This is a genomic window from Streptomyces xantholiticus (assembly GCF_014651015.1).
Lineage (GTDB): Bacteria > Actinomycetota > Actinomycetes > Streptomycetales > Streptomycetaceae > Streptomyces > Streptomyces xantholiticus.
On record NZ_BMWB01000041.1, the window covers coordinates 1 to 46,249 of the forward strand.

The 46,249-nt window shown below is 69.4% G+C and carries 42 protein-coding genes, 9 pseudogenes and 1 riboswitch; of the genes and pseudogenes, 30 read left to right on the forward strand and 21 right to left on the reverse strand.

Going from position 1 to position 46,249, the window contains the following annotated elements; genetic code table 11:
* The first annotated feature begins 223 nt into the window (after positions 1 to 223).
* The 3 genes from IE198_RS33305 (at position 224) to IE198_RS33315 (ending at position 2,053) form a co-directional block, all read left to right on the forward strand.
* Positions 224 to 376, forward strand: coding sequence for a hypothetical protein (locus IE198_RS33305; RefSeq protein WP_189893505.1), 153 nt, complete (start codon positions 224 to 226; stop codon positions 374 to 376).
* 262 nt (positions 377 to 638) lie between these two features.
* Positions 639 to 1,130 (forward strand): hemerythrin domain-containing protein, encoded by a 492-nt coding sequence (locus IE198_RS33310; RefSeq protein WP_189893507.1) that lies wholly within the window; start codon positions 639 to 641, stop codon positions 1,128 to 1,130.
* 116 nt (positions 1,131 to 1,246) lie between these two features.
* On the forward strand, positions 1,247 to 2,053 hold the full coding sequence (locus IE198_RS33315; protein ID WP_189893509.1) for a restriction endonuclease: 807 nt from the start codon (positions 1,247 to 1,249) through the stop codon (positions 2,051 to 2,053).
* Between the two features lie 99 nt (positions 2,054 to 2,152).
* On the opposite strand, the gene IE198_RS33320 is transcribed toward IE198_RS33315, so the two are convergent.
* Positions 2,153 to 2,407, reverse strand: a complete 255-nt coding sequence (locus IE198_RS33320; RefSeq protein ID WP_189893511.1) for a hypothetical protein — start codon at positions 2,405 to 2,407, stop codon at positions 2,153 to 2,155.
* A gap of 221 nt (positions 2,408 to 2,628) precedes the next feature.
* Between IE198_RS33320 and IE198_RS33325 the strand changes: the two genes are divergently transcribed.
* Together IE198_RS33325 and IE198_RS33330 are read left to right on the forward strand one after the other, a co-directional pair.
* Positions 2,629 to 5,025, forward strand: coding sequence for a DUF3710 domain-containing protein (locus IE198_RS33325; protein ID WP_189893513.1), 2,397 nt, complete (start codon positions 2,629 to 2,631; stop codon positions 5,023 to 5,025).
* A gap of 938 nt (positions 5,026 to 5,963) precedes the next feature.
* Positions 5,964 to 6,725 (forward strand): sigma-70 family RNA polymerase sigma factor, encoded by a 762-nt coding sequence (locus tag IE198_RS33330; RefSeq protein ID WP_373300051.1) that lies wholly within the window; start codon positions 5,964 to 5,966, stop codon positions 6,723 to 6,725.
* 15 nt (positions 6,726 to 6,740) lie between these two features.
* On the opposite strand, the pseudogene IE198_RS36980 reads toward IE198_RS33330, so the two are convergent.
* From IE198_RS36980 to IE198_RS36985, 4 genes and pseudogenes are all read right to left on the reverse strand, one after another.
* Positions 6,741 to 6,916: pseudogene (locus tag IE198_RS36980) on the reverse strand (IS256 family transposase); the annotation flags it as partial.
* Positions 6,917 to 6,998: 82 nt separating this feature from the next.
* Positions 6,999 to 7,565, reverse strand: a complete 567-nt coding sequence (locus IE198_RS33340; RefSeq protein WP_189893517.1) for a DUF4291 domain-containing protein — start codon at positions 7,563 to 7,565, stop codon at positions 6,999 to 7,001.
* A gap of 83 nt (positions 7,566 to 7,648) precedes the next feature.
* Positions 7,649 to 8,522: pseudogene (locus tag IE198_RS33345) on the reverse strand (IS5 family transposase).
* A gap of 122 nt (positions 8,523 to 8,644) precedes the next feature.
* A pseudogene (locus tag IE198_RS36985) lies at positions 8,645 to 8,881 on the reverse strand (IS256 family transposase); the annotation flags it as partial.
* A 90-nt stretch (positions 8,882 to 8,971) separates the two neighbouring features.
* On the opposite strand from IE198_RS36985, the gene IE198_RS33355 reads away from it, so the two are divergent.
* A complete protein-coding gene (locus IE198_RS33355; RefSeq protein ID WP_189893519.1) occupies positions 8,972 to 10,012 on the forward strand; it encodes a vWA domain-containing protein in 1,041 nt (346 codons plus the stop codon).
* Between the two features lie 69 nt (positions 10,013 to 10,081).
* Here the strand turns inward: IE198_RS33355 and IE198_RS33360 are convergent, their stop codons facing one another.
* Positions 10,082 to 10,414, reverse strand: coding sequence for a S1 family serine peptidase (locus tag IE198_RS33360; protein ID WP_189893521.1), 333 nt, complete (start codon positions 10,412 to 10,414; stop codon positions 10,082 to 10,084).
* Between the two features lie 271 nt (positions 10,415 to 10,685).
* Here IE198_RS33360 and IE198_RS33365 point away from each other — a divergent pair, with 271 nt between their 5' ends.
* Positions 10,686 to 11,048 (forward strand): DUF1304 domain-containing protein, encoded by a 363-nt coding sequence (locus IE198_RS33365; RefSeq protein ID WP_189893523.1) that lies wholly within the window; start codon positions 10,686 to 10,688, stop codon positions 11,046 to 11,048.
* The gene (locus IE198_RS33370; RefSeq protein WP_189893525.1) at positions 11,045 to 11,614 is read left to right on the forward strand and encodes a TetR/AcrR family transcriptional regulator; all 570 of its coding nucleotides are present in this window, start codon (positions 11,045 to 11,047) and stop codon (positions 11,612 to 11,614) included. The genes IE198_RS33365 and IE198_RS33370 overlap by 4 nt, the downstream gene beginning before the upstream one ends.
* A gap of 146 nt (positions 11,615 to 11,760) precedes the next feature.
* Here IE198_RS33370 and IE198_RS33375 read toward each other — a convergent pair whose 3' ends face one another.
* Positions 11,761 to 13,485: a SpoIIE family protein phosphatase gene (locus IE198_RS33375; RefSeq protein WP_189893527.1), complete on the reverse strand. Its 1,725-nt coding sequence runs from the start codon at positions 13,483 to 13,485 to the stop codon at positions 11,761 to 11,763.
* 791 nt (positions 13,486 to 14,276) lie between these two features.
* Here IE198_RS33375 and IE198_RS33380 point away from each other — a divergent pair.
* Together IE198_RS33380 and IE198_RS33385 are read left to right on the forward strand one after the other, a co-directional pair.
* Entirely contained in the window at positions 14,277 to 14,462 is a 186-nt protein-coding gene (locus tag IE198_RS33380; RefSeq protein ID WP_189893529.1) for a hypothetical protein, read from the forward strand.
* A gap of 315 nt (positions 14,463 to 14,777) precedes the next feature.
* Entirely contained in the window at positions 14,778 to 15,437 is a 660-nt protein-coding gene (locus IE198_RS33385) for an NADPH-dependent FMN reductase (protein ID WP_189893531.1), read from the forward strand.
* 1,323 nt (positions 15,438 to 16,760) lie between these two features.
* Here the strand turns inward: IE198_RS33385 and IE198_RS33390 are convergent.
* Genes IE198_RS33390 through IE198_RS33400 form a run of 3 tightly spaced genes read right to left on the reverse strand, consistent with a single transcriptional unit; the run spans position 16,761 to position 18,490 of the window.
* The gene (locus tag IE198_RS33390) at positions 16,761 to 17,954 is read right to left on the reverse strand and encodes an enoyl-[acyl-carrier-protein] reductase FabV (protein ID WP_189893533.1); all 1,194 of its coding nucleotides are present in this window, start codon (positions 17,952 to 17,954) and stop codon (positions 16,761 to 16,763) included.
* Positions 17,951 to 18,214 carry an acyl carrier protein gene (locus IE198_RS33395; protein WP_189893535.1) on the reverse strand — a complete coding sequence of 88 codons (264 nt, stop codon included), beginning with the start codon at positions 18,212 to 18,214 and terminating at the stop codon, positions 17,951 to 17,953. Before IE198_RS33395 ends, IE198_RS33390 begins: the two co-directional genes overlap by 4 nt.
* Positions 18,215 to 18,229: 15 nt before the next feature.
* A complete protein-coding gene (locus IE198_RS33400) occupies positions 18,230 to 18,490 on the reverse strand; it encodes a hypothetical protein (protein ID WP_189893537.1) in 261 nt (86 codons plus the stop codon).
* A gap of 684 nt (positions 18,491 to 19,174) precedes the next feature.
* On the opposite strand from IE198_RS33400, the gene IE198_RS33405 reads away from it, so the two are divergent.
* From IE198_RS33405 to IE198_RS33415, 3 genes and pseudogenes are all read left to right on the forward strand, one after another.
* Positions 19,175 to 19,852 carry a hypothetical protein gene (locus tag IE198_RS33405; RefSeq protein WP_189893540.1) on the forward strand — a complete coding sequence of 226 codons (678 nt, stop codon included), beginning with the start codon at positions 19,175 to 19,177 and terminating at the stop codon, positions 19,850 to 19,852.
* Between the two features lie 22 nt (positions 19,853 to 19,874).
* Positions 19,875 to 20,098, forward strand: a pseudogene (locus IE198_RS35955) (bifunctional ornithine acetyltransferase/N-acetylglutamate synthase); the annotation flags it as partial.
* A gap of 178 nt (positions 20,099 to 20,276) precedes the next feature.
* A complete protein-coding gene (locus tag IE198_RS33415; protein WP_229834778.1) occupies positions 20,277 to 20,924 on the forward strand; it encodes a hypothetical protein in 648 nt (215 codons plus the stop codon).
* A gap of 20 nt (positions 20,925 to 20,944) precedes the next feature.
* Here the strand turns inward: IE198_RS33415 and IE198_RS33420 are convergent, their stop codons facing one another.
* A complete protein-coding gene (locus tag IE198_RS33420; RefSeq protein ID WP_308426903.1) occupies positions 20,945 to 24,832 on the reverse strand; it encodes a WD40 repeat domain-containing serine/threonine protein kinase in 3,888 nt (1,295 codons plus the stop codon).
* Positions 24,833 to 24,895: 63 nt separating this feature from the next.
* Between IE198_RS33420 and IE198_RS35960 the strand changes: the two are divergent.
* Positions 24,896 to 25,056, forward strand: a pseudogene (locus tag IE198_RS35960) (DUF4396 domain-containing protein); the annotation flags it as partial.
* A gap of 23 nt (positions 25,057 to 25,079) precedes the next feature.
* On the opposite strand, the gene ku reads toward IE198_RS35960, so the two are convergent.
* The 3 genes from ku to IE198_RS36990 all read right to left on the reverse strand — a co-directional run bounded on the left by ku (position 25,080) and on the right by IE198_RS36990 (position 26,709).
* The gene (gene ku, locus IE198_RS33425) at positions 25,080 to 26,009 is read right to left on the reverse strand and encodes a non-homologous end joining protein Ku (protein WP_189893554.1); all 930 of its coding nucleotides are present in this window, start codon (positions 26,007 to 26,009) and stop codon (positions 25,080 to 25,082) included.
* A 78-nt stretch (positions 26,010 to 26,087) separates the two neighbouring features.
* Positions 26,088 to 26,459 (reverse strand): toxin Doc, encoded by a 372-nt coding sequence (locus tag IE198_RS33430; RefSeq protein WP_229834782.1) that lies wholly within the window; start codon positions 26,457 to 26,459, stop codon positions 26,088 to 26,090.
* 1 nt (position 26,460) lies between these two features.
* Complete coding sequence (locus tag IE198_RS36990) at positions 26,461 to 26,709, reverse strand: ribbon-helix-helix protein, CopG family (protein ID WP_189893594.1); 249 nt, start codon at positions 26,707 to 26,709, stop codon at positions 26,461 to 26,463.
* A gap of 84 nt (positions 26,710 to 26,793) precedes the next feature.
* Here IE198_RS36990 and IE198_RS36995 point away from each other — a divergent pair.
* The 3 genes and pseudogenes from IE198_RS36995 to IE198_RS33445 form a co-directional block, all read left to right on the forward strand.
* Positions 26,794 to 26,937 (forward strand): annotated as a pseudogene (locus IE198_RS36995) (OB-fold nucleic acid binding domain-containing protein); the annotation flags it as partial.
* Positions 26,938 to 27,136: 199 nt separating this feature from the next.
* Entirely contained in the window at positions 27,137 to 28,636 is a 1,500-nt protein-coding gene (locus IE198_RS33440) for a SpoIIE family protein phosphatase (protein ID WP_189893557.1), read from the forward strand.
* Positions 28,637 to 29,521: 885 nt separating this feature from the next.
* Positions 29,522 to 30,502, forward strand: a complete 981-nt coding sequence (locus IE198_RS33445; protein ID WP_189893559.1) for an alpha/beta hydrolase — start codon at positions 29,522 to 29,524, stop codon at positions 30,500 to 30,502.
* Between the two features lie 271 nt (positions 30,503 to 30,773).
* Here IE198_RS33445 and IE198_RS33450 read toward each other — a convergent pair whose 3' ends face one another.
* From IE198_RS33450 to IE198_RS33460, 3 genes are all read right to left on the reverse strand, one after another.
* Complete coding sequence (locus IE198_RS33450; protein WP_189893561.1) at positions 30,774 to 31,157, reverse strand: VOC family protein; 384 nt, start codon at positions 31,155 to 31,157, stop codon at positions 30,774 to 30,776.
* 94 nt (positions 31,158 to 31,251) lie between these two features.
* The gene (locus IE198_RS33455) at positions 31,252 to 31,515 is read right to left on the reverse strand and encodes a hypothetical protein (RefSeq protein WP_189893563.1); all 264 of its coding nucleotides are present in this window, start codon (positions 31,513 to 31,515) and stop codon (positions 31,252 to 31,254) included.
* A gap of 202 nt (positions 31,516 to 31,717) precedes the next feature.
* Complete coding sequence (locus tag IE198_RS33460) at positions 31,718 to 32,224, reverse strand: hypothetical protein (protein WP_189893565.1); 507 nt, start codon at positions 32,222 to 32,224, stop codon at positions 31,718 to 31,720.
* 484 nt (positions 32,225 to 32,708) lie between these two features.
* Between IE198_RS33460 and IE198_RS33465 the strand changes: the two genes are divergently transcribed.
* Together IE198_RS33465 and IE198_RS33470 are read left to right on the forward strand one after the other, a co-directional pair.
* Positions 32,709 to 33,641 carry a MerR family transcriptional regulator gene (locus IE198_RS33465; RefSeq protein WP_189893567.1) on the forward strand — a complete coding sequence of 311 codons (933 nt, stop codon included), beginning with the start codon at positions 32,709 to 32,711 and terminating at the stop codon, positions 33,639 to 33,641.
* A gap of 20 nt (positions 33,642 to 33,661) precedes the next feature.
* Complete coding sequence (locus IE198_RS33470; protein WP_189893569.1) at positions 33,662 to 34,282, forward strand: GNAT family N-acetyltransferase; 621 nt, start codon at positions 33,662 to 33,664, stop codon at positions 34,280 to 34,282.
* Positions 34,283 to 34,334: 52 nt separating this feature from the next.
* On the opposite strand, the pseudogene IE198_RS33475 reads toward IE198_RS33470, so the two are convergent.
* Positions 34,335 to 34,646 (reverse strand): annotated as a pseudogene (locus IE198_RS33475) (transposase); the annotation flags it as partial.
* 70 nt (positions 34,647 to 34,716) lie between these two features.
* On the opposite strand from IE198_RS33475, the pseudogene IE198_RS35970 reads away from it, so the two are divergent.
* From IE198_RS35970 to IE198_RS33495, 5 genes and pseudogenes are all read left to right on the forward strand, one after another.
* A pseudogene (locus tag IE198_RS35970) lies at positions 34,717 to 34,809 on the forward strand (GNAT family N-acetyltransferase); the annotation flags it as partial.
* A 282-nt stretch (positions 34,810 to 35,091) separates the two neighbouring features.
* A complete protein-coding gene (locus IE198_RS33480; RefSeq protein ID WP_189893571.1) occupies positions 35,092 to 36,732 on the forward strand; it encodes a COG1361 family protein in 1,641 nt (546 codons plus the stop codon).
* 360 nt (positions 36,733 to 37,092) lie between these two features.
* Positions 37,093 to 37,311 carry a hypothetical protein gene (locus tag IE198_RS33485; RefSeq protein ID WP_189893573.1) on the forward strand — a complete coding sequence of 73 codons (219 nt, stop codon included), beginning with the start codon at positions 37,093 to 37,095 and terminating at the stop codon, positions 37,309 to 37,311.
* A 176-nt stretch (positions 37,312 to 37,487) separates the two neighbouring features.
* A complete protein-coding gene (locus tag IE198_RS33490) occupies positions 37,488 to 38,171 on the forward strand; it encodes a hypothetical protein (RefSeq protein ID WP_189893575.1) in 684 nt (227 codons plus the stop codon).
* 939 nt (positions 38,172 to 39,110) lie between these two features.
* Positions 39,111 to 39,350 (forward strand): hypothetical protein, encoded by a 240-nt coding sequence (locus IE198_RS33495; RefSeq protein WP_189893577.1) that lies wholly within the window; start codon positions 39,111 to 39,113, stop codon positions 39,348 to 39,350.
* A gap of 209 nt (positions 39,351 to 39,559) precedes the next feature.
* Here IE198_RS33495 and IE198_RS33500 read toward each other — a convergent pair whose 3' ends face one another.
* On the reverse strand, positions 39,560 to 40,216 hold the full coding sequence (locus IE198_RS33500; RefSeq protein ID WP_189893579.1) for a DUF4360 domain-containing protein: 657 nt from the start codon (positions 40,214 to 40,216) through the stop codon (positions 39,560 to 39,562).
* Positions 40,217 to 40,647: 431 nt separating this feature from the next.
* On the opposite strand from IE198_RS33500, the gene IE198_RS33505 reads away from it, so the two are divergent.
* From IE198_RS33505 to IE198_RS36855, 4 genes and pseudogenes are all read left to right on the forward strand, one after another.
* Entirely contained in the window at positions 40,648 to 41,049 is a 402-nt protein-coding gene (locus IE198_RS33505; RefSeq protein WP_189893581.1) for a DUF6153 family protein, read from the forward strand.
* A 123-nt stretch (positions 41,050 to 41,172) separates the two neighbouring features.
* A complete protein-coding gene (locus tag IE198_RS33510; protein ID WP_189893582.1) occupies positions 41,173 to 41,799 on the forward strand; it encodes a DUF305 domain-containing protein in 627 nt (208 codons plus the stop codon).
* A 218-nt stretch (positions 41,800 to 42,017) separates the two neighbouring features.
* Positions 42,018 to 42,536, forward strand: a complete 519-nt coding sequence (locus IE198_RS33515; RefSeq protein ID WP_189893584.1) for a DUF4396 domain-containing protein — start codon at positions 42,018 to 42,020, stop codon at positions 42,534 to 42,536.
* 146 nt (positions 42,537 to 42,682) lie between these two features.
* A pseudogene (locus IE198_RS36855) lies at positions 42,683 to 43,074 on the forward strand (four-helix bundle copper-binding protein); the annotation flags it as partial.
* Positions 43,075 to 43,125: 51 nt separating this feature from the next.
* On the opposite strand, the gene IE198_RS37040 reads toward IE198_RS36855, so the two are convergent.
* Together IE198_RS37040 and IE198_RS37045 are read right to left on the reverse strand one after the other, a co-directional pair.
* The gene (locus tag IE198_RS37040; protein WP_189893586.1) at positions 43,126 to 43,653 is read right to left on the reverse strand and encodes a hypothetical protein; all 528 of its coding nucleotides are present in this window, start codon (positions 43,651 to 43,653) and stop codon (positions 43,126 to 43,128) included.
* Positions 43,650 to 43,799 (reverse strand): hypothetical protein, encoded by a 150-nt coding sequence (locus IE198_RS37045; protein ID WP_189893588.1) that lies wholly within the window; start codon positions 43,797 to 43,799, stop codon positions 43,650 to 43,652. Before IE198_RS37045 ends, IE198_RS37040 begins: the two co-directional genes overlap by 4 nt.
* A 107-nt stretch (positions 43,800 to 43,906) precedes the next feature.
* On the opposite strand from IE198_RS37045, the gene IE198_RS33535 reads away from it, so the two are divergent.
* Positions 43,907 to 44,476, forward strand: a complete 570-nt coding sequence (locus IE198_RS33535; protein WP_189893590.1) for a TetR/AcrR family transcriptional regulator — start codon at positions 43,907 to 43,909, stop codon at positions 44,474 to 44,476.
* Positions 44,477 to 44,948: 472 nt separating this feature from the next.
* Positions 44,949 to 45,016, forward strand: a riboswitch (guanidine-III (ykkC-III) riboswitch).
* A gap of 11 nt (positions 45,017 to 45,027) precedes the next feature.
* Complete coding sequence (locus IE198_RS33540; RefSeq protein WP_189893592.1) at positions 45,028 to 45,909, forward strand: MBL fold metallo-hydrolase; 882 nt, start codon at positions 45,028 to 45,030, stop codon at positions 45,907 to 45,909.
* Positions 45,910 to 46,249: the final 340 nt, after the last annotated feature.

Here is a 46,249-nt window from a genome sequence, read left to right on the forward strand (position 1 = left end):
CCTCCGTCCCCCGGTGACACGGCGCTACGCGAGCCGAGGCCACCTGTCGAGACCGCACGGCGAGCGCGGCCCGTGATGACCTCGCCAACCTCCCCGAGCAGCGGGTCCAGTACCGCACGGCAAGCGCCGGCCGGTACCACCCCGCCACCCCTGCAAGTGGTCGCGAGGCAGTGTCTGGTCCTGTACGGAGACGACCCGGCGGTCGTTTCCGAGGCCGTCCGGAGTGGAGTCGACGAAGAACTCGGTCTCGCTGGACCTCAGCGTGGTACGCGTCTCCACCCGCACGTCCCAGTCGTCCCGACAGAATCGCATGGCCCAGGTCGCTTCTCCGCTGACCGAAGTGAAGTCGTCGGCGACCGCGCTGTACTTCTCGTAAGCCCGTCGCAGGCCGACGTCGAGGCCGATGTCGTCGTAGGGCACCATGCCGCGATCCTTGACGATCCGGAGGCCGGAGTTGTAGCCGACTCGTTTGACCTCCCAGCGTTGTTCCGGAGGGGTCGACCGGGTGGTGGCTGGAGACTCAGGCGCCCGCTGCGCAGGCGGTCGGGGGCGCCTGCCCGTGCCCGTCCCGGCACGTCTGACGTGCGCGGAAGCGGGTATGCGAGCGGGCGACCACCCCAGCGAATCGAGGAGCCGATATGTCGTCAGCGACCACCGATGTCGTCGAGCTCATTCTGCGGGACCACCGCAGGATGGAGGAGCTCTTCCGCACCCTGCGCAGCACCGAAGCCGATCGCGCCGCCGCTCTGCGCGAGTTCTCCGCCCTTCTCGTGGCCCACTCGCAGGCCGAGGAGGACGAGGTCTATCCCGCACTGCGGCGCTACAAGAACGTGGACGGCGACGAAGTCGAACACGGCCTCCATGAGCACGCGGAGGCCAACGAGGCGTTGCTCGCACTGCTCGAGGTGAAGGACACCATGTCCGAGGAGTGGGAGGAGAAGCTCGAAGCGCTCGTCGCGGCGGTCAACCACCACGTGGACGAGGAGGAGCGGACGCTGCTCAACGACACGCGCGAGAACGTCGCCGAGGACCGCCGAGCCGAGCTCGGCAGGGCCTTCCGCGAGGCCCGTGCCAAGCACCTCGACGCCGGCTGCGGCCGCGTCGACCACGTACGCGAACTGGTTGCCTGACGCGCGGACCCCGGTGGCTCGTACCACCGGGCCCCGTCCGGTGAAAGCCGGCAGGCGGGGCATACGGCCTGCATGAGTGATCTTGTTGCAGCCGCCGAGGGCGGTGACCGCCGCATATGACCGTTCATTTCAGGAACCCCGGACGCGAGAAGCGGAAAGCGGCCTTCAGTATCCGGCAGTTGGTGCTCTTCTTCGGACTCGTCGCCATCATTCTGTGCGCCGTCGGGCTCACGCTGAAGCTCATCGTCAGGGCGGCCGAGGAGCGGCCCGCGGCGGCGGTCGCCGTCGGGGCCGTACTCGTCGTGGCAACGGCCGGGCTGGGCAGCGCCCGCCGTCGCCGCGCGGCCGGCCGGCTCGCCGACGGCCTCTCGGATCTCACGCACCACGCCGCCGGCACGAGCGCGGCGGAACAGGTGCGGACACCTGCCTCGGGGTCCGAAGGCGAGGAAGCGCCGGGGACGTTCGAGGCGGACGACCTTGCGGCCATGGACCCCGCCGGCTTCGAACAGGCCGTCGCCGCTCTGTGCGAACGCGACGGCTGCCGGGACGTCCAAGTCGTCGGAGGTGGGGGCGATCTCGGCGCCGACGTGATCGCCACCACACCCGACGGCAGGCGTGTCGTCATGCAGTGCAAGCGCTACGGCCCGATGAACAAGGTCGGATCCCAGGAAGTGCAGCGATTCGGCGGCACATGTTTCGCCGTGCATGAGGCGAGTGTGGCGGCCGTCGTGACCACTGGCGAGTTCACACAGCCGGCGGCCGAGTACGCCGAACAGTGCGGGATCCGATGCTTCGACCACCAGAGCCTCGTCGCCTGGACCGACGGCAGTGGGCCGGCCCCGTGGGAGGCAGAACCGCCTTCGACGTCCCCCGTCCCCGGCCCAGGACAAGGGGCCGAGGACGGTCCATGCGCCGTGGAGTAGCTCATCTGTTCGGCAGCGGCCGTCACACTCCGTTTGCGCGTCACGGAAGGTGAGCCGGACCCGGTCATGGGTTCTGGCTCACCTTCCGCCGGTTCTGCTTCACGGAGACCGGGATTCCGTACTCACCGGGTCCGGTACCGGAGCCGGCCCCGTGGCCGCCTCGCTGACGACTCCCATGCCGAGGAGAAGCGCGAGGACGGTGATCACGCCCACCGCCGCCCCGATCGAGCCCACCAGGTCCCCCCGGGTCGGCGTACCGGTATGAGTCCGCGCGGTGTGCTTGAAGACGGCGAACCCGACGACACAGCCGATGATGAGGATCAATGCTGCTTCAGGGGCAATCTGTAGGGTCATGGCGGGCCTTCTGGCTCGGGGGGACCCGCCCCGTCTCGACCCTGGCAAGTTCTGGCGGGCAGGTCCCTGTCTCGGGCCCTCGCGAAGGCTGAGGGCCTCCACCTTTCGCTGATGCGCCGAAAAGGGGGAGAGGCCAGCCTGCGTGATGCTCTGATTGTCCGTCTGAGACGTCACCCGTTATCCCAGGGCAAGTCGCACAAGGTCGAGGACAGGGCGCGGACATGAGGGACGAGATGTCGGAACGGAGGCCGGGCAGACGGCCGGGACCGCTGGATGGAGGCACTCCGGAAGCGGAGGAGCTGGCCGAGTGGATACGCAAGATCACTGCTGGGCTTACCGTCCGGGACCTGGCCGATCGATTCAGCTATGGCCGTAACCAGTGGAGCGAGTTCCGCAAAGGGCGCAAGCTGATCCCCAGCTGGCTGGTGAAGGACCTGGTCACGGCCCTGGTGTCGGGTCCGTCGGCACAGAAGCTTGCGTTGCTGCAGGGAAACGAGTTACTCGAGGCGGCCGAGAAGGCTGGCCTGCGCAGGCAGCTCGTCGATCAGCAGGCGCCCACTGGTGGCGCGGTGGAGCTGCAGATCCGGCTTGACGAGGCCCGCCAAGGACAGCTGCAAGCCCAGCAGACTCTGCTCGGCACCACCCAGCTGGTCTACCTGCTGCTGGACATGGTCAGGTCCCTGAGGCAGCGGTGCGCGCTCCTCGAAGAGGAGCGTGACGAGGCACGATCCCTCACTCAAACGACGGAGGTTTCGAGCATCCAACGAGAGCTCGACGACTCCAAGAGGATGCTGGTGGAGGCAGACCTCCGGCTGGCGCGGGCCCGCAGGGAACGCGAGGAGGCCGAAGAACTCCGCATAACGGCACAGCAGATCGCCGAGGAGCATCGCCGTGCGCTGGAGCAGCTGCAACGGCAACAAGAGGAAAGAGATGCTGATTTCCGGACCTCGGCTCCGGCCGAGGAAGCTGATGGAGCTGTGTCGAGGGACGAACCGGCAGCCGGCATGCCGAGACTGTGGGAGTACGACCAAGTGCTGGATGCTGCCGACAGGCAGCTTGATACGCACAGTGCGGACATGACCGCCTTGCGCGAGCAGATGGGTCTCGACACGGACCAGTCCGCCCTGCAGGCCCCTTCCGATGTGGTGGTGGGGGAGGTCGTTGTCCGCACCGAGAACGCGGACAACGCGACCACCCCCGCCAATGATGTCCAGCCTTCGCACGACAGCCGTCTGGTCATCGACAGTTCAGGACTGTCAGCCCGGCTCCTTCCCCGAAGGGGAGTAACCGGGGCTGATCGTCCAGAGGGGCCGTGGGACAGCGGTGAGCTATTGCCCGCCCAGGTGGCACAGGCGCATCTGGACCTCGGCGGGCTGCTGCTACCCAAGCTTGCCGGCATGAGGCTGACCGTGGCGAAGAGAGGAGATGCCATTGAGGCGGTGAACGTACTGCTGGCGCAGGCAACCATTGGACTGGCCGCCATGGCGGCAATTCAGCCCGTATGGGATGCCGTCCGAACGGAACTCACCGAAGGCATCGTGCAGGCGGGCGGTTCGGCGGCTGAGGTGGAGGGACCGCTGGGCTGGGAGTTGCGCGTGCGCGTGTCGGGCGATGCGCAGGACCCCGTGGCCACCCGGTTTGTCGGGGCCGACGGCCCGGGCTGGTTCCTGCGAGGAGCAATCACGGGAGAAGAACCGGACATCTACAGCCCGGTGATCGACCGATTCTTCCGGGACACCGTTGTAGTACGCGGCGACCGAGGACTGACCGACCGAGCCGCTATCCCTCTGACCCTCCCGTCCGACACGATTCTGGAGACTGCGTTCCTGGACAACGTTCTGTCCGCGGACAGCGCGGACAGCTCCGTGGCCGGCCCGACGTCCGCCGGCACCGGCGGTTCGGACGCTCCGGCGTCCGACCAACGGGTGCCCGCACTGGTGCCGGCACCCGAGACACACCGGACACCCACCCAAGCCGGGGCCGACGACGGACCGGTCCCGCCCGCCCCCGCCCCCGCCCCCGACACCAACAAAGCCGACTCCGCAGAACAGCCGACGGCCTCCGCATCCCCCTCGCACGGCCATCCCGCCGGGCCCCACGAGCAGGCGGCAACGCATGCCCAACCTGGTGCGTCATCTGTCGTCCCGGCCGGAGTTCCCATGCCGGATTGGCAGCCTGTCCCGGTCGGGCGATGGCGGCCCGAGACTGAACTCCCCTACCGGGGGCCTTGGACTCACGACGACCCGCTCCTCGCCCCACAGCGGGACCGCCTCGCCTTGCTGTGTACCACCTGGGGAGAATTCAGGAAGGAGCTCAAGGCAATCCGGCGCCGCCTGCGGGTGCCGTTCCACGTGCGGGCCGCCCAGCGCACCGTGGACTGGCTGCACCGCTCCACCGGCGACTCACGATGGCTGCTCATCGGCGAATCCGTCGAGACACTGCAGCACTACGACATTGGATACGCACCGTATGGGCTGGCCGACCCCCACACAGCCCTCGCCTATCCGCCTGAGTACGAACTGACATCGGACACCGTGATCGCCTACCGCCGGTCCGTTGCCCAGCTCCGCATCAACCTCAACAAGCTGGCCGCCCTGCACGCTGAGCGACAGAGGTAGGGCGTGCCGGCAAGAACCGTCGCCCACAGCATGCGGAGGCTGGGCGAGGCCCACCCCGACACCCTGGACTCCCGCCCACCTCACGCGACCACACCGCGGCTGCTTCTGCCGGCTGCTTCGAGTGTCAGCGCGGCTGCCAGGTACGGATCTCCAGATGGGTGATGTGGGCTCCTCATGGATGCGGCCGGCCTCCATGAGCCACTGATGCACCACCGCGGTGACGTCGCCGGCCGCGGCGTCGACGCGGCGTGCGAAGTCGGCGGCTTCGAAACCGTCGGTGATCGCGGAGCCGTAGGAGCGTTCCTCGGAGTGATCGGCGCGCCGCCGGCATGGCATCGGACACCGCTGCCAAGGAGAGCGGGCGTGGCCACTTCCACATAGCTCGGTGGGGAGCACCGGCGGGGAGCTCACCGTCCGGCTGTAACGCGCCGAAAGAATCAGTGCACCGCTGCGGGTCTCTCCAGCAGGGCTCAGAGCCGAGGCATGCCCGGACCGCCGTGGGCGGAAGCCCGTCGTCCCAGTCTCTTGGCCGGAGCAGGACGACGGGTCTCCCTCAGACGCAAAAGCGGCCCGCACCCGTCTGCGCCGCAAGGCCGGTTGTTCCGTGCCTGGCCTCGCGAAGTGTTCAACGATCCTGCCTCGGGAAGCGTTTAGGCGGATGTGTGTGAGCTTCTCCACGCAGGTGCGGATCTGGACGGCGAGTGTGACGGGCCGCACACTCCGAAGAGTCAGCATCAGCGGGGCTTTCCGCCACAGTCCTTGGCCGGAGCACGGTGAAAGGCCCTCTCAGACCGAGGAGTTGACCTTATGCACCGTGTCCTGTCCTTACTTGCTCGCCGTCCCGTGGTCTGGAGCCGGCAGCACCCCGGCCGTCCGCACCCCCAGCCCGCACCCGTGCGCGTGGTCGTCGTCATCCTCATCCTGACGGCGTCCTGCGTGTGCGCGGCCGTTGGAGGCCCCGCGCTCGCCAGTGGCCTCGCCGCCCTGGTCCAAGCGGGCGTAGCACTCTGGATGGTCCTGCGCACACCGGTTGCTGTCCCGGCGTCCGCACGCACGTGATGTCTCCGTCGTTCCAGCCGGCCCCCTCGTCGGGCGGGGGGCCGGCTGTCCAGGGAACGGAAGACGTCCGCCTGTGGCTGGAGCGCGCTCAGGCCGGCGACAGCGACGCCTTTGGACTGCTTTACGACACCTACTGCGACGCGGTCTACCGCTACGTCCACTACCGGGTCGGCGGCAGGGCCACGGCCGAGGATCTCACCAGTGACACCTTCGTCCGCGCCCTGCTGCGCCTGGACACTTTCACCTGGCAGGGCCGGGACTTCGGAGCATGGCTGGTGACCATCGCCCGCAACCTGATCGCAGATCACTTCGCCTCAAGCCGTTTCCGGCTGGAAGTGACCACCGGCGCCCTGGTGGATGCCAACGAGGTCGAGCGCAGCCCCGAGGACGCTGTGATCGAGGACCTCGGCAACAGCGCGCTGGCCGAAGCGCTCAAGCGGCTCCCCCACCGTATGCGCCATGCGACTTGGCTGTGGGCGCTCGGCACCCCTACTACCGACATCGCCCTCCATCTACGCATCGCGCCGAGCACCGTCCGCGTCCACCTCCACCAGGCACGGCAACGCCTCGCAGCCGACCCGGGTCTCCGTGACCTGATACCACGGCGCGCAAGCGGGAAGTCGGTCAAGCGAAAGGTATAACCGGGGTAGTTGGAGTTACTGCCGGGCTGCGGAGAGCCGGCCGTCGAAGGTGATGTCGAACGCGTTCGCGCTCTTCCGGCGGCTGGTCCAGAGGGCTTGTCCCTGGCCGGTGGGGTCGAGCAACATGGTTGCCATCGAGATGCACTTCAGGGCGACTGCTCGTACGGGAAGTGGCCTCGCGACCGCGCGGCGGATGCGTCGTGACGGCCAGTGCCACCTAGGGCGTGTATCGAAAATGCTCGTCGTACGGTGGACAATCCTCACCAGTCGCCGTCATCCACCTGGGGAAACGACGTCTTCCAGTGTCTGGGGCATTGGGTAGGTGCGCTCCGCAGGAAACAGCCGCTGAGCCTTGGTTGCACGCCCGGTCTGTATCAGTGTCGAGGCTTTGCGGACTTGGGGGGTGAGGTCGGTGAGACTGACGATCCAGTCGTCGGTGAACGTGCGGATCAGGTGCCGACCGATGCCGACCTGGATGCTGTAATGGTTTAGTGCCGCTCCGCGCGGCGAGCGCTCCGGGTCCCACTGGACATGTACGGCTGCCTGGGCCACCGCCGCCGGGTCGGCGGTCGTCAGCACGGCCTGGGAGAGGGCCTCCTCCCAGCCCTCCCGAGTAATCCGCACCGCGAGAACACGTTCCTGGCCGGGCTTGCGGGCCCAGTTGCTGCGGTGCATCAGCCACATGAACGACGGCTTGATCCACGTCATTCGGTGGAACGAGAACGGCGCAACGAAGCGGCCCGCCCTCAGTGCCGCGTCAGCGATGGCAGGCGAGTACGCCTGATAGACCACGATCGTGCGAGCGTCGTAGTCGGCACGAATCTGATACTGGGGCGTCATGCGCCGCACCCTGCCATCTGGCCCGCTGGCGCGGCGAGCCGATTTTGCCGTACCGCCCCCCGGGGCCGGTTCGAATGAGCTGCTCAAAGCCACTCGTTGATGGCCGCGACGAGGACGGTCGCCTCGTAGCGAACCGCGGGCTTGTCGTAGCGCGTGGCCACGGCCCGGTGCCTCTTGAGGCGGTTGATGCCGCACTCGACCGCGTGCCGAGCCTTGTAATCCTGCGGGTCGAACTTCGGCGGTCGGCCGCCGCGCGAGCCGCATTTCTTGCGGTTTCCGGCCTGGTCGGCCTTGTCCGGGATGGTGCAGTGGATCCCGCGCCGCCGCAGGTAGGCGCGGTCGCGACGGGATGCGTACGCCTTGTCGGCCCGCACCCGGTCTGGTCCGGTGCGTGGCCTGCCCGGCCCAAGACGCGGAACACGAACCTTGTTCAGGACAGCCTCGAACTGCGGAGAATCGCCCCGCTGCCCGGCCGTGATCACGATGGACATGGGCTTCTGGCCCTGTTCGACGGCCAAGTGCAGCTTGGTGGTCAGGCCCCCGCGCGAGCGGCCGAGTCCGTGGTCGTCCGGCTCGACGGTGACGCCGCCCGGCGGTTCCTTCTGCAGCTCCCCCTTTTCCTTGCCCCGGCGGCGTGCTGGTGGGCCCGGCACACCGAGGAGTCGACGTTGAGGTCCCAGGTGATCAGTTCTTTCGCGTCGGCCTGGGCCTGGAGCGCGGTGAAGATCTGATGCCAGGTGCCGTCCCGCTGCCACCGGCGGAACAGGTCGTACACCCGGCCCACGGCCCGTACTCGCAGGGAGGTCCCGCCATGGGATGCCGGTGCGGACCCGGAACCGTATGCCGTCGACCAGTTGCCGCCTGGCCCACGTCGGCGGCCGTCCGGGGCTTCTTGCCCTTCGGCAACAACGGCTCCAGCACCGCCCACTGCGTGCCCGTCAGGTCTCCACGTGCCACGAATCAAGATCATCTCACGCTCAAGATCCACCTTCGATACACGCTCTGGATGGGCGGTTGGCCACAGCGCCGTCGCGGAGCTTCACGTGGACGGCGTCGACGACGATCACGGGGTAGACGGTCTCGCCTGCCGCATCGTGATTGTCATGGCCGAGGTCGTCGGTGAGCTTGCTCTCAAGGGCGGGACTGCAGCGGCCGCTTGGTCAGCTGCTGCAGCAGCCCGCCTCCGCCGGTCAGTTGCAGACCTCGGCCTGAGACCTGCCCACCAGCTCGTCGATCAGCTGGTCATCCACGGACTTGGTGGACTGCAGGTCAGTCGGCTCGACGCTCTCGGGATCGGTCACGTTGTTGCTGGCCATCGGTGCATCTTCCCAGTCAGGGAGCCACGATCGATTGTCAGTGGTGGGTGAGACGCTGGGAGCATCGAGTCGGAAAGAGGGGGAGCTGTCATGTCCGGAAACCAGAACTACATCAATCACGTTGCTCTTGTGCTGGATGCCAGTTCGTCCATGTCGCGCCTGAGCGGCAAGGTCGTCGAAGTCGCCGACCAGCAGATTGCATATCTTGCCCGCCGATCGAGGGAACTGGACCAGGAAACCCGCGTCACGGTGTACGTCTTCGCAGACAAGGTGGAGTGCGTCATCTACGACAAGGACGTGCTGCGGATGCCGTCGCTGAAGCAGCTGTATCGGGTCGGTGGAATGACGGCTCTGCTGGCGGCCGCACTGAAGTCGCAGCGGGAGCTGGCGCAGACAGCCCAACTGTACGGCGACCACAGCTTCCTGACGTTCGTACTCACCGACGGGCAGGAGAACGCAAGTCATCGCTGCCCCGATGCCCCTACCAGGGATCCGCGTGAACTGGTTGAGGCTGTGGCCGAGATGATCGAGGCACAGGAGGACAACTGGACGCTGGCCGTCCTTGTGCCGGACCAGATGGGCAAGCGCGAGGCCATGCAGTGCGGTTTCCCGAAGGACAACATCGCCATCTGGGACGCAACGAGCACACAGGGTCTGGAGGAGGCCGGACAGGTCATCCAGCAGGCCACCGAGAAGTTCATGGTGGGCCGCGCCCAGGGCATCCGGGGGTCGCGGGCGGTGTTCTCCACGGGCGCGGAGGCGGTCAACAAGGACACCATCAAGGCAGCCGGCCTCACCCCGGTGAATCCGTCCGAGTACCAGCTGATCCCGGTGGCTCGCGCAGCGGCGATCCGGGACTGGATCATCGAATGCGGACACACCTACCGAACCGGTGGTGCGTTCTACCAGCTGAGTAAGTCGGAGAAGATCCAGGCGCGGAAGCAGATTGCGGTGCTGGAGAAGAAGACGGACCGCGTGTACACGGGGCCGGAGGCCCGAGCCCTGCTCGGCCTGCCGGACGTGGAAGTCCGCATCAAGCCGGACCACAACGACGACTTCACGATCTTCGTGCAGAGCACCAGCGTGAACCGGAAGCTCGTACCGAACACGCGGCTGCTACTCATGAACTGACGCCTTGGAGCCCCGCCGGCTCCCGGAGGCTTCGCCATCCCGGCACCCCACCAGCAACAGAATCGGCGGCTACGCGTGCTGGGGGATGACGGTGGCCGGCGGGACGGCATACGTTATCGCGGACGGCGAATCTTCAGTTCGTCCGTCGATGCATGCGCTGGATGCCGCCATCGGGACCGAGCCCTGCCCGACGCGTAGCGTGCCCGACGCCCATACGCCGCGCTCGGCGCCCGCCGGGTAGCCGAATGCCCGAAACGTGTGCCCCCACACGCCGGTCCCGTCGACCAGCGGCGCCGGCCGGGCGCCCTCGACTGCCGCGTCGAGCCGCAGCAGTGCGACGTCCGCCCCGCCGCGCCGCCAGGACACCGCTGTCGCCCGTGCGCGGGGGCGGCCGTCCAGCAAGCAGCTGCTTGCTGGACGGCCGAGGTCCTCACGCTCTGTCGTCCACCACGGCCGCGGACGGTTCTTCGCTGCAGCCGTGTGCGCGTCGGGCCTTGTCCCGCCGTGTGCCGGCCTCAGGTGCCGGCTGGCGCGGGTGGGTGGCGTACCCGACCCGCCCACTGCAGAGATCGCACTGCGGCCCCTCCGTGCCTGCAGCGAACGCACCCGAACATCCTGGACATCTGCCCATGTATTCTGGACGCCTGTCGATAAAGTCGAAATGGAGACACCGATGGAGACGACTGCGAATGTGCTGGTCGGCCTGGTGGCCGCGTTGCACGCCTACATCCTGGTTCTGGAGATGTTCCTCTGGGAGAAGAAGCCGGGCCGCAAGCTCTCCGGCTTTGATGAGGCCACGGCCCGCGCCACCGCGCCGCTGGCCGCGAACCAGGGCCTCTACAACGGATTCCTGGCGGCCGGGCTGGTCTGGGGTCTGATCGCCGGGAATCCGACCGGGTTCCGGGTCCAGGTCTTCTTCCTCGCCTGTGTGCTCGTTGCCGGGCTGTACGGCGGCCTCACCACCAACCGGCGCATCCTCGTGGCCCAGGCGCTGCCCGCGGCTCTGGCGCTCGCTGCCGTCCTGGGGACCCGGTGACCGCCGGGCAGGGAGATCCCCGTACGGCCCGGACCCGGGCCAAGCTCCGCCAGGCCCTGCTGGAGGAGTGCGCACTGCGCCCGCTGGCAGAGGTCAGCGTCGCTGCCCTGGTACGCCGGGCCGGGGTCGGCCGCGCCACCTTCTACCTCCACTACACCGACCTGGAGGCGCTCGCCGTCGACGCCTGCGCCGACATCGTCCGTGACGCCGTGGACGCCCTGCACGCCTGGCGCGGCACACCTGACCCTGCCACCCCGCCACCCGCCCTGCTCACCTTCTTCGATGGGCTCGCCCCGCACGTCGGCCTCTACCGGGAACTCCTGCGTCCGGGCGGCGGCGGCCCGCTCGGCCTGGTACTCCACCAGGATCTGCGCGCCCGCAGCCACACCGAACGCACGCTGGCCGGCGCGCCGGAGCCCGACCTGGTCGCCTCGGCCGTGGCCGCGACCTTCGCCGGGGTGCTCGCCGACTGGCTGCACGGCCTCATCCAGGCCACCCCTGCCGACATTGCGCAGCAGGTCTGGTACCTGCTCGTCACCCTGCACCGCACCCCGCTGCCCTACTGACTTCGGCTCGTCAAGGGGAACCTTCGCGGAGTCCCTGATGAGCTTGGGGCTGTGGCTGTATCCCGTGCTGTGTGAGGTATGCGGATAGGGTCGCTTGACCGGGTGCAGGCGGCTGCTCGCCCCCGGGGGATCCGTGCGGCTCGGGTTCAGGCAGGGATCCGTACGGCGAGGAGCGCGACGTCGTCCTCGTTCCGCGGAGGGCGGGCCCTCTCGAGCAGATGGTCGGTGAACGGCTCCAGAGGGCGGTGGGCCAGGGATGCGGCGTGCCGGCGGAGCCGGTCCAGGCCCTCGTCCAGGGAACGGCCTGGCGCCTCGATCAGACCGTCGGTGTACAGCACGAGCGTCGAACCGGGCGGCAGCGTCACGGTCGCGTCGACACGGCCCTTCGGGGCTTCATGGGCCTCGATTCCCAGGAGGATGCCGTGGCCGTCGGTGAGGAAGCGGGCCACGCCGTCGTGCGAGACCAGCAGGGGCGGCGGGTGGCCGGCGTTGGTCCAGGTCATCTCGTACCGCCCGTCCTCGGCCATGGTCGTCCTGGCGTAGATCAGGGTGGCCATGGAGGCCTCCGCGATGTGCAGGGACGCGTGGTCGAGCCACTCGACGATCTTGCTCGGTGGTTCGTGCTGCGCCCAGGCGTAGGCGCGGAGCATGTTGCGCAGCTGCGCCATGCCGGCGGCGGCGTCCAGGTCGTGGCCGACGACGTCACCGATGGCCAGGGCCGTCGCGCCGTCGCTCAGGGCGAAGGCGTCGTACCAGTCGCCGCCGACCTGCGAGGCGTTGGGTGCGGGCAGGTAGCGGGCGGTCATCTCCAGCCCCGGCACGCTCGGCAGCTGGGGCAGCAGATGACGCTGCATCGTCTCGGCGACCTTCCGCTGCCGCTGGTAGAGGCGGGCGTTGGCCAGGGCCAGGCCGGCTCGGCGCGCGATGTCCTCGAGCAGCGCGATGTCGGCCGCGGTGAACGGCTCCGGCCGCTCGGATCGGCCCAGGGTGATGGCTCCCACGATCTCCCGTACGCCGCGGATCGGGGCGATGGCCGCAGAGTGCATGCCGGTCACGCTGAACAGGCGGCGCTGCTCCACCGCGATGCCCGAGTCCGGCGGGCCCTGGTACGTCTCCGGCCCGGCCAGCGCGGACGACACGCCCCGCAGGGCCCGGGAGAGAGGCATCGGGGAATCCTCCGGTACCGGCGGCATCGGCCCCTGGAGGTCCTCCCTGTTCACCAGGGTCCCGTTCTGCGCGTGCACGACTGCGGGGCGCCACACTTCGTCGCGCTCGGTGATCAGGTCGATGACGGCCCAGTCCGCGAGGCGGGGCAGCACCAGGTTCACCAGTCTGCGCAGAGCCTCGTCGACGTCCAGGGTGGAGGTCAGTGTCGTGGTCGTCTCCGCCAGCAGGGCCAGCCGCTCGAGTTCCGAGAGCGACGCGGCGGGCCGGTCGGGAAGTTCGGCGGGCGGACAGGGAGCATCGCGAGGATGGAAGATCACGAGGGTGACCGTGTTCCGGTCGACGATGTCGCAGGGTGTGACCAGCCACGACACCGGCAGGACCGAGCCGTCACCACGCTCGACCCACTCGTCCGCCCCTTGTGCCGTGCGCCCGGCGAAGATGGCATGCCGCACCGGGCACTGGGCTCTCGCAATGGGCTCTCCGTGGCGGTTGCGGTGCAGTACGTCGTGCGCGTCCCGGCCGACGAGCTCTGCCACGGGCCGGGCCAGGAGCTCTTCGGCGCGGGCATTGACCGCGATGATGCACCCCTCGTCGTCCGTCAGGTAGGCGCCGGCATGCAGGGCACCCAACGCCCCGGTGAGCGCCTCCACAGATATGTCCGGAGATCGTTCGCCGACCGTTTCCGCGGTCTTGGGGTCCGTCATGTGGTTGCCTCCCCTGGCCGAAGTGCCCATTTTGCCGTCCACCGTCCGTCCCTGCCATCTCTCCACATGCCCCGACGGGAGCATGCGATGCTCACAAGCTCCCCCGGGCCGCAGGCCTCGCCCCCGTGTTCGACGCGGGAGCCCGGACAAGGCGTACGTCCGGACTCGTCTGCCAGGCGGCCCGCTCGTGGTCCGCCCCGCTCCGATACGCAGGAGGCAGCCAGCCCCTATGCCGACCCGTGCGGCGATGCGCTGTCCGCCGCGGCAGCACACGGGACAACAGAAAGCACCGCGTGTTGCAGGCGCCGTGGCAACTGACGCCCGCCACCGACGACCGGGCCCCGGCGGAGCAGTGGCTGACCGAGTGGGGCGGCCGTGGTGTGGAAGGCGTCGCGCCCAAGGGTCGGACCGGCCGCATCGGCCGGGCCGTCGCGGTCGGCGGAAGATCCGCTCCCCCGATACGGCCGAAACGATCGTCGCCGCGGTCACCGGACCGGTCCCCCACCCCCAACACGCTTCTGCTCGGCCGCTGCACCACCGCGGGCCGGCTGCGGCCGTCGCCGGGCACCACGCCGCTCCGGCTCGCCCACCGTCGCGAGTCGGCGCACTCCTTGCCCCGGCGGCGCCGGGACATCCGTGGTGGAGCATTCGGCACGCTGACGCGCCAACCCGGTCCCGGGGGACACAGGTCAGGTGGGGCTGCCTCGATGCTCACTTGGCCAGGTGCGGGTGGTGCGGGCCTGTGTGAGGCTGGCCGCGGAATCACGTCGTCAGTGGCGAGGGAGTGGGTCGTGAACCAGCTGGGAGACAAGCCGGAAGAGGTCCGCAAGCGGCTCGAGGAGGAGAGAAGCCAGAAGGGGCCGAGCCGGCCCGGCGGGGAGGAAACCGGAGACGCCGCGCAACGGACCAAGGAGTCCGGTGAGCCGGACGTCTCCGACGAGGAACCACCGGAGAACGAGGACCAGAACCCCTTGTGACCAGGGTCCAGCCCATGCCAGGCGATACGCCGCAGGCAGGAAGCAGGAACAGCCCGGCCGACATTCGGAGCGCCGTCACCGGCGCGCCGCGGGCCTCGAGTACACGGCGCGGCCCACCCGTCGGAGGTGTTCATCAGGGCTCGCTTCTGATGTGGAAGGAGAACACGGCCCGCCCCCGTGAGTGCGTGGCGGCGGGCTGGGCACCAAGCGTGATGCCCGGCATGCCCATATATGTCGCGCGGCAGCCCTGTGCGGACCACACTGGTCAGCAGCGCCCGTGGCTGGGCGAACCCTCACGCCGGAAGGACATCGCCCATGCGCGCGGACGCCCACCCCGGCCCCCTGCGTGTGCTCGTCTTCGGCGCCGCTCTGCGGGCTGAGTCCACCAACGCCCGCCTCGCCTCACTCGTGGCCCGCATGATCGCCGACACCGGCGTCACCGCCGACCTCGCCGCCATGCGCGACTTCGACATGCCCCCGTACGACGGCGATGCAGAGGCCTCCGAGGGGCTGCCGGAGGGCGCTCTCGCGCTGCGCGACCGGCTCGAGCATTGCGACGCTTTCGTGATCTCCTCCCCCGAGTACAACGCCTCCATGCCCGGGGTCCTGAAGAACATGATCGACTGGGTCTCCCGCGTCCAACCCCAGCCGTTCAAGACCAAGCACGCGCTGCTCGTCTCCGCATCCCCGTCCATGGTCGGCGGCAACCGCGGGCTATGGGCACTGAGGGTTCCCCTGGAACACCTCGGCACCCGCGTCTATCCGGACATGTTCAGCCTTGCCAAGGCTCACCAGGGTTTCACCGAGGACGGCATGCTCACCGACTCCGGCCTGCAGGAGCGCCTCGCCGAGACGGTCGCGGCCTTCCTCCGCCTGGTCGAAGCCGATGTTCGGTACGTCTGCCTACAGCGCCGGTGGTACGAGTTCCGAGGAGACCGCACCGAGGCACCGGTCACCCAACGGGCGGAGGACTAGCGCCCGGTGGCGCGGCGCCGGGCGACAGTCTCGAATTCCGTGCTGCTTGAACGAGATGTCGAGACACTTTACGTCCGCGAATTCCACTCAGCTCACGGGTTTCGACAGCACCGACGCTCGGCGGCACCTGATCGGTCTTCAGGCAGACCGAAGCGCGTTCCCGTCGGCTGCGGTGAGCCGGTCAGCCAGTGCCGCGGGAACGGGCCAGAGCCAGCCCACCGAGGGCCGTGCCGATAAGCCCCACCAGCTCCCGCCCAGTAGGGCTTTGTCAGGTTGTGTCGTAGGGCTGGGTCTCGGCAGGTTCCTTGTACCAGAGTCTGTTCCCAGGGCGGTCGCCGGCGCGCAGCCGGTCGATGCGCCCTCCAGGGGCTCGAGCAGCTGGGGCAGTTCATGCGCGCTGCGTGTGAGGCCGCTGAAGATCCGATACGCCTCCAGCGGCTCATCGACCATCCGCTGTCCACCTGGACCATACGTGTGCGGCACGCCAGTGCTGCGTGAGGTGGTGTTGGGTGATAGGAGGGTGTGCTGCCAACTTCTTTGTGTCATCTGCCAGTACGGCGGCCGGACAGGGCGGAGGAGACTTTCTGCCACGACCGCGACCCGCCGAGCCTCTGAATCCGCAGGGCCGGCGGGGCCACGTACAGGACGAAGCACAGGAGGGGCGGCACGTGAGCGTGCAGCAGCGATCAGGCAGCGGCGGTGGCGCGGTCACGTCGCCGAGTGGGTACATCACGCGCGCGCAAGCGCCAGCCCTGACGACGCGGCGCGAAACCGGTCTGGCGCCTCCCGACCTGGCTGCGCCACATGAACGCCCGCCCCGGCCGTCCACCGAAGCAGGCCTGACACCCCTCAAGTACCAGCCGGGGCTATGTGCCCAACCTGCAGTCCCTGTTCGGCCGAACCGAGATCGCGCCGCGTGTGACGCACTTGCCTGAAGAACCAGCGGCAGGTGACTCCCGAAGCCGTCGACGACGGCTTCCGTCTCGCGTGCACAGCCAACCGGGCCCGGGTCGGGCAGCCGGCGCAGACCGGCCGGGCGGCCGTCGTCCAATGGCGCCGCCGCCACGACGACTTCCCCTCCCCCGTCGGCGGCAGCACCGAGAGCCCGGTGTTCTCCGCGCGGCCGTCGGAACTGGCTCCGCGCCCGCGGCCGGCTCCTCCACTTCACCGTCCCCAAGGCTCCGTCCAGTTGCTGTGGAGAACGCTGCTGAACACAGCAGCCCCTTCCGAAGTGCCGGAAGGTGCCCGCGAGGCCATGGCGGCAGCCATAGGGGGGTGACCCGGATACTTCGTCGTATCCGGGTCACGCCCCCACTACGTTGCTCAGGCGCCCGGCGACGGCCATGCCACCGTCGTCTCCGCGGGCCGCCCGTAGTCCACACCGTCGACATCCCACCCGTACAGCTCGCGGATCTGCCCCATGAACCAGTCCGCGCCGCCCTGCGCCTGCTCCAGTCCGGCCTCCGGATCCGCCCAAAGCGCCCGCACCCGGTCCTGGACCTCGTCGTCGAGCTCCCAGCCGTCCAGCCGGATCCGGCCCTGCTCGTCGAGGACCAGCGGTGCTGCACCGGTCAGCTGCTCCCACAGCTCACCGGCCTGCTCGGCCGTCGTACGGAACCGGTCTCCGAGGACGGTCCGCAGGAACGCCGTGTACAGCGCGATCGACGGGATCGCGCTCGACGCCTGCGTGACGGCCGCGCCCGCGACCGCGGTGAACGCCCGGCCCGTATCTCCCAGCTCGGCGTCCAGGTGCCCGGCGGTCCGCTCCAGGTGCTCCTTCGCCGCACCGATGGTGCCCTGCCGGTAGATCGGCGCCGTCAGCTCCGAGCCGATGTACGTGAGCGCCACGGTCGTGAACCCTTCGGCCAGCAGGCCGCGCCCGGCCAGAGCCTTGACCCACAGGCTCCAGTCCGCGCCGCCCATCACCTGCTCCGTCGCGTGCCGCTCCTCGTCGCCGGCCGGCTCGAGGAACACCTGTCCGACCTTCGGGGCGTCACCGGAGAAGTCCAGCGCCGGAGCCTCGTACGGGGCGCCGAGCGGCTTGATCACCGAGTGGTGGACCGTGCCGGTCGCCGGGTCGGTGCGGCGTGGAGCCGCCAGGCTGTAGATCAGGTAGTCGACCTTGCCGTACCGCTCCTCCACCAGGGCCAGCACCTGCTCCTTGCCCGCCTCGGAGAACGCGTCGGTGTTGACGAACACGAAGTCGCGGCCGGCGTGCCGGGCCAGGGCGTCGGCGGCCGCGGTGCGGTACCAGCCCGCCGTGGCCGTGCGCCGCTCGGTCTCCGCGCCCTCGTAGGCGACACCCACACCCCGGATGCCGTGCCGGCGCAGCCCGGTCAGCAGCGTGGCCAGTCCGTACCCGGCGCTGTGGCCGAGGAGCAGCACCACCGGGCTGCTGCCGTCGGTGCGGGCCGGGATCTGTTCCCACATCCGGTGCACGGTCTCAGCGGCGCCGTCCGGATGGGAGTTGACGATCAGGAATCCGCGCTGCTTCGGGTCGATCTGGCGAAGGCTCACCGTGTGTCCATTCCGCTCGGTACGAGCCGGGCGAGGAGTGTGCGCAAGTCCGCGACTGCCTTCAGGCGGCCGGTGTCCTCGTCCGGGATGACGACGGTCAGGCGCTGTTCCAGATCGGTCACCAGCTCGGCCAGGGCCAGGCTGTCGATATTGAGGTCCTGCTCCGAATGCCCGTCTTGGCGGATCTTATCCACCCCGCGGACCGCGGCACGCGTCAGCGCTGCACGCAGAAGATGTTCGGTCGTTGTCACCTTCGGCATTGACGAACTCCCGTCTCAGTGGGCGGTCGGCTCGGCGGGACGCAGACGTGACATGAGTGCGCCCGGCCCGGTGATCGGCAGCGGCCGGGTCGCCGGCAGGGCGTCGACTTCGCGGCACTTGTCGCTCGGCAGGACGCATGAGGTGCAGAACCGGCCGCACGTCCTCTCCATGGTGAACTTCTCAGGGACCGAGCCGTGCAGGCCCTTGAGGTCGCCGCTCTCCGCGATGCGCCTCGGGTACGAGTCGTCGTTCGCACGCTCCACGAGCGTGCGCATCCCGTCGACGAAGACGTTCCCGAAGCCGAGCGAGGCGACAGGCCGCCTTGCGTTCCCTCGGATGTGCCGAGGACCTGCTGGGCAAGGCGGACCCGGAGATGCCCCGACCACCGTGGATCGCGTTCCACGGACCCGCCGAGCTGTATGTGCTGGGTGCCATCGTGCGCCATCGGCTCGGGAACGCCGCAGAGGCGGAAGCCGCCTCCCACCGCGCCCTGGCCGTCCTACCGGATCAGTTCCGCTGCAACAGGGCACCGGCCACCGCACCACTCGCACTCGCACTCGCACTCGCACAGTTGCACCAAGGCGACTCGGGATCAAGCGTGCGACACAGCAGCCAAGGTGTTCGACATGATGACCTGCGCTCCGCTGCCCGGCCGAATGAGGTCGCTGATCGGCGACTTCCACCGCGACCTGCCCACTCGCGCGCCGGATGCTGCCGCAGCGCGAGAGTGGGGTGACCTGCCGCCGTGAAGGGGTCCGCAGGACCGTGCCCGGCCGGCTTGGCCGTGGGGGACGGGGAGGGCAGTGAGAGACGGGGGCGGCAGCGCGGGCAGTAGCCTATTGATCATGTCCACGCCTCCTCCCTTTCCTCCGCAGCAGCCGTATCCGCCTGGTCCCCCGCCGTCGCCGTACGGGCCGCAGCAGGGCCCGCACCTGCCAGGGCAAGCGCCCTATCCGGTCATGACAGGTGTGTGGGTGCCGCCCCGGCCTGCGCCGGGGAGAAAGCGGGCCGGACTCATCGCCGGCATCGTTGCCGGGTCGCTCGTGGCCGTCGGGGCTGTGGGGTACGGGCTGGTCCAGTTCATCGGCCCGGTCAAGCTTCCGGACGGCAACTGGCCGCAGGCGACACATCAGCTCGCCTCGCCGGACACCGTACTGGAGGGTTCCTACCACCTCGCCGAGGACGCCTCGGACACGGAGGGGAAGCAGATCCGCCAGGGCATCAACGACCGCCGGGTCCGCGACAAGGGCATGACGATCGCCTCCTACACCAGCGAGGACGGCGAGAAGGCGCTGCAGTTCAACGGGTTGTACGGGAAGATCCTGGAACCCGACTCGGTGCGCGCCGAGGTCCTCACGGCACTGGAGGAGCCGTCGGAAGGCGACACGTTCTACCTTCCGCCGGTCGACTTCCATCCGGCCGGACACGATGTGACGGTGCGGTGCGCGGTCCGGGACATGGCACAGAACAAGCCGGTCACCCAGGTCGGTTGTGCGTGGGCGGATCCGAACACCACCGCCGTGGTGCTGTTCACCAGCACCACGCTCGACGGGCAGAAGCCTGAGCGGGTCGCCCTGGCCCCTTACGCCGACCTGACCGCCCAGCTCCGCGAGGACGTGCGTCAGCCTCTCGACTGACGCAGCTCCGGGCGTGGGGCTGGAGCCGGCGCTGTACGAGCGCGCCCTCCACCTCGCCCGTGACATCGCCTCGGACGGTGAGGGCGCCTCCAAGCTCCTCCAGGTCCGCGTGACCGGGGCTCGGGACGACGCCCAGGCGAAGCGTCCCGGCAGGAGTGTCGTCAATTCCCCCTCGTCAGGGCGGCGGTCCACGGCGCCGACCCGACAGTCGGCGAGCCGTTCGATGCTCGGTGGCGGTCGTCGGATGCGCGCCGACGAACGGCCTTCGGCGGCACGGTGCCGGCTCGGCCGCGTCAAGGTGGCGGCAGAGCTGCGGCACGAACCTCCGGACGGATGGGGGGACCTCACACGTCTCCTGTCCGCCGTCTCCCCACCAGCATGCGCGCCGAGAGGTCATGATGGCCGGATGGGAGAAGGGAACGCGATGCCGACCCTCGTGGGAGCGCTCGTCGGCGTTCTGACCACCGGGCTCGTAGGGTGGTTCGGGCCCTTACGGCTCCAGCGGCGACAGGCCGAGAGCACTGCCGGACTGCAGGAACAGCTGCGCCTGCACGAGCTGCGACTGGAGGAGACACGAACACGCAACGCCCTGGAGCTGCAACGCCTGCAGAACGCGCATGAACGGGAGTTGGAGGCGGTGCGGGCCGCACAGGCACGGGTCGATCGGATCGTGTGCCTGCGCCTGGTGGGCAGCGCCTGGATGCAGGCGATCCTGACCACGCTGGACCGCCTGGAGGCGGGGGAGCAGAAGGAACCGGGAGCGTTCGACGAAGAGTTCGTCACGTTGCGGCGGGAGGCGGACGAGGCTGCGGCGCGACTGATGCTGGACGGGGTGTGGGTGTCGTCGGCCGATGACGAGCACGGGATGACGGCCCCGCTGTTCGCGGCGATGGCCCGCGCGACCGAGGCGCTGCGCGCGGTGGTGGTCGCGGCGGCCCGCACCGGTGTTGTGGCCGATCCGGTCCCGGCTGAGGTGCGGGAGGCGGTACGCGGGGCCGAAGTCGCCAGGGAACGCTTTCGCACGACACTGTTCGAACTGCTGGCGGCCGAGGGGGCGCTGCGCAGGGTGTGATGCGCGGCGGCTGCCCCGGATCAGGGGCAGATCTTCCGGTAGCGAACGTTCGGGATGTGCGTGTCCCACTCCTGCGGGCTCAACGAACGGCCCGCCTCTGCGCACACGGCCGTTGCGATGGCCTCCGGTGCGAAGGCGTAGCTCTCCAGCAGCGGCGTCGAATCGTCGCCAGTGATTCCGCTGTCGGAGGCAGTCATGAGTCGTCCCGTGCGGGCGGCGAAGGCGAGGCCGGACACCCGGGTGCTCTGGAGGATCGCATCGCCGGTTCTGCGCAGGGTGGAGGTGTCCCAGAGTTCCGCCGGTCCGCCCTGCACGGAGGCTGTGACCAGCGTGCGACCGTCTGCCGACAGGGCGATCTCCCTCGGCGCGGCCGGGCCATGGCGTCCGAGCGGGACCTCGGGGTCAGGTGTGACGGCGCCGATCGACCGGCCCCGCTCGAGGTCCCACAGATACACTGTCCCGCCCGCTTCCGCGGCCGCCAGGACGCGCCCGTTGTTGCTGACGGCGGCCCGTTCGATGGTCTCGCCGAAGGGTTTGCGCACGGCGCCCGTCCGTGTGTCGACGATCTCGCCCGCGTTGGTGACGACGATGACGCCCTCGGGTGTGAACGCGAGGGGCACGCCGTGGACCTTCGGGATCGAGCGGCTCACGCGGCCGTCGGACACGGTCCACAGCAGCAGGGATTCACGCTCATGGGTGGCGACGCGCTTGCCGTCGGGTGCGAGTACGACACCTGAGGTGACGGCGTGCCAGCCATTGCGGTTCGACCCGATGTCGACGGGGCGCAATTCCGCCACGATTCGGTGCCGTTCGGTGTCCCAGACGGTGGCTGTGCCCTCGCCGGCCACGATCAGGGTACGGCCGTCACGGCTCAGCGATACCCCTGATGGCAAGGTGCCCTTGTTTGTGGGGAAAGGCTTTCCCACGACTCGGCCGTTGGCGGTGTCACGTAGTTCCACGAAAGGGTGCGGCCTGCTGTTTCCGGTCTCCCGGATCACCGCCAGCCGGGTCCCGTCCCCGCTGAACACCGCGCCCCGGTGCGGTCCGCCGCCGTACTGCTCGGCCGGTGGGCGCCATGCGACGGTGCGGATCACCATCTGGCCGCTGGTGAGAGGACCCCTGGTGAGATAGCGCAGGGTGCGTGAGTCCGGTCCGAAATTGAGAACCGGGACGCTGTCGACCTTCGGCAGCGCGTACTGGGCCACGGTGGCATCGCCGGCGATGTGATGGACCGTGATGGTGCTCCGTTCGGCGATGCCGAGCAGTCGACTGTCCGGGCTGAAGGCGAATGACGCCCGCCCGGCGGCCCGCGGGCTCAGATCCGTGTGGTACGAGAGAGCAATGGGGGGTCCCGCCGCGCCCGTACGTGCATCCCAGAGCCGGATGTTCCCGGTGCCGTTGGCGACGCCTCGTTCGTCCTGTGTCACCTCGACGGCCGTGGCCAGCACTCGACTGTCGGGGCTGAACCCCATGCGGCAATCTTCCACGATCGCGCCACGCAGCAACGGCTGTGCGACGCGTCGTCCGGTCCGGGCGTCCCACAGTTTCACCGCCTCACGCCACACGCAGACCGCGAGCCGGCTGCCGTCGGGGCTGAGGGCCATTCCCGGTGCCTGGCCGGTGACGGGCACCGTGGCGGTCCTGCGTCCCGTCGCAGTGTCCCAGACATGCAGTTCGTCGCCCTCCTGAACGACAAGCGTGCCGCTGTCGGAGGTCACCGCCACGGGATGGCTCGCCGGCGTGCCGTACGTCCGTTTGGCGAACGACGGTGACGGTGGCCGCCAGAGCCTTACTCCGGAGGCGGTCGGCACGGCGAGCACTGATCCGTCCGCACTCATGACAGGAGACGCTGTTTCGAGGCGCCCCCCTGTGAACGAGAGCGTGCCCCTGGAGCGACCGGTGGCGGCGTCCCGTACTGTGATGCGGGCTCTGCCCACCTCCACATCGGCGATCGTGCCCCCGTCGTGCGACCACATCAAACCCGCGGCGGAGGACACGAGAAGCTCGTCCCGCTCCTGCTGGGTGGCCGCCGCCAGGAGACCGGACCGGGCCTCATCGAGGGGCGCGATCCGCCAAGCCGCCACGTTGAGCAACATCGCGGTCATGGGGTCGAAGCGGCGCAGGGCATCGGCACGTGACGCGGCACGGCGGGCCGCTGACTCGGTCCGTTCCCGTTCCAAACGTGTCCGGCGTTCCTCGCTCAGGGCGTTGAGGTTCCAGGCGACGGTGGCGCTGACCACGGCGAGGAAGGCCAGCACCAGAGCGGTGGCGGTGAGCCGTCGGCGCTGGGCCCGCCGTCGACGACGTACCCGCTGAGCCGTCGCCAGATACGCCTGTTCCAAGGAGCTGAGGCGCAGATGGGCAGGGGCCGTCGTCGACCACTCGACGGTCCGGTCGAGCTCCGTGCCCTGCGCGAGCGCATCGTCCTTGCGCGCATGAGCCTGCCAGTATCGGGCGCCTTCACCCAAGCGGCGGTGGATGCGCAGCCCTTCGCGGTCATCTGCGATCCAGGACCGCAGCCTCGGCCAGGCTACGACCAGTGCGGAGCTACGGGCGCCCACTGTGCTCACCTCGCCGTCGGCGCCGGTGAGCAGTCCCGCTGCCGTGAACGCGGTGAGCGCACCGCGTACCGATGCCGCGCGGCCCGGTGCGTCGTCGTCCGACAACTCCTCGAGAGCGACACTGCGGACGGTGTCGCGCGCGCCGGCGGGGTCGTCCCCGGGGACGACCATACGGAGGAACACCTCCCGCGCGGCGTCCTGTTCAGCGGCGCTCAGGCCGGTGAAGGCGTGCTCGGCGACGTCGCCGAGGGGCAGCAGCGGGCCGGGCAGGCCGGGTGGTGGACGTAAGAGCCGGGCCTGTCGCGTGCCCTCCGCCACGGCCCACTCCCCGTCCTGGCCCGAAGGTTGTCCCGGACGGGACGTCAGCGCGTACAGCAGGCCCATCGCGCCCGGCCTGCGTGCCGGGTCCTCGTCCAGGGCGGAACCCACCAGGGAACGCAGCGGCTCGCTGAGCATCGACCGGTCGTGCCGACCGCCGCGTACGCGGGAGGCGATCTGCCCCAGGTGTTCCCCGCCGAACGGGTCACGGCCAGTGGCGGCGAACAGCACGACGGCGCCCCAGGCGAAAACGTCCGCGGCGGGACCGGCGGGGCGGCCGTCGAACACCTCGGGAGCCGTGTAGGCGGGGGTCCCCGCAATCCCGGCCGGCTGCGTTGCGGTGAGGTCCATCAGCCGTGCGACACCGAAGTCGATGACGACGGGCCCGCTGCAGCCCAGCAGGACGTTGTCCGGTTTCAGGTCCCTGTGCACCACCTGTGCGTCGTGTATCCCGCACAGTGCGACGGCAATGGCGAGAGCCAGCCGGTGCAGGTCGTCGCCCCGGTACGAGCCGTGCTCGCGCACTGCTTCCCGGACGTTGGGGCCGTCGATGAACTCGCTCACCACATGAGGGAGGGGCCCGTCGACCACGGCCTCGATCAACCGTGCGGTGCAGGCGGTGGAGACCCTCCGGGCCGCCGCGACCTCGTTGGACAACCGCCGCGCCACCTCTGAGTCCTCCGCTCCCGTGGCGTGCAGGAGCTTCAACGCGACACGGCTGCCTTCGGGATCGTACGCCTCGTACACCGTGCCCTGGCCCCCGGTGCCCACCGGGCGATCCAGCCGATAACGTCCTACGCACCTCGGTCGTAGGGACGCCGCGTCCTCAGTGTGCACCCCCGCTGCTGCCGACATCAGTGCAGCGGGCTGTGATCTCGGCCGAGGGGCCGACCGGTCCGTGCCCGGTGTCCTACTTCCGCTGCCTGCGGCTGGTCCCGGCTCATCGTGTTGCATCGCCCCATCATCCACGCGTCGGATCCACCGATTTTCATCAACTGAACAAACGACGTGAGGCAGTTCTGCCTTCATCGACAACGCGTCGGGGGCTCGGCGCCCACCGGCACGACGCGGGCGGCACGTGGACAGTCCTGCAACGTGCCGACCAAGGTCCTGGCTATCGCGCTCGCGTTCCTGTTCGGCTATTCCTTCACCCTGTTCGCGGTCCGACGGGCCGGCCTGGACCTCAAGACGCGATCAAGGTCGCACTCGCCACCGACACCGGCTCCATCGCGCTGATGGAGCCGGACGACAACGTCATGTCACCGCGGCGGCTGCACTAGGAGGCGCGGGGCTTGCGCCGGGCGGTGGTCTTCTTGGCAGCCGTTTTCTTGGCAGCCGTCTTCTTGGCCACGGTCTTCTTCGCGGGCGTCTTCTTGGCGGTCTTCTTCGGCTTGGGCATCTCGTGCACGGTGGCGTGCTCGTCCTCGCCGCGGGACTCACGCGCCTGCGCGACAGAGGCGTTGAGGGCGGCCATCAGGTCGACGATCTGCCCGCCCTTCTCCGGGGCTTCCGGGGCGGGGGCCGGCTGCTTGCCTTCCGCCTTGGCGGCGATGACCTCCTCGAGGGCCTCCCGGTAGTGGTCGGTGTAGTGGGAGATGTCCTCCTCCCCCATGGCATCCATCAGCGCGAGGGCACCATCGACCTCCGAATCGTCGATCTCCACCGGCGGTGGCGCCAGCGACTGCGGGGACCTGATCTCGTCCGGCCAGTGCATCGAGTGAAGGACCAGGGCGTCCTCCTTGACGCGCAGGAGCCCGAGACGCTCGCGGCCGCGGAGCGCGAACTTCGCCACAGCGACCTTCGACGACCGCTGCAGGGCCTGCCTCAGCAGTTTGTAGGGCTTGACCGCGACCTGGCCGTCGCCCTCCAGGTAATAGGAATCGCCGATCCGTACCGGGTCGATCGACTCCGCCGGCACGAACGCGACGATCTCGATCGCCTTCGCCGTCGGCAGCGGCATGTCCGCAAGGTCCTCGTCCGTGATCGCGACCAGCGTGTCCTTGGCGACCTCGTACCCCTTGACGATCTCGTCGTCGGTCAGCTGCTTCCCGTCCAACTCGCACACCTTGCGGTACCGGATCCGGCCGCCGTCCTCCAGGTGCACCTGCCGGAAGGAGATGCTGTGGTTCTCCGTGGCGGGAACGACCTTGATCGGGATCGTGACCAGCCCGAACGAGATGGCGCCGCTCCAGATGGGACGGGGCATGACGAGACCTCCGTGAAAGCCCCGAGCAAGGCCAGCGTACGGCGGCGCGCGCGGCAAGGCGCGTCTGAGCGAGAAGGGTCAGATGCGCCAGGAGCGGATGCGGTCGGCCGCGTCGTACGCATCGCAGCGGCCGGTGTCGATGTCGCGAGCGAGGTCGACGAGCGCGCCGTAGGGGGCGTCGATGCCCTCGTCGGCGGAAGCCATGTAGGCGACGACCAGTCCCGCGCCGAACAGGGCGTTGCGGGCGGGCAGCGGCCGCAGGCGGATCACGGTGTGCATCAGGGTGGCCGCGCGCCAGGCGTTGTCGACGACTGCGCCGATCTGTGGGGTGTTGACTCGGTGCCGGCCGACGGCGGCGACCAGGCCGGAGAAGTCGTGGATGGAGGGGTGCTTGGGCAGCAGCTCCGCCTGGCGCTCGAGGAGCCAGCGGATGTCGACGTAGAACTCCACGTCAGGCGGCCCGTCCAGGTACGTCGAGCCGGGAGGGTGCATCTTCGGGGAAGGCGGCGTCGAACGCGTCGGCGTGGTCGTTGACGAAGCTCCGGAAGACTTCGGCGGCACCGTTGAGGCGGGGATCGCGGACGGCGTCATGCGCGGCGCGGGTGATCAGCGCGGTGACCGTGGTGCCTTCGGCTTCGGCGCGCTCCTTGAGCAGTGCGTGCAGCTGGTCATCGACCCGGATCGTCACTGGCTTCGACATACGTCGACCGTACAGCAAGGCGTACAGCACAGGTGCTGGTCGAGCGGTAATTTCCGTCGACATCGAAGTGCAGGAGCAGATGTCGCCGAGCGGGACGTGCTGTCCATCGATGTCACCCGCCACCTCATGGACCACCATCACCGACTGCTGCGCGAGCTCGTCGCGACGGACGCCGCTCACCTGCCGGCCATGCACGCGGGTGAGAAACTCCTGGTCGCCGACGTTCGCGGCGATGCCGCCCCGGTGCGAGGGCTGTCGAGGGTGGGAGAAGGGTGCCTCTCGCGTTGACTCTTCGCCAGGCGGTTGGCGTGCGCGCGCGGGTGGCGAAGGGGACGATGGGTGTGGGCCGGACCCATGGAACGTCGGCACATGGGCCCCGGTCCCGGCAGGCGGCGGCCCGCTCGGGGGCCGGAAGGGAGCCTGGGCAATGGGTGCGACCGAACCCTTCCGGGGCGATCCCGACAGGCCGGGTGTGGTTACGTCCAGGCCGGGTGGCCTGCTGGATGTGCTGAATGTGGCCGCTGTCCTCCTCGATGCCCAGGGCAGGATCGATCTCTGGAGCCCGCAGGCCGAGGATCTGTTCGGCTACAGCGCCGAGGAGGCCCTGGGCCAGTACGCGGGTCACCTGCTGATCGACAAGGAGCACCTCGACACCGTGCTGGCGCTGTTCGCCCAGGTCATGCAGGACGGAGAGAGCTGGGCAGGAGTCTTCCCGGTCCGGCACAAGGACGGCAGCACGCGACTGGTGGAGTTCCGCAACATGCGACTCCAGGACGACCGGCGCGACTACTGGGCGCTGGGTTTGGCCACGGACCAGGCGACGCTGCGGCAGATGGAGCGGAACCTGGCCCTGTCCGCCCAGCTGGTGTCCCAGTCACCGATCGGTCTGGCCATGCTGGACACCGATCTCCGGTACATCTCCGTCAACCCCGCCGAGGAACGGATGAACGGCGTGCCGGCCGCCGAGCACGTCGGCCACCACGTCCACGAGGTGCTGCCCTTCCTGGACCAGTCCTTCGCAGCGGCGATGCGCGACGTGCTCGCCTCCGGGGAGCCGATCCTGGACCAGTACACCGTCGGCCGCACGGCGGCCGACCCGGACAACGATCACGCCTGGTCGATCTCGTTCTACCGGCTCGAAGCCCCCAACGGGAAAGTGCTGGGAGTGGCCACCTCCAGCGTGGACGTCACCGACCGGCACCGCGCCATGGAAGAACAACGCCGTACCGCCCTCACCCTCCAGCGCAGTCTGCTTCCCGATCCTCCCCCACAGCGACCTGGTCTCGACATCGCCTTCCGCTACCGCCCCGCACAGGCCACCATCGAAATCGGCGGCGACTGGTTCGACGTCATCCCCCTGACCGGCGACAAGACCGCCCTCGTCGTCGGCGATGTCATGGGCAGCGGCGTCGCGGCCGCAGCCAGCATGGGACAGCTGCGCACCGCCACCAGGACGCTGGCCGAAGTCGACCTGGCCCCCGCCCAGGTCCTGCACCACCTCGACCACATCACGGACGGTCTCGAGACCATCGCAACCTGCGTGTACGCCGTTTTCGACCCCCGCACCGCGCAATGTCACATCTCCCTGGCCGGACACCTCCCGCCCGTCCTCCTCCGCCCGGACGGCACCCGCGAACTGCTCGAGCTGCCCACCGGCGCACCCCTGGGCGGCTGCGGCATCTCCTTCGACACGACCCGCCTCGACATCGGGCCGGGCGACCAGCTCGTCCTCTACACCGACGGCCTCGTCGAGACCCGGGACCAGCCCATCGACGAGCGCCTGGACGCTCTCCTCGACGTCCTCGACGACCCCGGCCGCTCGCTGGACGACACCTGCGACCTGCTGCTGCGGACCCTGCGTGCCGAGGGTGACCGCGACGACGTAGCCCTGCTCATCGCCCGGGCCGCTCCTCACCCTGCTGGGTGAGGCGATCAGTAGGCATGAGGGTCAAGCATGGCTGAACAGCACCGGCTGCCAGGCCCGCGGACGCCTTCCCTCATGGGCACCTGCGGCGTCGCTACGCGAGGGACTTCGCCGGACTTGGACGGCTCGTCCCGGTCCAAGTGCGGGCTGAGTGTCGGGCGAACCGTCCTCGTGAGGGACTGGCCCCCGCCGGGCTGCGCCGGACGGGTGCGCACAGCGTGAACCCGATCAATCAACCAAGAAGGCCCTGGCCGGGAACTCGCGAACACCCCGCTTCCAGGGGCGTCGAAGGGCAGCCAGCCGTGGGACTGCCGGCTTTCGGGGCCGCTGTCGATGCTCCAGTCACCGCTGGGTGGGTGAATGCTTGCTGTGGAGCGGCGCGGTGACCGCCGCTGTCCGGTGCGACTGGATAGGCCTATTGCATGACTGCTTCGCGCGCGTGCTGCTGTGCCGCCGCCATGACGCTGCCTGCCGCGACGCCGGTGCCCGCATCCCTGGCAGCGGCGACGCCGCCACCAGCTGCGCCCCAGGCCGGCAGCGCCTGCCTGCAAGCCGGAGATACCGGAGATGGGGACTGTGAGCGGCGGTGCCGCCCACAGCGCCGAACCTGCACACGTGCTCGTGTCGCAGCACGACTCCGTACGGCGAGCGGAGACGGAGTGATCAGGCGGCCTGAGAAGTCGTCCGCCGCGACCCGGCCACCGAGGCATTCGTCGTCCAGCGCCGCCGCTGGGTCGTCGGACGAACCATCGGCCGGCTTCACCGATCCACGGGCTGCCCGGCCGCGAGTGGCGCAAGGAGGGCCGGTGCGGGAGCACGAGGTGCGGACGGTCATCCCCTTGCCCCCGGCGAAGCGCGATTGGCGTCTGCCGGGTGTTGAGGACTTCTATGCTTGACGGCCCCATCGTGCAGCCCGCGGCCGTGAGATCGGCGGCTGGGCCGGAGCCGTATCACCGGCGGAGCTCAACCGGCGTCCGCCCCATCACCGTCGACGCGGGTGGCATCATCCTGTCCGGCCTGCTCAGTGAACCCGCGCAGGAGGCCCCGCGCGCAGTGATCGTCGCCTTGCACGGTGGCGGTATGAACGGGGGGTACTTCGACGGACAGGCGCATCCGGACGTGTCCTTACTGGCTCTTGGCGCACGCCTGGGGTACACGGTGCTGGCGCTGGACCGGCCCGGCTACGGTGCCTCGGCCGCACGCCTGCCCGCAGGGCAACGGCTGACCGTCCAAGCGGCCGCCGTGCGCTCCGCCGTCCAGGCGTTCACGGCACGCCATGCACCCGGTTCCGACACGTTCCTGCTGGCGCATTCCTTCGGTGCCAAGGTGGCCTTCGCGGCCGCCGCCGACTGGGACACGCCGGACCTGCTGGGCATGGATGTCTCCGGGTGCGGGCGCCGCCTGGCTGTGAGCACCAACCTCGTCGGGTGCGACCGTGAGGGCAGCCTGCGGCTGCTGAACTGGGGGCCGCTGAGCCTGTACCCGACGCAGACGTTCAGGGCGAGCCAGCAGGTGGTGGCGCCCATGCCCGCACAAGAGATCAGCACGGTGGCCGGCTGGACAAGACTGTCGGCGGCGATCCTGCCGCGTGTCCGCGTCCCCGTCAGGCTCACCTTCGCCGAACACGAGGCCTGGTGGAGCCACGGCGAGGACGACCTCACCGACCTGACCGCGTTGCTGTCCGCCGCCCCGCGGATCGTCCTCGACCGCCTGCCGCAGGCCGGCCACAACATCAGCCTCGGCTGGGCCGCCCGCGCGTACCACCTCAAGGCCCTCGCCTTCTTTGAGGAGTGCCTGAGCCTCAAGGACAGACGGCACGACAGCATGCCGGGCTGGGACACATCGACTGAGGACCAGCTGCGGTCGTGACCTCGCGGAGACCGGTGCCGACCCGAAACAGTCGACCTCTCCGCCGCGGCGACGGTGCCCGACATCTTCCGCGCAGCAGCGTGTCCTGGCCGAGCTTGTGGCTCACCTACCCCCACCCGTATCGGTCTTTCCCGGACTCCCCGGCGGGTCCAACATTCCCAGACTCGGAGCCGGCCGCAGCGCGACCTCGACAGACGCGGACCTGCTGGCGAGCTTGCCGGCGCGGATCACTACTCGAACGGCCGAGCGGCTTGCGCCAGGACGCAGGTGGTCAGAGGGGCTGGAGCCGGGCGTGCAGGAGGCAGAACTCGTTGCCTTCCGGGTCGGCCAGGACGTGCCAGCTCTCGGTGCCGGTCTGGCCGACGTCGACGGGCCTGGCGCCGAGAGCGAGCAGCCGCTCCAACTCGGCGTCCTGGTCGCGGTCGGTGGCGTTGACGTCGATGTGCAGTCGGAGCTTCCCGGTCCGCGGTTCGCTGCTGGGGCTGAGGACGAGGGTGGGCTGCGGGCCGCCGAAGCCGGCGTCGGGCGGCCCGATCTCGATGCTTCCGTCGTCCTCCCGGCCGAGTTCGACGTAGCCGAGGACCTCGCTCCAGAATGCGGCGAGCCGGTCGGGGTCGGCGGCGTCGATGACGAGCTCACTGATGCGGCATGCCATGCCCGTCAGTGTACGTAGACGACCCGAGTATCGAGGAGCACAGGCAAGGCTGACAGCCCGCTGAGCGTGGTTTGCTGTCGTTCGGCCGGCTGGCTCAACCAGCTGCTGCGCTGCCGCTCCGGCTTTCGCAGATAGCGGTCTCGACCCCGTGCCGGAGTGCTGCCTGCAGGGAGAGCAGGCGGGCCAGGACCGCGTCCCCGCCGGGGTGTTCGAGCAGGTGGATAACGGTGCTGAACAGCACGGGTTCCACGAGCGGATCGGCGGGCGGAGCGTCGAAGGACCGGGCGACCCAGCTGTCCGCACCCGCGCCGGGTGCGCCGCCGTGCTCCCGACCTTCGGCCGGCACCCTCGCGCTCATGCAACCTGCTGCCGCAGCGACGTTCGCGCGTCGCCGGGGAATCGGGCAGGGAGCAGCGTGGGGCCCGGTTCGCAGGTACTCCACGTACGGAACAATGAGCCTTCCGCTCGACACCGCCGCGCAGACCCGTGCCCTGCGACTCGGCCAGGCCTGACCGTCCGAACATCGGTGGCCCGGCCGGCTGGGCCCCGTCGCCGCCTCATCAGATGCGGGCGAAGACGTTGACCACTATTCCGATGTAGAGGATGACGAGAAGGGTCCAGAAGGTGTAGACGATGCCGGGGTGCCGGATGTAAAGGGGTATCCGGATGGTCGGGTAACGCCCGCGCAACTCACGTGGAGTTGGTATGCCTCCGGGCTGCTGCTGAAGAGCCGCATTACGCCACACCCGATTGAGTTCGGCTTCACGCCACTGCCGGGGATTGAGCATCACGGCGGCGTGGTCGTCACCCACGATGAGCACCTCGCCGGCGATGCCGCTGGAGTCGATATGGGTGCGGACCAGGAAGCCGGGCCCTTCGACGGTGGTCAGCCGACGCGCCCAGTTGCGCACCACAATGGCGCCGTCCACGACTGCCACGTACGAGTTAACGGTGTGCAGGACTGCGTAGGTCACGTACCACAGGAACGGGAGCGCGACGAGAACGACGGCTGCCGGTACGGCCGTCGGCCCGAGTCCCTCGCTGGTGCCGCGTCCGCCCGCGAGCATGAGCGTCAAGCTGATGCCCGGCAAAATGGCGGCCGGTACGATCGCCCATGCCACGCGTCCGAACCGGCTCGTGTCCGGTGATACGACAAAGTCTCTGTAACGGTCACTCACGGCTGCTTCCCCCCGTGTCTCGACAGTCCGCGGGAAAACGCCTGTTGTCGCTGACACCTTCCGCCCCCCGAGTCCGCCGGACTCCTCTTCACTCCTGATCCCCCTTCATTGGATCCCGGTGACGTACCCACCCCTCGTCGGCCACAACCTCCTTGCCGCTCGACGACGCTGACGGCGCTGCACCAGGCAGGGCGCACTGCCCGTCTGTTCCCGTTGCTCGTGGTCTCTGCACGACCTCACATCGGTCCCGACGCCGGCGCCGTGCTGGAAGACGCTGGTGAGGAATTGCCAAGGCTTGTGGATGAGGAGTGGTTGGCTGTCGGCAGGCGGAGGGGCTTGAGTCTCCAGTAGGGGGAGACGCAAAGGTGGGGGCATGGACGGCGACACGCTCTACTCGATCGGCGAACTGGCCCGGCGGACCGGTCTCACGGTCAAGACGATCCGGTTCTACTCCGATCGCGGAATCGTGGTGCCGACGGACCGCGGCCCGACGGGCTACCGCCTTTACGACACCGGCGCTGTCGCTCGCCTGGAGCTCGTGCGTACCCTGCGCGAGCTGGGACTGGACCTGCCCACGATCCGCAAGGTCGTGGACCGGGAACTCTCGCTTCCCGAGGTCGCCGCGGCGCACGCCGAAGCACTGGCAGTGCAGATCCGCGTCCTGCGCCTGCGGCGCGCGGTGCTGACGGCGGTGGCCGAGCGCGGGTCCACGCCTGAGGAGACAAAACTCATGCACCAGCTGGCCCAGCTCTCCGAGGACGAGCGCCGACGTCTGATCGGCGTTTTCCTCGACGCCGTCTTCGGCGGTCTTGGCGCCGCCCCCGCATTCGCGGGGGTCATGCGCTCGATGACCCCCGAGCTGCCCGACAACCCCGAGGCGGAGCAGGTCCAGGCATGGGTGGAGTTGGCGGAGCTGTCCCTTGACCCGGATTTCCGCGCCGACGTGCGGCGGATGGCCGAGGACCAGGCAGCCGAGCAGGCCCAAAGCGCCGTCCCGCGCCGCGACTTTGCCGCAACCGTCCGTGACCAGGTCGGCCCGGCCCTGGTGGCCGGCATCGACCCGGCCTCCCCCCAAGCCGATCCGATCGTCGCGATGCTCACGGCGCACTACGCGCGCCTCCTCGGCCGCCCCGACGACGTCGAGCTTCGCCGCCGACTGTCGACTCGGCTGGAGAGTGTGAACGACCCCCGCAGGGAGCGCTACTTTCAGCTGCTCGCGGTGGTCAACGGCTGGCCGATCCCGGAGAGTCTGGCGCCGGTGTTCGACTGGTCCGTCCGGGCTCTGCGCGTCCGGATACAGCGATGAAAGGGTGGTCGCACAGCGGCATGGGGCGGACACGGTTGGCGTCGGGTGAGAATGCCGCCGCATATGATCGGTTGGTGCATGTCCCCGTCGTACTTCAGGTGGCCGCGACGCCGAACTCTCCCGCTCTCGTTCTTCGCCCCTGGTGCATGGAGGACGTTGCCGCACTGGTCGAGGTGTGTCGGGATCCCGCATTGCGCCACCGGACGAGCTCTCCCGTCGAGAACGATGCTGACGGGGCGCGGTGGGTGCAGGCTCAGCAGCGGGGCTGGGCAACGGGAGACCGGTTCGGCTTCGCGGTCCTTGAGGAACAACCCGGCCCAGCTGGCGCTCAGTTGGTGGGCAACGTGGTCCTCAAGGATGTCACCTCCGGCAAACCGGCGGCCGAAGTGGGCTACTGGACCGCGGCGCACGCTCGTGGGAAGGGAGTTGCCCCCCGCGCTCTGGAGGCGCTCACCGGCTGGGCCTTCGACACCTTCGCAGCCGACGGGCTGAAGCGTCTCGGACTCCTGCACCAGGTGGACAACCCGGCCTCGTGCCGGGTCGCGCAGAAGAGCCGTTACGACTTCGACAGAGTCCTGCCCGCGGCGCCGCCCTCCTTTCCCCGCGATGGCCACCTGCACATACGGCGCACCGATGCCTGAGATCCGCCCGTCTTCTGCGGATCGGCTGGGGCTGCTCACGCCGCGAGGTCTCGGGGCGTTCGACGAGGTGGCCGGGTTCGAAGCGGGCGCCGGCACGGACCAGAGCGACGAGGTGGGGTGCGTTCACGGCCCGCCAGCGGGCCTGGCCGGACTCGACCAGCTTGAAGACCATGGCCGGCCCGGCGGCCCGGCGGCCGGTTCCCTTGGTCACCTTCGTCCGCAGCCTCACGGGTCGCGAACGTCGACTCGATCGGATTCGTCGCCCTCGGATGCGGCCAGTGCTCGGCCGGAAAGTCGAAGAACGCCAGCAGCTCGTCCTCGTCATCGGTGATCTTCTTGCGGCCTTGGGGCACTTCGCGTCGTACTGCCGGCGAACGCGGCGACGGCCTGCACCGGGGCGCGCATGCCCCGGCGGGCGCGGTCGCGCAGCAGTCGGCTACCTCCTGGAAGGCATCAGGCGCAGCGCCGCCGTGCATGACGACGGCCGACATGACATGCATCTGCATGCCTGCGTCCGAGGCGACTGAGTGGCTCCTGCCCCGGCCGTGGGGCGGCTCGGTGCGTGAACCGTCTGCGGGAGCGTTGGGTCCAGTGGGAGAGTGTGCTCCGACCAGGTCTTCGGGCCGGTCTGAGCCGGGGGGTGACGCCGACTCACGTTCGCCGGCCGTCGCCCCGCGCAGCACCGGGCCGACCGCGCCTTCGGTCGCGCAGTCGGGCTGCTCGCCCGATCGGCACAACCATTTGCGGATCCCACCCGTCGCACAAGTCACCGGAGAGCCAACTCCGGTTGACGGAAAGGTATCCGCGAGATGTCACCACGTACCCGACGCAGATGGTCCGCATCCCTGGCCGCCATCACGGTTCCACTCCTCGGCGCCGTACTCGTCGGCACTCCCGCGCACGCGGCCCCGACAGGCACCCTCGACGCTCAGGACGGCCCCGTCCTGAGCCTCACCGTCGTCAGGGACGAGATCGGCCTGCCGCAGCCCGCCGACAGGACCGACCCGCCGCAGATCAGCTGGGGTCTGGAAGGTGACCCGGACGGCGGGACCGCCGAGGACGTGGTGGTGAGCATCGACGTGTCCGGCATCTCCTCCTTCACCGACGTCGGAGGCATGGACTGCCCGGACGACGTGTGCTCCTGGCCCGCCAAGGACATCGCGCCGGACGGATTCGCCGGCGGGATCCTCGACGTGAATGCCAAGCCGAGCGCCCCGCTCGGTACGACGGGCACAGCGCGGCTCTACGCCACGTCCTCCAATGCCAGTGTCGGCGGCATCACCGTGAAGGTCACCGTCGGCGCGGTCGGGCTGATCCTCAACAGAATTCCCGGAACGGACACCGCCGAGCCCGGCACTTCTCTCGACGCGCCCATCACGATCGCCAACACCGGTTCGCTGACGGCTCAGGGCGTGGACCTGCGACTCGCCGCCACCCCGGGTCTCGGCTTCGCGCAGCGGTTCTCCAACTGCACGTACGGCACGACCGACGACATCCCCGCCGCGTCCGGCCAGACGCTGGACCAAGCGGTGTGCCACATCAGCACAGCCGTCGAGCCGGGCAAGCGGTACCGGCTTTCCACGCCGGTGGGCCTCGACGTCAAGAAGACGGCGCTCTTCGAATTCCTGGACTACGGGGTGAAACCCATGGCCGCCACCGTGCCGACGACCGCGAGCAGCGGCAGCGTGCTCGCGCTCGTGCCGGACGGCAGCGCGCCGCCGGCCACGTCCGGGACGGACCACGCGCTGTGGGCGATCAACGCGGCCAACACCGCCGATATCGCGGTCACCGGCGACAACGCCACCGCCGAGCCCGGCGACGCCGTCACACTGACGGCGAAGGTCCGCAACAACGGCCCCGCGTCCTTCAACCTCCTCACCTCCGACGACCAACTCGGGCTGCTGGTCGACATCCCCAAGGACACGACGGCGGTGAAGGTACCGGAGCGCTGCCGTCCCTGGACGGGCGGAGGCATGGGCGAACCGGGTCTCGGCGCCCCGCAGTACATCTGCGCCATCGGCTCGCCGTTCACCGTCGGCCAAGTCGCGACGCTGCCGTTCACGGTGAAGATCGACAAGGACGCGCCCACCGGGACCACCGGGACCACCGGCGAGGTTCGCGCCATGTCTGTGAACGGCGGGGAGCTGGCGTACGACAGCAACAAGGCCAACAACACGGCTCGCTTCACGGTGCATGTGAAGGGCGCTGCGGGAACCGGTGGTTCAGCGGGCTCGGGCGGCAACCAGCCGCAGCCCCAGACCACGGGCCTGCCCCAGGACACCACGGACACCACGGACACCACGGACACCACGGGCGCCCTTGCCAAGACCGGCAGCAGCGGCACACTGGCGTTCGCCTGTGCAAGCGTGGCGGCCCTCATCGCGGGCGCCTTGCTGATGGCCACGGTCCGCCGGCGCAGGGCCCGGGCCACGGCAGGGCCTCTGACGTGAAGGAGCCGAAGCGAGTGGTGGCGAAGTCGTCGACCGCTGGCGCGCCCTGCCTGCGCACCGCCGCGATATTGGCGGTCGTGGCCACCGTAGTCATGGGTGCGGAGGTGCGCATGCCCACAATGGGGCCGCTGCCGTAGCCTCCGGGAGGTGGCCTCGATGGCCCCGGACGACGCTTCGTCCGGGGCCTCGTCACGCGTCGGCGTCCGTGCGGCCGGGCGGGCGCACCGAGCAGGCCGACGAGACGTGCGTGGCCGACGGACGAGTGCCGTGCCCGTGCTGCCGGCCCTCGCCCTGTCGCGTCATCGCGCCCCCAGTGGCGGACGCCGTTCAGCACCCAATGTCGGGGCCGACCGCACCGCCGTGGACGATGGCGCCCTCACCGACGACGGCGCCATCGCCGCCGTGGTCATCGGCTCCGGCAGCCAGGTCGTATGGGCCTGCTACGTCGACGACGCACCTGGGCGCCGGAAGAGGCCTTCCGGCAAGCTGAGCGAGGGGACCGTTGTGTGGGAGCGGGGGGCCAGGTACTGGCGTCTGCGCACCCAGCACGACCCCGAGGGCAAGCGGCAGGCCGACTGACCCGGCCGCACAGAAGCGAGGAGGGCGGTCACCCCGACGCAGGTGACCGCCCTCCTCGTGCGTTCCGGAGGTATCGCCCCACGCGCCGACCGGCAGTCTTTTGCTGCTCCTTGATCATTTCGGCTAGGTTCCCGAGAGTTCAACTGATCTGCAGAACCTCACGTAAGGGTCCCTCGATGCGTACCAAGCAGGCCGTTGCGGCCGTCGCCGCCCTCCTGGCTCTCACGGCCACTTCCTGCGATGACGACGGCGGTCAGTCCGAAAGTCAGAGCGGTCAGGCGTCCACGGGCAAGAACGGAGGTCAGGCCGGTAGCGGTGCGGACGGCAACGGCACCGCCGGCACGGACGGGGTGGAGGCCCAACTCGCCACGGTTGCCGGCGCGGACGAACTGATACGGCTGATCAGCAACGTGACGACGTGCGAATACGCGTCGACGGAGCCCAAGGACACGGTTTTCGGCGACATCGACGGCTCCTCGTCGGACAGCGCGGTGGCCGAGATGTCGAAGACGAACGCCGCGTGGGGCATCAAGGAACGCGCGACGTGTGACGGAGTCGACGGCAGCGCCAGTAATGGCCACGTGTTGTTGGTCGTCAGCGACATGGCCCGGTTCGAAGCCGAGTTCAAGGCCCGCCAGGAAGCCGATCTCGCCGCCGGCGAGGGGGACCCCCGAACGCGCTGGTTCGTCGGCCAGAACTTCGCCGTGCGTATTTACGCCACCGACAGCGACGAGAGGGACATGCTGTCTCTCGGCACGCTCGGCCTGAACTGCGCGCCCAACTATGCGGCTCCGCCCAACTCCACGACCCAGGAAGCACTCGTCGACGGCTGCATCCTGACCAACTTCGTCGACGCCTGACGAACGGCTGCCGGACTGAAGTCCGGGACCCGGTTTGCCAACCCCGGCCAGGCGGCCCGGGGGCGGCAATGAACGGAGACGACTGCCCGCCCCGGTCGGCTCCATGTGCCGATCGGCCCCGAGCATCCCGGCCCGCGTTGATTAAGGCGCGCTTCGTCATGCCGGCACCCCGGCCTCGTCCATGACCACGGCCATCTCACCCGGGGGAAGGGCGGGGTTGGCACCCGCGCTGCGGGCCAGCTCGGGCACGGCGAGGGCCTCGAGGAGCCGGTGGAGCGGCAGGCGCGGGTCGCCGGCTGCCGCCTGGCGCGTCCGGACATCCGGGTCGTGGCTGAGCCGTTCGATCAGATCGGGGCCGGCGGCGGGGTCGCGGACTGCACAGCGCGCTCCGTACGGACGGTTCGGGGTCTTCGAGGAGACGCCCGCACACGGCGTCCGGCAGAGGACGGACCTTCGTCCGGGGATCGTGGGTCCACTCGGGCCCGTATGCGACGGCGGCGCGCACCTTGGGCGAGGGGTCGCCCGCGAGCCGGGCGCGCTGCTCGGGCTCCGCCTGGCCGCTCGTCGCGAACTGGACTCGCGTGTCCAGGACCGGGTGGGTGAGGACAGCCGCCACGGCCGACTCGGGCAGCCCCGGCCGGTGGAGGGCTTGGAAGGGCGGGCCGTGGCCCCCGCCGTCGAAGGCGATCAGCCGCAGCAGCAGCGGTGTGGGGAGGGCGGGGTTGGCGGCGACTCCGTCCAGCGCGGAGGAGTAGAAGGCGACCACGTCTCAGCTCCCCAACCCGTCGCTTTGCGCGCAGCCCTTCGGACGCCTATGCCGGCATCGGCCTTTCGGGGCAATTTGCCGTCATCCTGCCACGAGCCGGGCTGCCTCCGCACGTGATCACCGAGAGCCCGCACTACGTCAGGTGTCCGCTACCACGTCGACAACGGCGTGAAGTGGGCGAACCTGACCGTGACTTTCCGCCGTACCGGCGCGTGCAGGCCTTCGTCCGCCGCTGGCAGCTCACGGGTCTGCTCACCGAGCTCCACGACCGGCTGCGTGACAAGGTCCGCGAGAAGGAAGGCCGCACGCCGGTTGCGACCGCGGCGATCGTGGACTCGCAGTCGGTGCGGGCGGCAGGCCCGTCCGGTCACCGACGCGATGCCTTCATGCCCCGGCGGCCAGCGTCCCCATGACGTGGTGAACACGTTCGGCCGGACCTCTGCGGCCCAGCACCGCGCGACAGCCCAGAGATGCACCAGGCACCCAAGGTGACAAGACAGGTGACAAAGCACTACCAGGAGTGTGTCTCAGTAACCGGCAACTGGCGGGCGACGTGCAGCATTGGGTCTGGTCAACCGGCCCGGCGGCCGACACGTCGGGCGCCGGGCCGGCTACGCGGGCATCAGCGCGCCGGGCACTTCTTCCAAGCGAAGTGGTACTTGGTCGTGAAGCTGCCGTCTGTCGAGTCCATCGCCATGAAGCTGGTGGTGTTGGTCGTGTCGGAGCGTCCTCCGTCCACGAGCAGCTCGGTGTTGATGTTGAAGTTCCGCTCCTCACCGCAGGGCTTGTGGACGAGGGCGTGGATGGCAGTTGTGTCGGAGACCTGCCAGTTGTTCTGGAGCGGGCCGTGGAACCGGTGGCTGCGGTACGACGTCCGGGACATGCCCTGGAAGTAGTAGCTGGCCCGCTGCGTGGCGCTCGCACCGTTCTGCAGGCTGGCGAAGCCGCGATAGTCGGCCTTGGCGATGGCATAGGTGAAGCCCTGCGGGGCGTACACGTTCAAGCCGAGCTGGCAGTTCTTGCGGAAGTCGGTCGGCTTGGCGCCCTTGCCGACCTGAGCGAGGTACTCGCTGTAGGTGATGGTGAAGGCCGTGTTGTCCGGCGCGACGGCCACGGTTGCGCTGCCGGGTCGGCAGCCCGAGCCGTTGACGGAGACGAGGTCGATGGGGACCTTGTCGGGCGGGGCGGGGGATTTCATGACCGCCGTGGTCCCCGAGGACGGGGTGAAGGCGGCAACAAGTGCCGCCGTGGCGCCACCGATGAACATTGTTCTGAACATGGGGTCCCTTCCGATCGCTCAGTGCGCCCGCTCGAACCACTTCGATGGGGCCGTCACCCATAGCGACACAAAGTCGACCATGATGTGACTCGCAGTCGCGGGACCCACGCCGAACACTTGCCACGTGGGCCAGTAGTGCTTTGTCAGGTGGTGTCGTGGGGCTGCCATGACAGGGTCTGTTGGCAGGTGGGGCAGGTGCCGGTCCAGGTGGCGACGAGGTGTTGGAGGAGACCCAGGGCCTGATAGACGGTCAGGCCAAGGCAGGGGCTCTTGGGCTCCTCCGCTGTTCGGTCAGGCACAGGTGGGCGGCGGTGACGAGTGACATGGCGGTGCCGGCCGATGAACGAGCGGCCCTCGAAGGGCCTCATCTCGCGCCCCGGTGCTGCCCCGGTGGTGACGGTCCCGCACGGGCCTGCTCCTACGATGGGCCCATGACCCACAGCACGGGATCGAGCCGCCGCCCCGCCGGGCGGCTGTTTGTGCTGCTGGTGATGGCGGTGCTGACCGGCGTGCTCAGCATGCACGCTCTCGGCCCCACCGAGACGCCGACAGGCCCATCGGATGCCGGGCACGAGATGGTGATGGCCATGGCCGCCGACACTCCACACGCGAGCGCGAGATGCTCGCACATGGACGGCAGTTCGGATCACCTTGATCACGCGGACGGAACGTGTGCGGCGGCCGGGATCGGCTCCGCGTACGCGCCGCCCGCGCTGACCAGCGCCCCGATGCACGCCCCTTCCGCTTCCGCCTCGGCGGCGAGCTCTGCCGCGCCGGCCGAGGGCGGCCGGGCACCGCCTGACCTTTCTGAGCTGCAACTCCTGCGGATATAGAGCGGCCCGCACGGCACCCCCTGCCCGGATGTTCCGGTGACGGGTGCCGCGCTTTCCTACGCCCTCATCCCAAAATCACTCGCGCGCCGCTGTGTCGTGGCTGCGCGCACAAGGAGTTGCACCGTGAACAGCAAGCGATCCCTCGTCCGCCGTACCGCCGCCGTGGCTGCCGCAGCGGCGGCTGTCCTCGTCGTTGCCGCCTGTGGCGGGAACGGTGACAGTTCGGCCGGCCACGACGGCCACACCACGAAGTCCCCGTCCGCCTCGGCGCCGGCCTCGAAAGGTCAGCGCAACGGGGCCGATGTCGCGTTCGCCAAGGGGATGATCCCGCACCACCGACAGGCGGTGGAGATGGCCGACCTTGCGCCGTCCCGGGCCGAGTCGGCTGAGGTGAAGAAGCTCGCCGGGCAGATCAAGAAGGCCCAGGACCCGGAGATCAAGACACTGTCCGGGTGGCTGACCTCCTGGCGCGAGGAGGTGCCCGCGGAGGGCGCCATGGATCACTCCGCGCACGGCACGGGCGGCATGATGACGGCCGAGGAGATGGACGAACTCGAGAGCTCCTCCGGCAAGGCGTTCGACACCGCCTTCATGGAGATGATGATCAAGCACCACGAAGGCGCTGTGGCGATGGCGAAGACCGAGCAGGCCGATGGTGCCTACGCGCCGGCCAAGAAGATGGCCGGCGCGATCATCACTTCCCAGACGGCCGAGATCACCCAGATGAACAATCTGCTCGGCAAGAACTGACCGGACCGCCGGACAGGGGGCGGGCGCCGCCGGCGCCCGCCCCGGGCAACTTCATCCGTCGTTGTCCTTTCGAGAACTGGACCGGGACCCCTGCTCGCCTACTACGGGCCGACCGTCACAGACGACGGAACACCGCTGGATTAATACCCCCAGGGGGTATATAGTGTGGTGTGAGCCCGGTGAACGGACCACACTGGACGGGAATGGGGATGAAGGTCATGGACCGCAGCACTCACCACACCGGCACCGCGCAGGACCCGGCCACCCACACCGGTCACCACGCTCACGCCGACCACGCGCACGGGGCGTCCTGGTCAACGGCCGCCAAGGCGACGCTGCACTGCCTGACCGGCTGCGCCATCGGCGAGATTCTCGGCATGGTCATCGGCACCGCCCTGCTGTGGGGCAACGTCGAGACCATGGTCCTGGCGATCTCGCTGGCGTTCCTCTTCGGCTACTCGTTCACGCTGTTCGCGGTCCGCCGGGCCGGCCTGGACTTCAAGAGCGCGGTCAAGGTGGCGCTGGCCGCCGACACCGTCTCGATCGCCGTGATGGAGCTGGTCGACAACGGCATCATCGCCCTCACCCCCGGCGCGATGGACGCCCACCTCTCCGACGGGCTGTTCTGGTCGGCGCTCCTGGGCGGATTCGCCGTCGCATTCGTGATCACCACGCCCGTGAACAAGTGGATGATCGGCCGCGGCAAGGGGCACGCCGTCGTCCACGCCTACCACTGACCCCGAACGCCTCGGGCGGCCCCGCACCGACGGGGGCGCCCGAGACGCGTTTGCGCCGGTCGTCGGTGGCCAGCTGCCACGGGCCGGGGCGATTAGGTGCGGCCGTCCCGGCCCCGGCCTCCGGCAGCACGAGGAGGCGATCCGCGATGGCTACGGTCAAGGACATGCTCGCCACCTACCCGGCCGACGTCGGCGACGTCGACCGCGAGAGGCCCGCCCACTGCACCGAGGAATGCATCGCCTGCGCCCAGGCGTGTACCGCCTGGGCGGACGCCTGCCTGCCGGAGCGCTCGGTCGGCGATCTCACCAGATGCATCCGCACCGACATGGACCGCGCCGGCACCGGCAACGCCACTGCGGTCGCAAGCTTTGCAGGCGGTCGCGCACGCGGGGAGAAACGCGCGGGTGATGTTGGCGTCCGGCCGGTGTGGCGGGACACGAGTGCTCCTCGCACGCCGGCGTGCACGAGCACTGCCGCCTGTGCGCCGAAGCCTGCCGCTCCTGCGAACAGGCATGCAACGTCCTCCTCCGGACCCTCGCCCGACCGGCTCCGTGGCGCCGCCTTCCCCTCCGGCGGCCCAGGTCAGCGTCAGGACACCGTCTGACGCCGACCGCGCTGCCTGCGCATGCCGTAGCCGGTCATCCCCCGGGGCTTGAACACCGACAGCGCCGCCGCGGTGAGCAGAGCCACGACGGCCGCTCCCGCGTCCGCGATCAGCTGGATCCGCATGCCCTCGAGTTCACCCCTCGCCAGTGCGGCCCGGGCCGCGGCATCGGCCAGGTGCCCGACCGGCTGCATGTGAACGAGCAGCAGCACGGTGGCGAGCACCGTGATCAGCAGCTTCGCCATCACCCAGTAATGCCGCAGCAGCCCCCACACCGTCCCCAGCGACTGCACAACGCCGGTCACCAGCGAGGCGCCGGCCAACGGCACGATCACTCCCCAGCCCACCAACTCCATCGCCACGTACGACGACCGGACCGTCTGGGGAGCATCACTGATGAGACCGGCGACGGCCAGGGCGAGGAAGGCCGCGACCGCGCCCAGCCAGCCGAGGGACGCGGTGATGTGCGCGGTCAGCGTCGCCTTGCGCAGCCGCGCGGGAAACGGACTCACGGCGTGTGCCCGACCATGCCGCCCCCGGTCAGGTGCACGATCACGAACACCACGGCCAGGGCGACCACCACTGCCGCAGAGATCTTCACCCAGCGCGGCGTCCGGTGATCATCAGGCACCTCCAGGTGGGTGGGCGAGTCAGCCATGGCGTCCTCCAGGAGTCGGGCGCAGACCGACTGCGCCAACCTTTTTCGATACACAGTGTCTCTCTCCCGGCGGAGTGTATCCAGGGGGACGTCCGTATCCTTGAGGGGTGCCGAAGCTGTGGAACGAGACCATCGACGCTCACCGCCATGCCGTACGCGAGGCCATTTTGAACACCACCACCGAGCTGGTGCAGGCCGGCGGGCTGCGGTCGGTGACCATGTCGCAGATCGCCGAGAAGACCGGCATTGGCCGCGCCACCCTCTACAAGTACTTCTCCGACGTCGAGGCCGTCCTCCTGGCCTGGCACGAGCGCCAAGCCGCAGCCCACCTGCACCAGCTGGCCGCGGCTGCCGAGCAACCCGGCACCGCCGCCGAGCGCCTCCGGACCGTCCTCGAGGCGTACGCGGACATCGCCCGCCGCCGCCACGGCGGGGAACTCGCAGCCCTCCTCCACCAGGGCGGGCACCTCACCCACGCCGAACGCCATCTCGCGCACATGGTCCAGGCCCTGATCGCCGAAGGCGCCGACAGCGGCGACTTGCGCGGCGACATCCCGCCTGCCGAGCTCGCCCAGTACTGCCTCCACGCTCTGGCCGCCGCAGCGGGCGTTCCTTCCAAGACCGCCGCCCGCCGACTCGTCGGCGTCACATTGGACGGGCTGCGCCCGGTTCCGTAGGCGCCGGGATCAGGCGAGTCCACTCAGAGGCCGAGACGCAGCACGCACACATCACCCCGATCCATGGCGCGGAAGCGTCCCATCCTGTACCGCAATCACACTTCGAGGCGGTACAGGTACGCGTGCAGGTGCCGCGCACGCCCGCGAGCATGAGCGTCAAGCCGATGCCCGGCACGAAGCGGGCTCCGGTCAGTGCCGGCGGGGAAGTCATGAATGCCGGCAGCTCGTCCATGTCATCGGTGATCTTCCAGCGTGGCGACCGGCATTCGCTTCGCGCCAGCCAGGAGCCGCCGGCAGTGGTGCCGTCGGTGCTCACCGAGCCGAGCAGGCGCGTGCCTCCGCCTGCGCCGCAACGGGGCACGCACGACGCAGGCCGATCGATCACTCGGGAATGCGGCTCCTCCCGAGCCCGAGCCTCAGGATCAGAGGACTGCTCGTTTGATCAGTCCGGTTTGCGCGTAGTAAATTCCGCTCGGAGGCGCGTGAGCGACTGCCCCGGACGAGATGTGCGCCGTACCCGGCCTGCCAAGACGACGCACTCTGGAGACGTCATGGGCAGAGACGTACAGCAGGTCGAATTCGTGACCGAGGCGCCCGAGCCCCGTGCGCTGGACGTCGACTGGATCCACGGATCGCCGTCGGCGAAGCACAACACCGATCCCGACATCCAGGTCCACGCGTACGACGAGCACACGTTCATCCTGCGTCAGAACATGGCGATCAACTATGAGGCGCCGTTTCTGTTCCTGCTCTTCGGCAACGCCCGAGCCGTGCTCATCGACACGGGAGCCACCGAGTCCGCCGAGTTCTTTCCGCTGCGGCGGGTGGTCGATGACCTGGTGGGGCGCTGGTTGGCCGAAAATCCGCGGAACGGCTACTGCCTCCTCGTCCTGCACACCCACGCCCACCACGACCACATCGCGGGCGATGCCCAGTTCACCGACCGTCCTCAGACCATGGTGGTGCCGGCGGATCTGAACGGTGCCTGGGAGTACTTCGGGTTTGCCGACGACCCCGACCATGTGGCCCAGGTCGATCTCGGCGGCCGGTTGCTGGAGTGCCTGGCCACCCCCGGCCACCACGAGGCGGCGGTCACGTACTACGACGCACACACCGGATTCCTGCTCACCGGCGACACGGTGTACCCCGGGCGGCTGTATGTGGAGGACTGGGCCGCCTTCGGCAGAACTGTCGACCGCTTGATCGCGTTCGCCGACACCCGACCGGTCACCCACATCCTCGGCTGTCACATCGAGATGACCGACGAGCCCGGAGTGGACTACCCGGTCCTGACCACTTACCAGCCGGATGAGCCCCCGTTGCAGATGACCGTCAGCCAACTTCGCGAGATCCGTGAAGCAATCGATGAGATCGACGACCGGCCCGGACGGCATCCTTTCCCCAGCTTCGTCATCTGCCGCAAGGACGAGTGAGCAGTCGCAGACTTCGAGCGTTCCACGCCAATCGACTTCCGTGACCCTTTCTGTGGAGACCAGCGCCGGGTACGGGCGTCGCCGTCCTTACAGCCGCTCTTCCTCGGCCAGGTCCGGGCTGGCGGCTGGGCAGACCCACAGGTCTTTGCGGCCGGCCGTCCTGCAGCACTGTCCGCACATGACGCACGCGGCGGTGGACGGCGCCGGCCACAACGTCCACCTCGACCAACTGCCTCGCGACCACTCGCAGGGGTGGCGGGGTGGTACCGGCCGGCGCTCGCCGTGCGGTCTCGACAGGTGGCCTCGGCTCGCGTAGCGCCGTGTCACCGGGGGACGGAGG

Coding starts and splice junctions, on each gene's coding strand:
- IE198_RS33310 (WP_189893507.1), top strand. CDS start 639: ATGTCGTCAGCGACCACCGATGTCGTCGAGCTCATTCTGCGGGACCAC.
- IE198_RS33315 (WP_189893509.1), top strand. CDS start 1,247: ATGACCGTTCATTTCAGGAACCCCGGACGCGAGAAGCGGAAAGCGGCC.
- IE198_RS33320 (WP_189893511.1), bottom strand. CDS start 2,407: ATGACCCTACAGATTGCCCCTGAAGCAGCATTGATCCTCATCATCGGC.
- IE198_RS33325 (WP_189893513.1), top strand. CDS start 2,629: ATGAGGGACGAGATGTCGGAACGGAGGCCGGGCAGACGGCCGGGACCG.
- IE198_RS33340 (WP_189893517.1), bottom strand. CDS start 7,565: ATGACGCCCCAGTATCAGATTCGTGCCGACTACGACGCTCGCACGATC.
- IE198_RS33355 (WP_189893519.1), top strand. CDS start 8,972: ATGTCCGGAAACCAGAACTACATCAATCACGTTGCTCTTGTGCTGGAT.
- IE198_RS33365 (WP_189893523.1), top strand. CDS start 10,686: ATGGAGACGACTGCGAATGTGCTGGTCGGCCTGGTGGCCGCGTTGCAC.
- IE198_RS33375 (WP_189893527.1), bottom strand. CDS start 13,485: ATGACGGACCCCAAGACCGCGGAAACGGTCGGCGAACGATCTCCGGAC.
- IE198_RS33385 (WP_189893531.1), top strand. CDS start 14,778: ATGCGCGCGGACGCCCACCCCGGCCCCCTGCGTGTGCTCGTCTTCGGC.
- IE198_RS33395 (WP_189893535.1), bottom strand. CDS start 18,214: ATGCCGAAGGTGACAACGACCGAACATCTTCTGCGTGCAGCGCTGACG.
- IE198_RS33400 (WP_189893537.1), bottom strand. CDS start 18,490: ATGCGCACGCTCGTGGAGCGTGCGAACGACGACTCGTACCCGAGGCGC.
- IE198_RS33405 (WP_189893540.1), top strand. CDS start 19,175: ATGACAGGTGTGTGGGTGCCGCCCCGGCCTGCGCCGGGGAGAAAGCGG.
- IE198_RS33415 (WP_229834778.1), top strand. CDS start 20,277: ATGCCGACCCTCGTGGGAGCGCTCGTCGGCGTTCTGACCACCGGGCTC.
- IE198_RS33420 (WP_308426903.1), bottom strand. CDS start 24,832: ATGAAGGCAGAACTGCCTCACGTCGTTTGTTCAGTTGATGAAAATCGG.
- ku (WP_189893554.1), bottom strand. CDS start 26,009: ATGCCCCGTCCCATCTGGAGCGGCGCCATCTCGTTCGGGCTGGTCACG.
- IE198_RS36990 (WP_189893594.1), bottom strand. CDS start 26,709: ATGTCGAAGCCAGTGACGATCCGGGTCGATGACCAGCTGCACGCACTG.
- IE198_RS33440 (WP_189893557.1), top strand. CDS start 27,137: ATGGGTGCGACCGAACCCTTCCGGGGCGATCCCGACAGGCCGGGTGTG.
- IE198_RS33445 (WP_189893559.1), top strand. CDS start 29,522: ATGCTTGACGGCCCCATCGTGCAGCCCGCGGCCGTGAGATCGGCGGCT.
- IE198_RS33450 (WP_189893561.1), bottom strand. CDS start 31,157: ATGGCATGCCGCATCAGTGAGCTCGTCATCGACGCCGCCGACCCCGAC.
- IE198_RS33455 (WP_189893563.1), bottom strand. CDS start 31,515: ATGAGCGCGAGGGTGCCGGCCGAAGGTCGGGAGCACGGCGGCGCACCC.
- IE198_RS33460 (WP_189893565.1), bottom strand. CDS start 32,224: ATGCTCGCGGGCGGACGCGGCACCAGCGAGGGACTCGGGCCGACGGCC.
- IE198_RS33465 (WP_189893567.1), top strand. CDS start 32,709: ATGGACGGCGACACGCTCTACTCGATCGGCGAACTGGCCCGGCGGACC.
- IE198_RS33470 (WP_189893569.1), top strand. CDS start 33,662: ATGGGGCGGACACGGTTGGCGTCGGGTGAGAATGCCGCCGCATATGAT.
- IE198_RS33480 (WP_189893571.1), top strand. CDS start 35,092: ATGTCACCACGTACCCGACGCAGATGGTCCGCATCCCTGGCCGCCATC.
- IE198_RS33490 (WP_189893575.1), top strand. CDS start 37,488: ATGCGTACCAAGCAGGCCGTTGCGGCCGTCGCCGCCCTCCTGGCTCTC.
- IE198_RS33500 (WP_189893579.1), bottom strand. CDS start 40,216: ATGTTCAGAACAATGTTCATCGGTGGCGCCACGGCGGCACTTGTTGCC.
- IE198_RS33505 (WP_189893581.1), top strand. CDS start 40,648: ATGACCCACAGCACGGGATCGAGCCGCCGCCCCGCCGGGCGGCTGTTT.
- IE198_RS33515 (WP_189893584.1), top strand. CDS start 42,018: ATGGACCGCAGCACTCACCACACCGGCACCGCGCAGGACCCGGCCACC.
- IE198_RS37045 (WP_189893588.1), bottom strand. CDS start 43,799: ATGGCTGACTCGCCCACCCACCTGGAGGTGCCTGATGATCACCGGACG.
- IE198_RS33540 (WP_189893592.1), top strand. CDS start 45,028: ATGGGCAGAGACGTACAGCAGGTCGAATTCGTGACCGAGGCGCCCGAG.